This window comes from Dawidia cretensis (assembly GCF_018598175.1).
Classification (GTDB): domain Bacteria; phylum Bacteroidota; class Bacteroidia; order Cytophagales; family Cyclobacteriaceae; genus Ohtaekwangia; species Ohtaekwangia cretensis.
Genome location: NZ_JAHESE010000011.1, coordinates 1 through 57,671 on the forward strand (window position 1 = coordinate 1; position 57,671 = coordinate 57,671).

The 57,671-nt window shown below is 48.7% G+C and carries 51 protein-coding genes, 1 other RNA gene and 1 pseudogene (1 of these 53 running past the window's edge); 24 read left to right on the forward strand and 29 right to left on the reverse strand.

The genetic code is table 11. The features are described 5' to 3' along the window. The 5 genes from KK062_RS12750 to KK062_RS12765 form a co-directional block, all read left to right on the forward strand. Nucleotides 1–1,075: glycoside hydrolase (locus KK062_RS12750; protein ID WP_254084687.1), on the forward strand; the 1,075-nt coding region annotated here is incomplete at its 5' end. A 62-nt stretch (nucleotides 1,076–1,137) separates the two neighbouring features. Further along, entirely contained in the window at nucleotides 1,138–3,579 is a 2,442-nt protein-coding gene (locus KK062_RS12755; RefSeq protein ID WP_254084688.1) for a glycoside hydrolase family 2 TIM barrel-domain containing protein, read from the forward strand. A gap of 574 nt (nucleotides 3,580–4,153) precedes the next feature. After that, nucleotides 4,154–4,267, forward strand: coding sequence for a hypothetical protein (locus KK062_RS31055; RefSeq protein ID WP_369075172.1), 114 nt, complete (start codon nucleotides 4,154–4,156; stop codon nucleotides 4,265–4,267). Next, nucleotides 4,231–4,464, forward strand: coding sequence for a two-component regulator propeller domain-containing protein (locus tag KK062_RS31060; protein WP_369075171.1), 234 nt, complete (start codon nucleotides 4,231–4,233; stop codon nucleotides 4,462–4,464). Before KK062_RS31055 ends, KK062_RS31060 begins: the two co-directional genes overlap by 37 nt. Before the next feature lie 30 nt (nucleotides 4,465–4,494). Next, nucleotides 4,495–5,268 (forward strand): DUF1835 domain-containing protein, encoded by a 774-nt coding sequence (locus KK062_RS12765; protein ID WP_254084690.1) that lies wholly within the window; start codon nucleotides 4,495–4,497, stop codon nucleotides 5,266–5,268. Nucleotides 5,269–5,744: 476 nt separating this feature from the next. Here KK062_RS12765 and KK062_RS12770 read toward each other — a convergent pair whose 3' ends face one another. Together KK062_RS12770 and KK062_RS12775 are read right to left on the reverse strand one after the other, a co-directional pair. Beyond that, nucleotides 5,745–7,169 carry a M56 family metallopeptidase gene (locus tag KK062_RS12770; protein ID WP_254084691.1) on the reverse strand — a complete coding sequence of 475 codons (1,425 nt, stop codon included), beginning with the start codon at nucleotides 7,167–7,169 and terminating at the stop codon, nucleotides 5,745–5,747. Beyond that, nucleotides 7,166–7,537: a BlaI/MecI/CopY family transcriptional regulator gene (locus KK062_RS12775; RefSeq protein ID WP_254084692.1), complete on the reverse strand. Its 372-nt coding sequence runs from the start codon at nucleotides 7,535–7,537 to the stop codon at nucleotides 7,166–7,168. The genes KK062_RS12770 and KK062_RS12775 overlap by 4 nt, the downstream gene beginning before the upstream one ends. 228 nt (nucleotides 7,538–7,765) lie before the next feature. Between KK062_RS12775 and KK062_RS12780 the strand changes: the two genes are divergently transcribed. The 5 genes from KK062_RS12780 (at nucleotide 7,766) to KK062_RS12800 (ending at nucleotide 13,451) form a co-directional block, all read left to right on the forward strand. Beyond that, nucleotides 7,766–9,679, forward strand: coding sequence for a tetratricopeptide repeat-containing sensor histidine kinase (locus KK062_RS12780; protein WP_254084693.1), 1,914 nt, complete (start codon nucleotides 7,766–7,768; stop codon nucleotides 9,677–9,679). Nucleotides 9,680–9,692: 13 nt separating this feature from the next. After that, on the forward strand, nucleotides 9,693–10,430 hold the full coding sequence (locus KK062_RS12785; protein ID WP_254084694.1) for a LytR/AlgR family response regulator transcription factor: 738 nt from the start codon (nucleotides 9,693–9,695) through the stop codon (nucleotides 10,428–10,430). Between the two features lie 548 nt (nucleotides 10,431–10,978). Next, nucleotides 10,979–11,911 (forward strand): DUF1266 domain-containing protein, encoded by a 933-nt coding sequence (locus KK062_RS12790; RefSeq protein ID WP_254084695.1) that lies wholly within the window; start codon nucleotides 10,979–10,981, stop codon nucleotides 11,909–11,911. 121 nt (nucleotides 11,912–12,032) lie between these two features. Beyond that, nucleotides 12,033–12,731, forward strand: coding sequence for a hypothetical protein (locus tag KK062_RS12795; protein ID WP_254084696.1), 699 nt, complete (start codon nucleotides 12,033–12,035; stop codon nucleotides 12,729–12,731). Nucleotides 12,732–12,737: 6 nt separating this feature from the next. Continuing rightward, nucleotides 12,738–13,451 (forward strand): DUF1266 domain-containing protein, encoded by a 714-nt coding sequence (locus KK062_RS12800; protein ID WP_254084697.1) that lies wholly within the window; start codon nucleotides 12,738–12,740, stop codon nucleotides 13,449–13,451. Between the two features lie 11 nt (nucleotides 13,452–13,462). Here KK062_RS12800 and KK062_RS12805 read toward each other — a convergent pair whose 3' ends face one another. From KK062_RS12805 to KK062_RS12835, 7 genes are all read right to left on the reverse strand, one after another. Continuing rightward, nucleotides 13,463–14,515 (reverse strand): phosphatase PAP2 family protein, encoded by a 1,053-nt coding sequence (locus KK062_RS12805; protein ID WP_254084698.1) that lies wholly within the window; start codon nucleotides 14,513–14,515, stop codon nucleotides 13,463–13,465. A 208-nt stretch (nucleotides 14,516–14,723) separates the two neighbouring features. Then, nucleotides 14,724–15,116 (reverse strand): GtrA family protein, encoded by a 393-nt coding sequence (locus KK062_RS12810; RefSeq protein ID WP_254084699.1) that lies wholly within the window; start codon nucleotides 15,114–15,116, stop codon nucleotides 14,724–14,726. Next, on the reverse strand, nucleotides 15,097–16,629 hold the full coding sequence (locus KK062_RS12815) for an ArnT family glycosyltransferase (protein WP_254084700.1): 1,533 nt from the start codon (nucleotides 16,627–16,629) through the stop codon (nucleotides 15,097–15,099). The genes KK062_RS12810 and KK062_RS12815 overlap by 20 nt, the downstream gene beginning before the upstream one ends. Before the next feature lie 53 nt (nucleotides 16,630–16,682). Beyond that, nucleotides 16,683–16,916: a glycosyltransferase gene (locus KK062_RS12820; RefSeq protein WP_254084701.1), complete on the reverse strand. Its 234-nt coding sequence runs from the start codon at nucleotides 16,914–16,916 to the stop codon at nucleotides 16,683–16,685. 38 nt (nucleotides 16,917–16,954) lie between these two features. Continuing rightward, nucleotides 16,955–17,518 (reverse strand): phosphatase PAP2 family protein, encoded by a 564-nt coding sequence (locus KK062_RS12825; protein ID WP_254084702.1) that lies wholly within the window; start codon nucleotides 17,516–17,518, stop codon nucleotides 16,955–16,957. A gap of 19 nt (nucleotides 17,519–17,537) precedes the next feature. Then, entirely contained in the window at nucleotides 17,538–18,368 is an 831-nt protein-coding gene (locus KK062_RS12830; protein ID WP_254084703.1) for a DUF4249 domain-containing protein, read from the reverse strand. Nucleotides 18,369–18,372: 4 nt separating this feature from the next. Next, nucleotides 18,373–20,784, reverse strand: coding sequence for a TonB-dependent receptor (locus tag KK062_RS12835; protein ID WP_254084704.1), 2,412 nt, complete (start codon nucleotides 20,782–20,784; stop codon nucleotides 18,373–18,375). 362 nt (nucleotides 20,785–21,146) lie between these two features. On the opposite strand from KK062_RS12835, the pseudogene KK062_RS12840 reads away from it, so the two are divergent. Beyond that, a pseudogene (locus KK062_RS12840) lies at nucleotides 21,147–21,336 on the forward strand (IS66 family transposase); the annotation flags it as partial. A gap of 163 nt (nucleotides 21,337–21,499) precedes the next feature. Here the strand turns inward: KK062_RS12840 and KK062_RS12845 are convergent. Continuing rightward, a complete protein-coding gene (locus KK062_RS12845) occupies nucleotides 21,500–22,576 on the reverse strand; it encodes a helix-turn-helix domain-containing protein (RefSeq protein ID WP_254084705.1) in 1,077 nt (358 codons plus the stop codon). A 1,350-nt stretch (nucleotides 22,577–23,926) separates the two neighbouring features. On the opposite strand from KK062_RS12845, the gene KK062_RS12850 reads away from it, so the two are divergent. The 3 genes from KK062_RS12850 (at nucleotide 23,927) to KK062_RS12860 (ending at nucleotide 28,020) form a co-directional block, all read left to right on the forward strand. Then, nucleotides 23,927–24,379, forward strand: coding sequence for a hypothetical protein (locus KK062_RS12850; RefSeq protein WP_254084706.1), 453 nt, complete (start codon nucleotides 23,927–23,929; stop codon nucleotides 24,377–24,379). Between the two features lie 608 nt (nucleotides 24,380–24,987). Next, on the forward strand, nucleotides 24,988–25,320 hold the full coding sequence (locus KK062_RS12855; RefSeq protein WP_254084707.1) for a PadR family transcriptional regulator: 333 nt from the start codon (nucleotides 24,988–24,990) through the stop codon (nucleotides 25,318–25,320). A 6-nt stretch (nucleotides 25,321–25,326) separates the two neighbouring features. Next, the gene (locus tag KK062_RS12860) at nucleotides 25,327–28,020 is read left to right on the forward strand and encodes an ABC transporter permease (RefSeq protein WP_254084708.1); all 2,694 of its coding nucleotides are present in this window, start codon (nucleotides 25,327–25,329) and stop codon (nucleotides 28,018–28,020) included. Between the two features lie 76 nt (nucleotides 28,021–28,096). Here KK062_RS12860 and mnmE read toward each other — a convergent pair whose 3' ends face one another. From mnmE to KK062_RS12895, 7 genes are all read right to left on the reverse strand, one after another. After that, a complete protein-coding gene (gene mnmE / locus KK062_RS12865; RefSeq protein ID WP_254084709.1) occupies nucleotides 28,097–29,491 on the reverse strand; it encodes a tRNA uridine-5-carboxymethylaminomethyl(34) synthesis GTPase MnmE in 1,395 nt (464 codons plus the stop codon). A gap of 154 nt (nucleotides 29,492–29,645) precedes the next feature. Then, nucleotides 29,646–30,500: a hypothetical protein gene (locus KK062_RS12870; protein WP_254084710.1), complete on the reverse strand. Its 855-nt coding sequence runs from the start codon at nucleotides 30,498–30,500 to the stop codon at nucleotides 29,646–29,648. A gap of 379 nt (nucleotides 30,501–30,879) precedes the next feature. Further along, nucleotides 30,880–31,767, reverse strand: coding sequence for a metal ABC transporter permease (locus tag KK062_RS12875; protein ID WP_254084711.1), 888 nt, complete (start codon nucleotides 31,765–31,767; stop codon nucleotides 30,880–30,882). Next, nucleotides 31,764–33,062 (reverse strand): metal ABC transporter permease, encoded by a 1,299-nt coding sequence (locus KK062_RS12880; RefSeq protein WP_254084712.1) that lies wholly within the window; start codon nucleotides 33,060–33,062, stop codon nucleotides 31,764–31,766. The genes KK062_RS12875 and KK062_RS12880 overlap by 4 nt, the downstream gene beginning before the upstream one ends. Beyond that, nucleotides 33,059–33,868: a metal ABC transporter ATP-binding protein gene (locus KK062_RS12885; protein WP_254084713.1), complete on the reverse strand. Its 810-nt coding sequence runs from the start codon at nucleotides 33,866–33,868 to the stop codon at nucleotides 33,059–33,061. Before KK062_RS12885 ends, KK062_RS12880 begins: the two co-directional genes overlap by 4 nt. Before the next feature lie 8 nt (nucleotides 33,869–33,876). Further along, nucleotides 33,877–34,812 carry a metal ABC transporter solute-binding protein, Zn/Mn family gene (locus tag KK062_RS12890; RefSeq protein ID WP_254084714.1) on the reverse strand — a complete coding sequence of 312 codons (936 nt, stop codon included), beginning with the start codon at nucleotides 34,810–34,812 and terminating at the stop codon, nucleotides 33,877–33,879. Continuing rightward, the gene (locus tag KK062_RS12895; RefSeq protein ID WP_254084715.1) at nucleotides 34,809–35,465 is read right to left on the reverse strand and encodes a metal-dependent transcriptional regulator; all 657 of its coding nucleotides are present in this window, start codon (nucleotides 35,463–35,465) and stop codon (nucleotides 34,809–34,811) included. The genes KK062_RS12890 and KK062_RS12895 overlap by 4 nt, the downstream gene beginning before the upstream one ends. A gap of 189 nt (nucleotides 35,466–35,654) precedes the next feature. On the opposite strand from KK062_RS12895, the gene KK062_RS12900 reads away from it, so the two are divergent. Continuing rightward, nucleotides 35,655–36,491 (forward strand): energy transducer TonB, encoded by an 837-nt coding sequence (locus KK062_RS12900; protein WP_254084716.1) that lies wholly within the window; start codon nucleotides 35,655–35,657, stop codon nucleotides 36,489–36,491. Nucleotides 36,492–36,597: 106 nt separating this feature from the next. Here KK062_RS12900 and KK062_RS12905 read toward each other — a convergent pair whose 3' ends face one another. After that, the gene (locus tag KK062_RS12905; protein WP_254084717.1) at nucleotides 36,598–37,704 is read right to left on the reverse strand and encodes a glycosyltransferase family protein; all 1,107 of its coding nucleotides are present in this window, start codon (nucleotides 37,702–37,704) and stop codon (nucleotides 36,598–36,600) included. Nucleotides 37,705–37,733: 29 nt separating this feature from the next. Here KK062_RS12905 and KK062_RS12910 point away from each other — a divergent pair, with 29 nt between their 5' ends. The 4 genes from KK062_RS12910 to KK062_RS12925 all read left to right on the forward strand — a co-directional run bounded on the left by KK062_RS12910 (nucleotide 37,734) and on the right by KK062_RS12925 (nucleotide 40,647). After that, nucleotides 37,734–38,549 carry a 2,3,4,5-tetrahydropyridine-2,6-dicarboxylate N-succinyltransferase gene (locus KK062_RS12910; protein ID WP_254084718.1) on the forward strand — a complete coding sequence of 272 codons (816 nt, stop codon included), beginning with the start codon at nucleotides 37,734–37,736 and terminating at the stop codon, nucleotides 38,547–38,549. A 124-nt stretch (nucleotides 38,550–38,673) separates the two neighbouring features. Next, nucleotides 38,674–39,489 (forward strand): DUF3108 domain-containing protein, encoded by an 816-nt coding sequence (locus tag KK062_RS12915; protein ID WP_254084719.1) that lies wholly within the window; start codon nucleotides 38,674–38,676, stop codon nucleotides 39,487–39,489. A 67-nt stretch (nucleotides 39,490–39,556) separates the two neighbouring features. Further along, on the forward strand, nucleotides 39,557–40,135 hold the full coding sequence (locus KK062_RS12920) for an RNA polymerase sigma factor (RefSeq protein WP_254084720.1): 579 nt from the start codon (nucleotides 39,557–39,559) through the stop codon (nucleotides 40,133–40,135). Beyond that, complete coding sequence (locus tag KK062_RS12925) at nucleotides 40,132–40,647, forward strand: hypothetical protein (protein WP_254084721.1); 516 nt, start codon at nucleotides 40,132–40,134, stop codon at nucleotides 40,645–40,647. Before KK062_RS12920 ends, KK062_RS12925 begins: the two co-directional genes overlap by 4 nt. Before the next feature lie 29 nt (nucleotides 40,648–40,676). Here KK062_RS12925 and KK062_RS12930 read toward each other — a convergent pair whose 3' ends face one another. The 5 genes from KK062_RS12930 to KK062_RS12950 all read right to left on the reverse strand — a co-directional run bounded on the left by KK062_RS12930 (nucleotide 40,677) and on the right by KK062_RS12950 (nucleotide 43,925). Continuing rightward, a complete protein-coding gene (locus KK062_RS12930) occupies nucleotides 40,677–41,390 on the reverse strand; it encodes a cell division ATP-binding protein FtsE (protein WP_254084722.1) in 714 nt (237 codons plus the stop codon). A gap of 76 nt (nucleotides 41,391–41,466) precedes the next feature. Then, the gene (gene fsa / locus KK062_RS12935) at nucleotides 41,467–42,123 is read right to left on the reverse strand and encodes a fructose-6-phosphate aldolase (RefSeq protein WP_254084723.1); all 657 of its coding nucleotides are present in this window, start codon (nucleotides 42,121–42,123) and stop codon (nucleotides 41,467–41,469) included. 74 nt (nucleotides 42,124–42,197) lie between these two features. After that, nucleotides 42,198–42,297: signal recognition particle sRNA small type (ffs, locus tag KK062_RS12940), an RNA gene on the reverse strand. Between the two features lie 68 nt (nucleotides 42,298–42,365). Next, complete coding sequence (locus KK062_RS12945) at nucleotides 42,366–43,418, reverse strand: agmatinase family protein (protein ID WP_254084724.1); 1,053 nt, start codon at nucleotides 43,416–43,418, stop codon at nucleotides 42,366–42,368. 3 nt (nucleotides 43,419–43,421) lie between these two features. After that, a complete protein-coding gene (locus tag KK062_RS12950) occupies nucleotides 43,422–43,925 on the reverse strand; it encodes a SixA phosphatase family protein (protein WP_254084725.1) in 504 nt (167 codons plus the stop codon). 111 nt (nucleotides 43,926–44,036) lie between these two features. On the opposite strand from KK062_RS12950, the gene topA reads away from it, so the two are divergent. From topA to KK062_RS12965, 3 genes are all read left to right on the forward strand, one after another. Further along, on the forward strand, nucleotides 44,037–46,478 hold the full coding sequence (topA, locus tag KK062_RS12955) for a type I DNA topoisomerase (protein ID WP_254084726.1): 2,442 nt from the start codon (nucleotides 44,037–44,039) through the stop codon (nucleotides 46,476–46,478). Nucleotides 46,479–46,724: 246 nt separating this feature from the next. Next, nucleotides 46,725–47,417: an SIR2 family NAD-dependent protein deacylase gene (locus KK062_RS12960; RefSeq protein WP_254084727.1), complete on the forward strand. Its 693-nt coding sequence runs from the start codon at nucleotides 46,725–46,727 to the stop codon at nucleotides 47,415–47,417. A gap of 47 nt (nucleotides 47,418–47,464) precedes the next feature. Then, a complete protein-coding gene (locus KK062_RS12965; RefSeq protein ID WP_254084728.1) occupies nucleotides 47,465–49,249 on the forward strand; it encodes a hypothetical protein in 1,785 nt (594 codons plus the stop codon). A gap of 61 nt (nucleotides 49,250–49,310) precedes the next feature. Here the strand turns inward: KK062_RS12965 and KK062_RS12970 are convergent, their stop codons facing one another. From KK062_RS12970 to KK062_RS12995, 6 genes are all read right to left on the reverse strand, one after another. Then, nucleotides 49,311–49,763 carry a DUF7832 domain-containing protein gene (locus tag KK062_RS12970; RefSeq protein ID WP_254084729.1) on the reverse strand — a complete coding sequence of 151 codons (453 nt, stop codon included), beginning with the start codon at nucleotides 49,761–49,763 and terminating at the stop codon, nucleotides 49,311–49,313. 80 nt (nucleotides 49,764–49,843) lie between these two features. After that, nucleotides 49,844–51,073, reverse strand: a complete 1,230-nt coding sequence (locus KK062_RS12975; RefSeq protein ID WP_254084730.1) for a nucleoside recognition domain-containing protein — start codon at nucleotides 51,071–51,073, stop codon at nucleotides 49,844–49,846. 104 nt (nucleotides 51,074–51,177) lie between these two features. Further along, nucleotides 51,178–51,873, reverse strand: coding sequence for a 16S rRNA (uracil(1498)-N(3))-methyltransferase (locus KK062_RS12980; protein ID WP_254084731.1), 696 nt, complete (start codon nucleotides 51,871–51,873; stop codon nucleotides 51,178–51,180). Nucleotides 51,874–51,875: 2 nt separating this feature from the next. Continuing rightward, nucleotides 51,876–52,139 carry an acyl-CoA-binding protein gene (locus tag KK062_RS12985; RefSeq protein WP_254084732.1) on the reverse strand — a complete coding sequence of 88 codons (264 nt, stop codon included), beginning with the start codon at nucleotides 52,137–52,139 and terminating at the stop codon, nucleotides 51,876–51,878. A 134-nt stretch (nucleotides 52,140–52,273) separates the two neighbouring features. Beyond that, nucleotides 52,274–53,563 (reverse strand): citrate synthase, encoded by a 1,290-nt coding sequence (locus KK062_RS12990; protein ID WP_254084733.1) that lies wholly within the window; start codon nucleotides 53,561–53,563, stop codon nucleotides 52,274–52,276. Nucleotides 53,564–53,647: 84 nt separating this feature from the next. After that, a complete protein-coding gene (locus KK062_RS12995; RefSeq protein WP_254084734.1) occupies nucleotides 53,648–54,466 on the reverse strand; it encodes a prohibitin family protein in 819 nt (272 codons plus the stop codon). A 237-nt stretch (nucleotides 54,467–54,703) separates the two neighbouring features. Between KK062_RS12995 and KK062_RS13000 the strand changes: the two genes are divergently transcribed. Together KK062_RS13000 and KK062_RS13005 are read left to right on the forward strand one after the other, a co-directional pair. Continuing rightward, nucleotides 54,704–57,460 (forward strand): tetratricopeptide repeat protein, encoded by a 2,757-nt coding sequence (locus KK062_RS13000; protein WP_254084735.1) that lies wholly within the window; start codon nucleotides 54,704–54,706, stop codon nucleotides 57,458–57,460. Nucleotides 57,461–57,559: 99 nt separating this feature from the next. After that, nucleotides 57,560–57,671: the 5' portion of a fatty acid desaturase family protein gene (locus KK062_RS13005; protein ID WP_254084736.1), read on the forward strand. 935 nt of this gene lie beyond the right edge of the window; the window shows 112 of its 1,047 coding nt (coding positions 1–112); it begins with the start codon at nucleotides 57,560–57,562; the stop codon falls past the right edge of the window.

Genomic DNA, 57,671 nt, shown 5'->3' on the forward strand with positions numbered 1-57,671 from the left:
CAACGGAAAAGCCTACTCCGACAACGCTGAACAGGCCAATATCTTGCCCGAACGGTATGGCGACTACGCCGTGTTTTTGGCCACGGTCGTGAAACACTTCCGCGACCAGGGCGTGAGGTTCAACTACCTCAGCCCCTTTAACGAGCCGCAGTGGGACTGGACCGGCAACGGGCAGGAGGGAAGTCCTTATACCAACCAGGAGTTGTTCGACATCACCCACAAACTCGACTCGGTATTAATCGCCGAGGGCCTTGCCATCAAAATACAACTGGCCGAGGCGGGCAAAATGAATTATCTCTACGAAGCGGCTGACAAGCCTACCCGTGGAAACCAGGTAGACGAATTCTTTTCGCCGACTTCGCCCCGATATGTCGGCAACATGAGATCGGTCGACAACATCATTTCCGCCCACAGCTATTTCACCTCGGCGCCGATGGACCAAATGCTTTCCGTCCGCAAAGCGGTGAACGCCAAGGTGAAGGCCTCGTCCACACCGCTGGAATTCTGGCAAAGTGAATATTGCGTACTTGGTGATCAGGAAGAGATACCCGGCGCCGGCAAAGACCGTGGCATGGCGACGGCGCTGTATGTGGCGCGACTCATTCACCACGACCTGACCGTTGCCAACGCTTCTGCCTGGCATTGGTGGACGTCGCTGTCGGCATACGACTATAAAGATGGCCTGGTATATGTAGAAAAAAACAAAGTCGACGGCGCAGTGGAGGACACCAAGCTGTTGTGGGCGTTCGGTAACTTTAGCCGCTTTGTACGGCCGGGTTCGGTACGGGTAGGAGTATCGTCAGCCGATGTTCCGATCGACAATGTGCTGGGGCTGCTGGTGTCTGCTTATGTGCACGACGATACACACAAACTCGTTACCGTGGTCGTGAACTATGGTACGGACGACGTGCCGTTGCAGCTGTCGGTTGACGGACATACCCACGTACCGGTTATCGCCTATATTACCTCGGCTGGCGCCGGTGAGGATCTGAAACCACGGCCTGCGCAAGACAGTCATGCGCCTGTCATCATTACTGGCCGGTCAGTTGTGACATTGGTCAGCACGCTGGAATAACGCAAATGACGGCCGCGTGCTTTAGAACAACCACTTGAGACGATATAAAACGAACAATACCTATGATGCCTATTCTACCCCCTAAACGCCTGACTGCGGCGTCGATCTTCCTGCTGGTTGCCGTCCTACTATTCGCTATACCGCTCTGTGCGCAGCAGACCCGTGGCGTGTTGTTTAACGACGGTTGGAAATTTCACAAAGGTGATGTTGCCGGCGCAGAGAAATCCACCACCGCTGATGCTTCCTGGCGTGCCCTGGCACTGCCGCACGACTGGAGTGTCGAAGGGCCCTTTAGTGAAGAATGGGCCAGTGGAACCGGTTACTTGCCGGCCGGAATCGGGTGGTACCGTAAAACGTTTCGTCTCGTTCCGACCCAACAAAACAAGACCCTGTACCTGTACTTTGACGGCGTATACAAAAACAGTGACGTGTGGATCAACGGTCAGCACCTCGGCAAACGTCCCAACGGCTATGCATCGTTTTATTACGACCTCACGCCGCACCTGAACAAGCAGGGCGAAAATGTCGTGGCCGTGAAGGTCGATCACACCGACTTTGGCGACTCCCGCTGGTATAGTGGTTCAGGCATTAATCGAAACGTATACCTGCTGGCATTGGCGCCGGTACATATCGGGGTGTGGGGTATTGCCTTTACGACACCGGAGGTTTCTGCGAGCCGTGCACATGCCCGCGTCGCGGTGCATGTTGAGAACCAAACAACGAAACCCGCTGCTGTGCGTGTAACAGCCGAGTTGGTCGATGCCGCCGGTAAGACCGTAAGCCGCGGCGAGGGGCCCGGACAGACTATTGCGACGGGCAGCGATGTGACGATGGATTTACACGTCGACAAGCCGGCGCTGTGGTCGCCTGAGAACCCGGCGCTGTATACGTTGCGCACAACGTTGTCTGTAGACGGAAAGAAGACAGAAACCGTGACGGAGACCATCGGCTTCCGCAGCTTCCGCTTTGATGCCGCCAAAGGATTTTTTCTGAACGACCGCAGCCTCAAACTCAAAGGCCTGTGTATACACGACGACGCGGGCGCCCTCGGCTCGGCCGTTCCCGCCGACGTGTGGGAACGACGCCTCCAGCTCTTCAAAGCCATGGGCTGCAACGCCATACGCATGAGCCATAATCCACACCAGGATTACCTTTACGACCTATGCGATAAGCTCGGCCTGATCGTACAGGACGAAGCGTTTGACGAGTGGGAAGTAGGTAAAAACAAATGGATCAAGGGCTGGAACGTTGGTGAGCCCGGCAAGGATGGCTACAGCAAAAACTTTGCGGAGTGGGCCGACCGCGACGTGCGCGACATGATTCTGCGCAATCGTAACCGTACCTGTATTTTGATGTGGAGCATTGGCAACGAGATTGATTACCCTAACGACCCCTATACCGACGAAATCCTCAACACAGGCCGTAACCCGCAGATTTATGGAAAAGGATATCAGGCGGGCAACCCAGCTGCCAGGCGCCTTGGTGAGATCGCGGCGCACCTGGCAGGGATGGTGAAGCGCTATGACACTACCCGCGCCGTGACAGCAGCTCTGGCGGGCGTGGTGATGTCCAACCTTACCACGTACCCAGAGGCGCTCGACCTGGTGGGGTATAATTACCAGGAATACCGCTATACCGACGATCATGCTCAATACCCCCGACGGATTATTTATGGCAGTGAAAACAGCAAGGGATACGACGCCTGGGAGGCGGTGGTGAAGAACGACTTCATCGCCGGCCAGTTTCTGTGGACCGGTATCGACTTTCTCGGCGAAGCCCGCACCTGGCCCATACGTGGCAGTGGCGCTGGTCTGGTGGACCTGGCCGGCTTCCCGAAGCCGGAGTATTACTATCGCAAAAGTCTGTGGACCGATGAGCCGGTGATATATCTGGCGGCTGCTAAGATTTCCGATGACGGCGCGCGACGCCAGAGCGGATGGGCGGCCGCCCACTGGAATTGGACGGTGGGTGATTCACTCACGCTGCTGGCCTATACCAACGCTGACGAGGCAGAGTTGGTTGTAAACAATCGCTCGCTTGGTCGGAAGCCGCTGCTGGAAAGTGAACAAAGGATCATTCGCTGGAAAGTTGCCTATCAGCCCGGCACCGCCACCCTGGTGGCCTATACCAAAGGCAACGAGACAGGTCGTCATACGCTTAAAACAGCTGGTGCCGCCAGTCAGTTGAAAGTGACCTTGGATCGAACCACCCTGTCTGCAGCTCGTCGTGAGGTCGCTCACATTGTCGTGGAGGTAACGGATGCAGCGGGAAACCTGGTGCCGTCGTCGGAGCACGAAATTACCTGCCGAATTGAAGGGCCCGCCAGGCTTATCGGGCTCGAAAATGGTGATCTGGCCAGTCATGAAGATTATAAGGGTAAAACCCGAAAAGCCTTCCGGGGCAAGTGGTTGGGATACATTCAGGCGGAAAGGCCGGGACCGGTAAAAGTCATCCTTTCAACGCCAGGATTGAATGAAACCGTGGCTGTGTTTGTGTCAAAATAGACACGGAGTGCATTTACTCCGCTTTCAGAATCTTCACCGGACTAATCAATGCTGCCCGTATAGCTTGATAACTCAGTGTCGTTTTCAAGCCATTTACCGTACCCAGCACAAAGATTTTTAAGTTCGGTTAAAATGCTTAAGGCAAAAAGAAGAAATGATGGTTGTAATGTATGGCGAATGTACAAGCTTGAAACTTACCGCGAGAAACGAACAAATATCTTTGACAATGTGATGAAGCTAAACAAACTAACTTTTCTATCGCTTCTTTGGGCGGTGATGTTTCTTATTTCATGTAGCGGGCAAATGGCGGAAAGTTTGCATCGAATGTTAGAAGATAAACATGGGGAATATTTGGTTTTACTACTAAGATGGAAGGCGGTTGTCGTTATAATGGCAAATCTATCATCAATTACAAACCTAATGATGAGACCTATTTCTGGGGACTTTTAGAGGATAAAAATGAAAATATATGGCCTGGCGGAAGGAACAAAGGAGTTTTTCGTTATGATGGGAAAATCTTTACTAGTATATTACAAAAGGCAGATTTAATTCATCATATGTTGCGGGCTCTACAATACAGGACAAAGCAGGAAATATCTGGTTTGGCACTGAGGCTGGCGATCCTTCAAAAAGAGAAAGCAAAGGAGGCGTGTGGCGTTACGATGGAAAAACCTTTGTAAATTTTTAAAGAAAGATGGTTTGAGTCATAACTGTGTTTGGAGTCTTTTAGAAGACAAAGCTGGAAATATCTGGCTCGGCACAAGAAACACCGGCTTATGTAGATTTGATGGGAAAGCTTTAGTGGGTTTTCGGAAAAAGAGAAATAGGAGAACCCGAGCACTACGGGGTCGTTGCCCGAGACCACAAATTGTGTGTATTTTATAGTATGGCGTTATATCCGGACGTTAGCGATAAATGCAAAAAAAAATCACAATTATGATTTATAATATTTTAAACGGCGACTCTCTTGCTTGCAGTTTTCCTGACGCTAGAATTGAAGGAGATATAATTGTAGTTAGGGAAGGTCTTATAGATGGAGATTTATCAGGCAGCAATTTGCAAGATTTTTGGCAATCAAGAGCAAAGTATATGGGAGTATCAGAAACTGAATACCACGGCAAAGTGGTAAATGAATTCGAAAAAATAATGAATGCTCCTGATAATTCAGAGTTTAATCTTTGGTTTGAGTATGACTTGTTTTGTCAAGTTAATATGTGGTTTGTTATTTCTATTATTGATAGTTTGCCAATAAAGAAAAAAGTTTTTGCTGTCTATACCTCTTATCTGGACAAAACCAGCAAACAATTTTGGAACGGCTTTGGGGCGGCAAATTCAGACGAATTAAAGGTTTGTTATGCGAAGAGAATCTCTTTAAGTGAAGCTGACATACATTTAGGGCAAGGCTTATGGAAAGCTTACAAAAATGGTAATCTCGAAGAATTGACGAATCTTTCAAAGAATCAATCCTTAGCTTTTCCGTATTTAGAAGAGGTCGTAAACGCGCACGTTGACCGTTTCCCAAAAGATGGCACAAAAGGAAGACCTGAACGGGTTATTGAGGACATCACAAAAAACATTTCTACTGACTTTCATAAAGTGTTCAAGGAATTTTGGAACAGAGAAAGCATTTATGGTTTTGGCGACACTCAATTAAGAAGTCTATATGACAAAGTAATGCACTGCCGCTAACGAAAGTGGATGTGCCATCGCGATGCAGTATAAAGTTGTAGTCTACTTTTCAAAACAGCACATTCTGCATCAAGATCAACTTTCAAGTCCTCCAGCAATTTGTATTTGCTTCTTTATGAAGGGTGGTTGATGGTCTTCCTGCATTTTTTTGGCGTGACGAATCCAGGGAGTAGCGTAAGCTTCTCCAAAAGCAGAAGCTTACGGATCGGACTGACTATGATGCAGCAATTGAGGTTTTCAAAAACAAAAGGCCTTCGCTCTATCATCGAATCTGAATTTAAAAATCGTGGGTAAGCAAGGTAGTGCCCCTACGCTGGCCATACAGCCACCAGAGGAGTAGTTCGTAAGCACCTCAATGAGATCAACAATCATGGGATAAGGAGGAACGTAAACTACAGTGCTACAAGGATTGATAAAAAGCAATTCTCCTTACGCAATCATAAGGAGAATTATTTAGAGAACGGTCTTTCCTGATATTATTTTTCCTCGAGGGTAAATTCAATATTGATCTTACTGAGGTCTTCCAGCGGCTGAATATTTAAATCTACTTTATCTGCTTTAAACAGCTTTGATTTCTTCAGGTTCTCCTGTGATTGAATGACTTTCGACCGGCTGAATTGATCTCCTTTTTCGAACTGGATCATTTTCATAATTTCCGCAGTCGTGATTGACGAATTTCCTGTGATGGTGATATCGTTGATATAAGCAACATTACCTTCGTGGATCTTCATGTTAAGCACTACTTTATTTTCAGCAATAACTTCTTCCGGTTCTATTGTAAAATAAACATATCCAAGATCCATATATAGACCGCTGATGTCTTGCCTTTTAGGGTTGAATGATAAGTTCTTTTCCACCTGTTTTTTATCATAAATATCCCCGGGTTTGATCGCCAGAATGCCGGTCAGATACTCATCCGTAAAAACCCTGTTGCCTTCCCAGTTTATTGCTGCGAGGATTAATTTTTGCTCTGGTACATTTGCCAGCTGCTGACCTTGTTCAGAACGCTCGGTAAAGGAAAATGCCATCATCAGCAGCGCTAACAATGGTATTATGGCTACAAATCTCACTGCTTTCATTTTGTTTTGTTTTTGAATGTATAACATATTGATTCTACTTTTTAAGTCTGCTACTGAAAAAGGGTGAACGAACCGTTCTGCCTCATAGTGATGAGACAATCGTATAATTAGTTTCGAGTACGCATCCGGATCCTGCTTTGTATTCATCACCGCTTTGTCGGCCAGGTATTCGTGCACCTGGCATAGCGAAGTTTTCAATTTCTTCAGGAAAGGATTAAACCAACAGACAACGCCTGCGATCTCCATCAATAGGAGATCATAAGAGTGTTTCTGCCGGATATGAGCCTGCTCATGCAGGAGCACTGTATTGTATTCATCCTGATTTAATGAATTCTTATTTTCATTAATAAATATGCATGTCATGAAAGAGAAAAAGGCAGGTCCGTTTTTTAGACGAACGATCCGGTAATCCATTTCACGTACCACCTCGTTATTTTTTATAAGCATGTGAATTTTCCACAGACTGCGCAGCAATTTGTACGATACAAAAAGACATCCAATGAGGTAAATCGTGAGCAGCGCAGGAAATAGGAGATCGACCAAGTCATAGCGAGCGAGGTCCGTGGTTTCCGATCTCGCCGGTGTGACACCTCCTTGACCGATCAAGGAAAGGAAAAACGGTTTCGGACCGAGGGCATCATTTGAAGGTTGCCATACGCCAATGCTAAGAAACGGGATGATGAAACTTATCACCGTGGCGCTGAGCAAATAAATCCTGCTGAAATTAAAATAGGGGAGGTTTGAATACAATGTGCGATAAAGCAAATAAAAGACAGTATGGCAAATTGTAACCTGCGAAAGATACAAGATAAGAGAGTTCATTTCTTCCGGGTTTTACAGTCTTGAATAAATTTTGAAATATCGTTTAACTCATCTTCGGACAACTCCTTTTCCTCCACCATAAAAGAGACTACATTTTCGAGTGATCCGTCAAAGTAATTTGTAATGAAACTCTTCAACGCAAATTTTTTATATGCCAGTTTAGAAACGGCAGGTGTATACTCATATATCTTACCATACGCTTTATGCTTCACAAATCCTTTATCTTCCAGTATCCTGACGATGGAAGAAATGGTCGTATAGGGTGGCTTGGGATCAGGAAGCTGTTCGATGATATCATTCACAAAACCTTTTTTCATAGTCCACAGAGTGTCCATGATCCTTTCTTCTCTTTTTGTTAACTGCTCCATGTCACAAATGTGTAACTTATTTTTAAGTTATACAACTTAATTGTTAGTTATATAACGTACATATGCGTAGAATTGGTTATTTGACACCTTCCTATGTTTGAATCATAAGTACGAAAACTGTCAATTCAGGCTAAATTTGAGGTTTCGAATATAGCTTTGGAAAAATCGGGTGTTTGAGCCCCAGTACGGTTTCTAATTGTATATTAGTGCGTTTGAACGAATTCCTGCATGAACCACCTCGTCGCTAGAGCATACCTCGTCGCCCCGGTTATCGGATGCCTACTGACGATTAGTCTTTTCTCCTGCCATAGTCTTGACGAGAAAAATGTGCCTGTACATGATCGTGTTGTGTCTGAACACGATTACATTCAGGCTTTCCTGGCAATAGACACACTGCCCACGCCAAAGCGTTTAGAACAGATCAGCTTAATGCTGGAAGAATTCGACTCAACGGAATACGCGGGCAATCCATACTACAACTATCTTCAGGGCTATATCCTACAACTCGAGAACAAGCCCGACAGTGCATTGATCTACTACCGGAACATGAAGCCGGATGAGCTTTCCGCACTCTTCATATTAAAAGAATATGCCATTCTGTCCAGTACAACGAACGAAGCCGTCATTGCCGATTCGGAGCTCATGGCTACCGTCCTGCACATGATCGCGAACGCTGAAAAAACCAACAACCCATTCACCTACAAGTTGTATGATCTCCTTGCCAGATTCTACTACAGAAACCAGAACGGTGAAAAGGCCGCAGCGTACACTCACCTTTACTACAAAAACCATCCGTTCAAAGATCAGATTACCGTCAGGCAGCGTTATCACGCCCTCCTGTTTATACTCGCGGTGCGAGACATAGACACCAAGGCCATGCGCGTGCACCTCGACAGCTGTCGTAAGCTGGCATTGCTGATCAACGACAGCCTCACACTCATGCGCACCTACGAGGGTGAATCGCAGCTGCAAGTACTCACCGGGCACTACACAGAGGCCGTACGTGGCTATCGAAAATATTTTCAGTATTTGAAACGGAAGGGCCTTCTCGATATTGTCGCGTTCAACAACATGGCCAAAATCGTACTGGATAATAATGAGCCCGACTCGGCGATTCATTATTTCAGGGAAGCAATACGATGGGCAAAAGAAAATGTTCCCACGGCCGACCTCTTAGGAGTTTACGGCGGACTCAATGAAACGTACTGGAGCATGGGAGATTGTCAAAATGCACACATTGCCCTCGACTCCGTATTGCAAATATATGCCCGCAACACCGAAGCCATTCAGGCTACGAAAATAGAACAGATCCACACGCGCTACGAAACGGAAAAGAAGGACCAGGCCATAGCCTCTCTGCAGACTACCAATGCCCTGAACGAGAAGATCATCACCCAGCAACGGTGGATCTTTGTGGCTGCAGGCCTGCTGCTCCTCATTGTGCTGTTGTTTATGTACAACATATATCGCCGCCGCCTGCTCACCGAGAAGAATGAAAATCTTTTGCTGGAAAACAAACGCATGGCACTCGAGCAGAAAACCAGGCAGATGCAACTCAACCCCCACTTCATCTACAACGCCATCGCTAACTTGCAGGGACTTATCGGTGGTGGGAAAAAACAGGAGGCCAACGCCTACCTGGTATCGTTCTCACAGTTGATGCGCAATGTCCTGGAGCTGAACCGCCATGAGATGATCGCCCTGGAGGACGAGATCACATCCCTAAAGAATTACATCGAGCTGCAACAGATGCGCTTTGCCAATATGTTCGACTACCGCATTGAAGTTCAGGACCTCGACACCGAAGCCATCAAGATCCCGCCCATGCTCCTTCAGCCCTTCGTGGAAAACGCCATCGAACACGGCTTCAAGAACATTGGCTATAAAGGCCAGCTGCAGATTTCCTTCCGCATGGAGGCGCAGCAATTACACATCGGCATCGGCGACAACGGTGTGGGCATCGAAGAACAGGTGAAGAGGCTTTCCGGGAAGACGTCGCTATCGCGGATCATCACCCAGGAGCGCCTCGATATTCTGTTTAACACCACCCACCGGAAAGCCTGGTTTGAAACACAGCCCAATGCGGCATGGGGTGGAAAAGGAACTGAAGTAAACATCTCCATACCCGTGCCTGCGGCCTGATAACCCCGACGTCATGAAAGTTTATATTCTCGAAGACGAAGTAAATATCCGCGAATACATCCTGTCGCTGGCAGGAGATATACCCTATCTGCAGATAGTGGGCTACGCCGCCGAGATAGCCACAGCACAGAAAGAGATCCAGCAGCTGCAACCCGACCTCATCCTGGCCGACATCGAGCTGAAAGACGGTACCTGCTTCACCCTCTTCAATACCATAAAAACAGACGCCCACATTATCTTTATCACCGCCTACAACCAGTACGCCATCGATGCCCTTAACCTCGGGGCATTCGCTTATTTGCTGAAGCCCATCGACACAGCCGCCTTCAACAACACAATAGACAGATGCTACAAAAAAATAGAAGCCTATCGTTTAACAAAACAACAGCTGGAAATCACCGATAGCCACTACCAGAAAAAAGATACGCCGCGAAGAATCGTCCTCAAAAACTTCGACTTCATCCAGATCGTCGCCATGGAAGACATCGTCTACTGCCAAAGCGACAAAGGATACACCACCTTCCACCTCCGGGACGGCAGCAAGATCATCATGTCCAAAGTTCTGAAAGAATATGAAGCCCTTCTCCCCGAAGACACCTTCATTCGCTGCCACCAGTCCTACATGGTAAACGTCAACTACGTCAGCCGCTATTACAAAGAAGGCGAGCTCCTCCTCACAAACACCCACAAAATCCCTGTCTCGGATCGTAAAAAATCCATCGTTATAGACTACATCGAAAAACTGGCCTAGAAAAGCGCGAACAGAAAGGAGCAGAACGTGAGAAGGGGAGGAGGCAAATGACTCCCTTCCTCAGCGCATATCCCGTCGCAGCCCGCGAATATCGACCCACCCCCCGCGGATATCAATCTCCTGAATTTGACCCCATTCGGTCACCTACTTTTACTTCACCATTACATCGGAAGCACAAAAAAATGCTGCGAGAGAACAAAGTCCATTGGATATGACGCGCCAGGAAGTAAAAGAGATCGTTCAGAAAGCGCACCCAAATCCGCGACAAATGGGATACAGCCCCCTCTGCAGGCAAAGCCGCATTCAACATACTGTCCGTAACCATCACACAGAGAGACCAGAATATTTACCAACTCGTCCCACTGAACTAAGTCAACGCAGGCCACATTCGCTGCTCTCCTCGGGCAATGACCAGAACGTCAACAGGGCCTATCCACCGGTCTTCGCTGCGCCTCTCTCATCCGCCACTCACGGAATCAACGGTATCTCAGAGGCATGCGTCTTTTTGTAACGTGCAGGCCGCTTGCATTTGATAAAACAACCTTACCATGGCTGAAGAGAAACAAGAACCGATCAACCCGATGATGGAAGAAATGAGAAAGCAATGGGCTGCGATGGGCATCGATCCGAACCAGATGCTTTCCTATATGAACAACGCCATAGGCATGCAGCAAAACATTCAGGACCAGGTCAATCAGGCCATGGGCAGCAGCCCCTTCCTGCAGAATCTGATGGGTATGGCGGGCGGTCAGGCTCCTGCCGGCGACATGCTGAATATGTTCGACGACAGTCCTGAGATAAAAGAAGACTCGGATCTTGCGCCTGCCGATCTCAAGGCTGTGCTCTGCGGAGCGAACATCGCATACGCGCATACCCAATATCTTAACACGCTCTCTACCTATCGCCCTGTCGAAGATATTCTTGAAGGCCTGGAAAATGCCTGGAGCATAAGCTCGCGCGAAGATCTACTGGGAACGCTCGACTGGCTGGACAAGAATGGCCACAAAGCATATTTCGATATCATCTGGACCACGCTCAGTACGCTGCCGAAGGCCGAATGGCGCGCAGGTATCAAAAGTCTTGAACTGCAGGCCATGGCCGACACCAACATCGAGCCTGAGCGCCTCATGACCTATGCTACCCACATCCTGGAAGGGTATCCCGGCCTGCTCAGCCACGGAATTTTTGCCAAGGCAAAAACTCCTGATGTCACCGCCTGGGATCTCACCCGCGCCATTAACCTGTGCCGGTTTGGCTTCGACGTAGAGTATCTAACACGCAACGAAGCGTTGCAGAAGATCCAGAAGTTTGCACAGAAGCTGTACAGCACCTATGATTCCTGGAGGGAATTGTCGGAAGGCTACGTGACAGGATTCGCGATGTGGAGTGGCGAAGGCGACGACCTCGACGAACGGATAGAGCAGCACGGTGTTCTATTGCAACATCCGAAAAGCCTCTGGACGAAGATCAGCTGGAAGTAACACCACGCGAGACTATTGCCATTATTTATATAGCGCTTATTTAGTTGGTGATATTTTTTAGCAATCCGAGTTCAGTAGATTAAAACATTTTAGAATAAATTATATAGTAAAACAAAAGTTTATGAATCCTTTATTTTTAATTCCGGTAGCAGTAGTAATTGCAGGTGCTTTTTTTATGATCTATATGAATAAAAAGCACAGTGCCGCAAAATCAGAAATTGATTTAGACCATGAGCGCACAAAATATGACCAATACAAGCAAGAGCTATTAGCCACCGACTTTTCACAATTAAAGCAATGGATCAAAGGTAAAAGCATTGATGCTTTTACCTCTGCATCCGCTCCTCAGTCGACAGCTAACAAAGTTCAGGAAATGGTAACCGATGGTATAAAAAATGTAGCCTTATCGGCCGTTGGTGTAAAAATTAAAAGGGTAGAGACCGATTGTTTTTGGGTGTTGAGCGGAAGTAATTTGTATTTCTTTAGCACAAATACGGTAGGCGAACTGGATGAGACGATTGTGTTTGATAATTTCAGAATAGAAAAAGCCCAACTTCAATATGGCGGTATTTTGAAATCGCAATTGGGGGCTTATTCAAAATCTTCTGAAGAGTATTTACCAAAGACACATATCATTACTTTTGATATGGAAGGAGGCCCATTATCACTTGAAATTCACGACAGGCTTAATTATATAACTGACCCGACTGATATGTTGAACCTGAAAAAGCAATTAGAGGCAAGAGTGAAATATCAGGTAGTCGGCGAGAGATTTCTATCCATTTTACAAAACAAGTTTCCTGATTTAAAAATAACTTAGATCGAGATGGGCTTTTTTTCGAAAATTATAAACTCATTTAAAAGCATAAGACTAAATAAAACCAATGCGTTAAAAGGAGATTTATTAGATCATTTACTCGTTGGCTCCATGTATGCCGAACAACAATCGGCATATTTGAATTCTTATGAAACTGGCTTAAACAAACAGGATGTTCGTCATTTAGTTGAAACCTACTGGGAGATATATAATCAAACGGAGGCGATTGTAATTCTTCAAAGTTTGCACATCAGAAATCAGGATGAAAATATAGATGTGGTTTTTAGAGCCTTTGAGGATAACGAAAATTATGTCGACATTTTGAAATCAAACTTATCCAATAAGGAAGGGGAATTTGATTATTACTTAGGCCTGTTTAGAAAGTTAAACACTGTAGTTCCTGACCTTATTGAGCAAAGTAACATCACCAATTTCGCGCAGCTAAGAAGGACAAAAGACAGTGGTTGGAATTATGGACGAAGCGTATTTCTGGCACGCTGTTGCTATGAGCTGGGTTATCTTTCAGAAAATCAGCTACAAGAATATTTAGCTAAATCGTATGCAGGGTTAAAAAAGTATTGTAACACCTGGCAGGAATACACCACAAGCTACATTTTTGGAAGAGCCGTATGGGGTGGTGCAAATAATGGTGGAATGATGCAAATTGCAGATGACTTATTAAAAAACGTTAAAAGTCCGCTTCACAATAAACCTAATATTTAACACATGGATGGCTAATTAATTCGATGAATAATGTTAACCATTCCGGTTTGTCCGTCATAAGAAGGCATTACAGTGGTTTGACCACCTTTATTTTTCTTTCCCCAACGGTACTGGTGGGTAAGGTACGCCATATTTGTGGATAGTATACCAATGCCTGCACCTACCATGACATCAGAAATCCAATGCCTGTTATTCATAACACGCATTGCACCTACTCCGGTAGCCACTGTATAGGCTCCGATACTATACCATATATTTTTATGACCATACTCTCTGGCCATAAAAGTTGCTGCTGCAAAAGCCTGCGCAGTGTGTCCCGAAGGGAAAGATGTTAATTGTTTAGTGTCAGGTCTGGGTACTGCTGTTATTCGTTTCAAGGAAAATGTTAGAATCCCTACCATCATCTCAGTTTTAATTAAAATGGCGGTACGATTAGCAAAATCATTTTTACCTTCTACACCAAGCCAATTTAGACCGTACACAATCAAAATGGGAGAATGTTGCAAATAGTCATCCGCATGATGGCGGAAGTTGGGTATATATTTATTTCTTTCTTCCTGAACTTCATAATTGTCATCGTTATCACCGTCTAAAGTGGATACTCCTGCTGCGATAAATAGTACTGGTGCAATAACCGCCCGTCGAAATGCAACTGACTTTAGTGGGGTGTTTTTAATAAAAAGATTCTTTTGAAAGGTAGGATCATCACTTTTTAAATAACGCGTTTTTAAATCATGCTGTGCGTTGAATTTATGATTCAATGTACTGGCTACTTTTAGTATGTTTTTGTTCAGATCCAGATTTGAATCGCGCGTCATTTCATCAAGCGCATAGCCGGAAACCATACGGGTGGGATTATTAAATAAGCTGGTAACAGCCATTTCATTATCCATAGTTGGGTCAGATTCAATTACCACAACGTTTGCTCCTGGCAATGGAATATTTGATTCCCGGCCGACAACATTTCCTCTTACGGTCTGCGTGATCGACTGGGCCGTTAGAGGAATTGTAATAAACATAGTTAAAGCCAGAACGGATAAAAGTCTTCCAAAAAGTAGTGACATGACGATTATATTAAGTTTGTTTTTTTAAGACAACTCAGTTGCTACGTACCCCTATTCCTACCTTGTCGTGTTTAGGGATTTAGGTGAAAAATGGCTAAAAATTGTATCTAAGCGCTGCAGATGTGTATCTTCACCGTGCAAATTAATTATCACCTAATATAGCCTTTCTGAAAAAAGGGCGGCCAAAAAAAAATGATCTTTCTTAGCCCTATACAAATGTGAAAATAAGATTGATTGCAAAATTCCAGGACATAACAAAACCAATGGCAGTAAGCTTTGCCAGATAGAAATTCCAATTCAATTGTTCATGTATTAGTTTCAAAATAGTGTAACTCAGCAATAGACCAACCAATGATACGCCAATAAACTTCATGTATTGATTTGTAATGTCGGGATCAGCACTAGCAAACGTCCACATTCTATTAATGGCAAAATTGCTACTCGCTGCTGAAAGAAACCCAATACAGTTTGCTATGTACTTATTTAATTTTAATTTCTCTTTGCATAAGAACGTAAGTCCGAAGTCAACTGCCAGGCCAGATACGCCAACCAGGCCAAACTTTAAAAATTTAATAAAGATGTCAATTATTGGCTCGTTCATTGGTCGCAGTGCGTAAGTTCAATGGTGTCTTAAAGTTTCCCAAATAGCCCTTCATTCGATACATAAATGCGTAGCGCATTATTTCTCTGCCCCGTTCGATTTTAATTGTATCAATCGCTTCAATTCTATTAAAATAGTGCTCAAATATTTTATGTGGATCGCGATAGTAGTTACTTGGTGCGATGTAGTAATAATCCCTGCCTTTGATTAGGCTGCCACGAGATTCATTAATCCAGGCATACTTATGTATGTCTGTCAAACTGCCAATTAAGAACAAATCCCGGTTGGCAGGATAGGCAGCATAGAAATCTAAATGAGCTCCGGGGAACCATCGAAAAGAAATAACTCCAGAATTAGGAGGCATTGTTCCTCTCTTTTCTTCCTCATCAGCGATTTGTCTAAAACTATTTCCGATCTCTCGCCAACCGTACATATCCTGGGTGAAATCGTTCTCACCCATCAGAACACTATCAATTTTACCAAAATGAAACGGCGAATAGTTAATCAGATAAACAGCCAGTGCCAAAACGACAATCATAAAATACGATGGCAATAAAATTCTTTTTGGCATCAGTATTCTACTTGTGACCCCTATTTCTCTAAACCTTGAAGACCAATACATAGCGGCAATCATTATTACTGGAAGAAATGAAGGACCTGTCCAGTGTGGCAGCGTACTTCTAAAGAACGAAAAACCAGTAAAGGTCAGCCACAGTGGCAATCCATTTAATATGAGTATCCCTTTTATGTGGGCGGCCATAAATGATTCTCTTTTGAAAAGAGCGATGCCCATAGGAATGAAAACAATAACGTTCAAGGGATTTTGGTAAGCTATTTGACCAAGCAGTTCTCTTCCTAAATAATCGAGTCTGATTCCGAATGCTGGAGCTACCCGCTCTCCGTGAAACGAAAAAGTGATGAAGTCATTCTGGAAATTCCATAGTACAATGGGTGATAAGATAATTAAAGAAATAAGTCCCGCTATGTACAGAGAGTAGTCCATCAACCATTTTTTATTGTAAAGAAAAATGAATAGTAAGGCACCCACCCAAATAAAGGCTCCCTGATACTTTGATGAAATTGCTAACCCGGCATAACCACCAAACAAAATCATTTTCCAACGGGCTTCCCGATCAATTTTGTAAGCAGGCAGGACATCCACCATTAACATTAGGCTTAGAAGCCAGAAGAGTACCAGCGGTGCATCCGGTATAATTGCAAAGCCGCTGATGATAGAGAAATACGTGGAAGAGTTATAAAGAATGGAGGCATAAAGACCGGCACGCTCGTTACTGATCTTCCTGACGAGTACAAATATGAGCCATGTATTGAGGGTTGAGAAAACAATGGGCCCCAGGCGCATGAAGAAATCATCCCTCAACAAGCCGTTTAAAGTGAACAGTTTGATCACAAACCCTACCATTGGAGGGTGATCGAAGTGGCTTAGATCCGGGTACAGGGCGTACGTCCAATAATACACTTCATCATTCCCCAATTCGAGTAGTGCTGCCAAAAGCAACCGAATTGAGGTTGATATAACCATGATCCAAATAATATGATTATTCGCTATAAACTGAGCCACTGTTCTGTTGCAAAGTGAGCCACCCTGATTTGCGTTTTAAGGGCAGACAATTCTATGTTTTGCAGTATTACTTTGGTGTTATCCGTTGAGCCATCATTGACAATGCGGAGCATAACATCAGCATGTCTTGGTAGAAAATCGAAGTCTTTTTTAAGAGGCATTCTCTTTTCCTCATTGTATGTCGGAATCATTATGACCAACTCAAAATGTTTCTCCATAACAGTTATTTTTTTTAATTAATCTTTCTCAGTAGGCATTAAAATTTGTAGGTTAAACCTATTGTAGGGATGTTTTCAATGAAGCCTGAAGAAATTCCTAACTTCTTTTTCTCATCATACCGTTTGGTGAACAAATAACTCATTCCAACACCGATCGCAGCACCCGCTAGCACATCCACGCAATCGTGCTTGTTTGATTCGATCCTTGTATATCCAACATATCCTGCCAGGAGGTAGGCAGGAATGCCAAATTCCCAACCGTATCTTTTTTGCACAAATGCAGCACTGGCAAATGCAACAGAAGTATGACCAGATGGGAAACTATTGTTGTTCTCACCATTCGGCCGCTCTTTGTTTATGGCTAGTTTTAAACCAGACGTTAATGCAATAGTGCCAGCCAGGGCTTTGGAAAATTGATAAGTTCCTTTTTGACCATCTTTCCAAATGAATGTAGAACTCAAAGCCAAAGCTGGCATTGCACCAAGCAAAACATCTCCTGCAATCTTATGGGTCTTTTGAGATGAGGTCAGAGGCTCCACCTGCCCATACGTCAGCAACGGACTCAAGAATAGAAGCGCAACTAGAGCTCTAAAGCCGTACATACTTCTCTGTAAAATTGCGCTAATTAATCGTATATGATGTAGTATCAAATTCACCTAGCCTAAAATATCCCAATACTTCTTCGTTAGAATTATTGACATTAGTACAGTTTCCTTTTAACTGTACAGGGGTAGTTGGAAAAGGCCCGCCTTCATCACTTCCAGATTGTTGAATCAATATGTTTAAATAGTCATAATATCGTTGTGAAATACCATACACATTAATGCCTACAGTTACTCCAGCAACATAGTTCTCATTGTCGTTCTCAATAAAATTTTCGTTGCCATCTGTAAACTCATCGCTAATAACTGCAAGAGACGGTAGTGGCAAATTAGACGGAATAAATTCGCCTAAATAATAATTTTCAACATCTACTCTGTCGTCAAAAAATACTTGAAGCTGAATTTCTGTGTCACCACCAGAACCTTCAATGGTTTGCTCAATTCGATTAATAACAGGTGCTGCAATTAAGGTTTCGGTTGCTGTATAGGAGTTACCGTTGTAAAGGATTTCCAAAGTGTACGATGCGTTTAATTCCGGAACAAAATCGGTTGCAGTGTAACTACCATTATTCTGGTCGGCAAACACAAATATTGACCCGTCGTTTTCTTTGGTTACTGTTACTGAAGCACCCGTAACAGGGACATCTGGATTGTTATCAAAAAAAGCAGTTGATTCTCTTAGATTAATGGTTTGTGTTTCTCCCAGAATACCTTTTTGCCAGGTAATGGACGCGTCAACTACCAATCGTGCGCCGCCGTTTGGGACATTAACATCTATGACATCGGTACACGAGTTTAATAATCCAATCATTATAAGGAACGCCCCTAATCTGTTATGTATATTTATCATTGATTTAAAATTTAAAGTTGTACGTTACTGAAGGAACAATACCAAATATGGCAGTACGAGTGGCTTCAGTTACGCCTGTCTCTTGATCTTGACCAAAAGAGATAGAGGCTGCATTTCTTCGGTTATAAGCGTTGTATATGCCAAATACCCATTCGCCTTGCCATTTTCTATTTTCATTTTTTCGAGGCGTTAGGGTTGCAGAAAGGTCTAGTCTGTGGTAGGCTGGCAATCGGTCTGCATTCCTTTCAGAATAAGTCGCTACGGATAATCCGTTGTACACAAACTGTCCGTTAGGATAGGTAACAGGTCGTCCTGTTTGGAATACCATATTAGCGCCAAATCGCCATTTTTCGTTGAGTCTGTAGCTTCCAGTAAACGAAAAGTCGTGGGTTCTGTCCCAGTTAGAGTTATACCATTTTCCGTTGTTAATGCCTAATCCGCCTGCTGCTCCGCCAGGTGTGTGCTGTTGCGATTTTGACCACGTATATGCCAGCCAACCTGTAAAATCCCCTTCGTTTTTTCGTAATAAAAATTCTAATCCATATGCACGGGCTTCACTGGTTAAAATTTCGGTTTCAATGGTGTTTTGTGCTATAAGCTCTGCGCCGTTGATATAATCTACCCTATTGTCGATTGTTTTGTAATAGGCTTCTGCTTCAATGGAAAACATATTTTCACTGAAATTTCTGAAGTAGCCTACAGCATACTGGTCTGCAATTTGGGGCTCAATAAACTTTCCGCTAGGTGCCCAAACATCTAATGGCGTGGCTGATGTGGTGTTGGAAATTAAATGCAGGTATTGGGCGATTCGGTTATAGCTTGCTTTAAACGAAGACTTCTCGTTAAGCTGATATGAAAGTGCAAACCGAGGTTCTAAATTATTGAATGTAGCTATGCTTTTTCCCTTGCCGTAATTGGTATTGGAAATAGGGTCGGCACGCTCATAAATGCCTAATTCTTCGTTGTAAACTACTGGTAAATTATTGGCGTAGTTGTTTAAGGTTTGCTTTCCTAATCGATTAAAGTAACTAAAACGCAAGCCATATTGAGCGGTGAGCTTATCAGAAATTTTATGTTCCAAACCTGCATATACTCCGGTCTCCAAAGCAAATTTGTTGTCTAGTTTCTCTGGATTTACACCCGAATTTGCATTTAGAGGGTTGAGTTTGCCTGGATTAAAGTTGTAATAAATACCATTTATGCCAAAATCAAATGTTAATTTATCGCTTGCATAATACCCTAAGTCATAGCGCATATTATAATTGCCGATATCTGAGGTCCAATCAATCCCTTCAATAGGAATTTCCAGGTTGTAATTATATCGACTGTATATTAAGGATACATTGGAGAATAACTTGCTACTAAAAATATGATTCCATCGCAAGTTTCCTGAGAGGTTTCCGTAAGAATTAGTGAAAAGTCCTGCCAGGTTAAAGTTATCATTGCCTAAATAGCCGGATAGATACAGTTTGTTCTTTCCATCGATTTCATAGTTTGTTTTCAGATTCAAATCGTAAAATCCGGCCCTACTGCTTTCGTTGGCCAGGGCCAAAAATATATTTGCATAAGAAGCTCTACCAGCCATTAGAAACGAACCTTTGTCTTTAAACATTGGCCCTTCTGCCGCCAAGCGACTGGAAATAGCACCAATACCACCGGTGAGTTCAAATTCCTTACTATTTCCGTCTTTTTGACGTATATCCAGTACCGAAGAAGCTCGCCCTCCAAAACGTGCAGGAATGCCTCCTTTATAAAGTTTAACATCCTTAATGGCATCAGCATTAAATACTGAGAAGAAACCAAACAAATGGGAGGCGTTGTAAATAATCGCTTCATCCAGAAGGATTAGGTTTTGGTCTTCTGCACCACCGCGTACGTTGAAGCCCGATGAACCTTCGCCGGCGTTGGCAACTCCTGGCAGCAATTGAATGGACTTGATCAAGTCGACCTCACCCAAAACAACAGGTATCTGTTTGATCTCGTTGGTTGAGAGTTTTGCCATACTCATTTGTGGTGTCTGAAGGTCAACTTTCTTTGATTCTTCCGCTGTGATGACGACTTCATCCAATTTAGCGGCATCCTCTTGGAGCTCAATGTCGAGTTTTTGATTAGAGCTGAGGTTTATAGCCCTTTCAAACGTTGTAAATCCTATATAGGAAATGGTTAAGGTATAATTACCTTCAGGCGCTGTGATGGAATAAAAACCATATTGGTTGGTCGTGTTTCCAATGGAAGTGCCTTTTAAAAGGACAGTTGCCCCCAGGATTGTTTCACCGTTGGCAACATCCTTAACGACACCACTAATTGTGTATTTTGTTTGTGCAAAAAGAAATACCGGACACAACATCATCATCATCACAAATAAGGCCTGCCGTTTTCTTGACCTAAAGGGTTTTAATTGCTTCGTTTTTGTCATACACTACTAGAAATTTTAATTAAGGTTTTCATTCAGCCGGGGTAAAATTAGACTTGCATCCATAGCGGTAAAAATGAAGTAGGTTTCGAATCTGATTTCAGTACCTGTTTGTTATCAGAATGATTGCAACACTCTGATTATTAGATTATCAAATTCTATTGATTGTATTGTTTCAAAGGTTCTAAATGCGCCTCTCGCACTTAGAACGACACCAACTGTGAAATTTGTGGCTTTTTATCGCTTTTAGAGTTGTGAGGATTTGTTAGTTTAAGCTTAAAAACCAGGGTAATCCAAAAAACTGGTGCAGATTGGGCAATACTATCTGAGGCGCATCTTCCAGTAAAGACGTGGTTCATCGGGCGCTTACCGACGGTCGCCTGGAAATCGACAATAACAAAATCGAGAATGAAATCAGACCGATTGCACTCGGTCGGAAAGAATTTTATGTTCGCTGGCACACATGAGTCAGCCCAACGAATCGCAATGGTATACTCCCTGTTGGCCGCCTGTAAAGCGAATGGCACGGAGCCGATGGCTTGGCTCACGCGTGTACCCGTGTACCGGAAGAACTCGCCAGCAGAAACGTAAACAATATCGAAGACCTGTTGCCTCAAAAAAAATTAACACCCACTTGCTCCTTGCTCGGGTGTTTACATGAATACGGTCATAGTATCAATATTTGGCAATTGTATTTAGGGAAATAATCCGATATTCATCAGAAAGTGGAGGCTTCTTTAATTTCTAAGAGGTTTTCTGAAAGCGGATTTGTCATGTCTAATGAAGGTAATGTCTTTTTAAACTCACTAGGGGTAACCCCGTATATTTTTTTAAAAGTAGTGTTGAAAGAGGATTTAGATTTGAAACCAACTTCGTTGGCAATGCCCATAATAGAATAATTGTTGAACTTGCCATCCTTGAGACATTCTACAAATTCTTCAGCCCTGTACTTGTTCATGTAATCCTGAAAATTGGATTTTAAGTACACATTCAAGACTTCAGATAAGTGCTGTCTTGGAATACCCATCTTTTGAGCTACTTGGTTAACCGTTATATTGCTATTAGTAAAAAGCTTCTCTTTATCCATGAGCCTTAAAAAATCCATTTTATATACCTCTGCTTTGGATTTACTAAGACTTGAAGTTTTATAAGCCTTAGTATCTGCCTTTGGTAGTATAGATGTTGGTGATACAACAAGCTTAAATAAAATCATGTAGAGAAGTATTGCTGATAAACCAATAATTCCATAACTTTCTAGAAAGGAGAAATTATCATAGCTTTTTGTTATAATAAATGAAATTTCGTCTATTAACTGCAGCAAAGCATAAGGCAATATAAATAACAGCATCCATCTTCCCTTTTTGTTTTTAATGATATCATAGATGGTAGAACCTAAATAAACTAATAGCGTTACGCCTGCCAGAACTTCTCCTATTATTAACCATATGTTCTTACCTGGGCCGTTAACGTCTTCTACGATTTGAAGAGTGACAAAAAACAAATACGGAATAAAATAAAGAAGATCTCTAAGCTGAAATTTATTTTGTTTAGAACTGTGATACTTTATAAGTAAAAAGAACAGTGTAATGATTAATGGAGATTGGAAAAAATACCAATTAGCATTAGAAAAAAACAGGTTAAAATCATCATCTCCGACAATGTTCAAGAGCAAAGCAATAATTGACCCTAGAAGCAGTAAGAAATTTACCCGCTTGTAACTTTCTTGTTTAACGAACAGAACACTTAAAAGAAACAAGCCCTGAACAAGGGCGATTATTTGAATTATTTCTAACATAAATAACGGAACACTTTCTCCTAACTGGCTAAATAATTCAAAAAAAAACTAAAATCGATATTTGATTCATGGTCGACAATTTTTCCTCTTACAGTCTGGGTGATCGACTGGGCCTTTAGAGAAATTGTAATAAACATTGTTAAAACCGGAACGGATAAAAGTCTTTTAGAAAATAGAAACATGACAATTAGCAATTAGCGTGAAATTGAGTTTGTTTTAAGACAACTCAATTGCTACTTACCCCTATTGTTACATGATTTTTCAATGGTTTTTAAATTTGTTACATACTTAGGGATATGCTATGGATTAAGATTTAATTCAATGTAATTACTTGATTGTAAGATACTTACTGATACGATAGTTGACTATACCCGACCATCACCGAGTTGCGAGCTCGAATAACAAAGTAGTACAATATTTCCCTAAACATCCATAAAAATGCTTTTTGGTATCGGAATGGTTAGGGATGCTTTGTGATGGTTAGGCGTATTTTAGGATTGTTTGGATTTGTTTAGGCAATGAAGGAGTATCTAGTTTGTCATTCATTTTTGTAACTCGGAAAGTGAGTTCGATTCATGGATGAGTCACCGCTGTTTCGCTGCTTTCTATATTTTGAAAGATTTGTAAGTGGCATTTGCTCCAGTGCTTAACCTGATCTTAAAATCCCCGTATCCTTCATCTTTCAGAAGTTTTTGAACAGCATTGCAATAAATAAGCTGAGGCTCATTGTAGCATACGATTTCGGTATGAATTGCTTCTGAGATGCTATAATTGGGAATGTCATTTTTGGATTTGACGCTCTTTGCTCTCAGGCTGTCTATATCAAGGGCTTTAGTCTTTTTGCTGGCGTATATAGTAAATTGTAAGCTTGGTGACTGTACCGGTATCATCTGACCCACCCTTCCGGGAATCATCAGACCCAGGCATTCCGGGAATAGTGTGACCCACCTGTTCCGGCAATGATCAGACCCACCGATTCCGGTAATCATTTGACCCACCCCGCAGGGGCAGCAAAGGTCGAATTCCGGTAATGATCTGACCCACCGCTGGCCTTGGGGATTTGATGCAAAACCACGATCGTTTGGAGGATTAACCTCTCTACGATCATGTCACCACTTCGTATGCATCAAATCGGAAGAATCATTGAACTGTATGGAGAGACAAGACCGTTGAAATTGATGTTCTTCCGGCTTATGCCGAGAGCCTGTTCGTTGAAGTGAATACTTTGAAAGTTGTGGAAGCGGGTGTCGTGGATGTTTCGGCGTACCTCAGACGGAATAAGGGAAATGTGAGCGTTGGCATTCCAGTGTTTTTTTTGCATATCAAAAGGAGGGTACAAATGAAATACAAGTGGGCCGATTTACAGGTGCTTACCGGGGGACGGATGCTGAAGGCAAGGTTGTGGCACAATTCCATGCGGATTCGGGGAATATCGACCCGACAAAACCAATTTATCCGCGTATAACGACTGCACGGGACGATGACTCAGCGGAGCCTCATAGGCAGGAATTACAGATCCAGGTTGGCTCTGACGCATCAGTAGTTGACGAATATGGAGCGATCGCTGATGTTCCAAATAAATTGTTCGCAGCCATTGGTCAAATGTTCGAAACCGCTAAACCGGATCCGCAGGATGTTGCAGACGCAGTGGTGAACCTGATCAACTTACCGAAAGGACAAAGGCCATTAAGAACAGTTGTTGACACCCCTACCGGAGACATCACTAAAAGGGCCAACGACGCTGTTAAAGTTGAATACGAAAAAGTTTTAAGGGCATTCGGGATGGACGACCTTTTAGCGTAATCGATCCATTGCTTTTTAGCGTAACGGTTCCAAATGCATTAATTGTGCAGATGGAATCGTTATGCTTTAGCGAAGCTGTCCTTTACTATTTATATTTCAATAAGACCGAGTTTATCACGGCGAACGGATTACTGAAATGCACCGTCGTTTTTTGTTCGAAGCATGACAGGGAGTTAGGTTTGTCTAATGACTTTGAGCGAGGTGATACTAACTATTATAGAAAATGTGCCCACTCTTGATTGTCAGTGTGTTTACTAATTCGAGTAACAAAATGGTAACAATAATTACCAAGAAAACACTTGTCATATCTAAACATCCCTAAAGATTTTTTGAGTGTTCTGATACTAGATGCAAAGGTAACGAAGGGAGGCGAGGCCGTCAAAGTTGATCAGTGGAGGAAGTGAACCTCCGCTACATTTTTGCAACAATCGTTCTCCGGCTCCTTGTATTCTTAAATCAGCATTCGTCTCAATCTGTTTCGCGAATTGCTGATCGCAAAACGGTAATGATGCATTATAAATATGACTAAGTTTGATGTTTTTTTTGCTGCAAAGTAGTATTTATACCAAAGTCTGTTTATTATTACTTTAAAATAGTATTATTCACAGATGAAACGTATTCAAATAGGTGAATTTGAAGAGATTGTCCTGCTAACAGTGGGGGTTCTTCACGGTAACGCGTATGGGGCGACTATTAAAGATGAAATCGAACAACGATTGGATCGCGAGGTAGCGATCGGTGCGTTGCAGGTCACATTGCGACGGCTGGAGTCGAAGGGTTTTCTAAAGTCAAAGCAGGGAGATACAAATGAAACCAGACGGGGCCGTCCGAAGCTTTTTTTTGAGATCACTGCGTATGGAAAGAAAGCGCTTGACTATAGCAAGGAATCACGCGATGAACTTTGGAAGGCGCTGCCTAAACTGGTGTTGAAGCTTAAATAACCGCCAATGACAAGAGCCGATCCGCCGCGTTTTATCATACGCTTCCTGAAATGGTTTTGCAAACCAGAGTATCACGCTGACATTGAAGGCGATTTGCTTGAGATCTATGACAGGAGAGTAGCAGACCTCGGCAAAAGCCAGGCGAATTTGCGCCTGTATAAAGACGTCATCTTACTATGCAGACCCGGAATTCTCAGGTCCGCAACATTCGATCAACCACTAGCCAATAACGGTATGTTCAAAAGTTATTTTGTAATGGGGTGGAGAAACCTCTGGAAAAGCAAACTGTATTCTACACTTAACGTGCTCGGACTTACATTCGGGATGGTCTGCTTTCTATTGATAGGCCTTTACGTTTATGATGAACTGAACTTTGACACCCAGCATCAGGAAGGACATAGAATCTATCGTGTGATCACACATGAGAAGAATCCGAACAACGAAGCCACTACCGTTGCGGCCGCCGGATATATGCTCGCGGAAGAAGCGCCACAGGCGTTGCCGGAAGTAGAGATGACAACGCGAATGCAGAGATCAGGCAGAATCAATCTCATTGATCCTGAGAATCCTGTTTACGTGCAGGAGACGGTTACCGTCGCCGATGAAAACTTCCTGATGGTATTTGATTTTCCAGTTCTTGAAGGCGACAGACAGAATGCCTTGAAGGAACCTAATACTATCGTCATTACAGAGGATCTTGCCATGCGGATCTTTGGGCGGAAGGATGTGATCAACAAAAATATTCAGTTTGACTACACGCAGACTTTGCTAAAGATCACTGCAGTTTTGAAGGATCACCCGCAGAACTCAAGCTTTTCATTTACCAGCGTGATGTCTATAGCGACGTTTTTAAATGATGAGAATTACAAACGCGATGCACAGCGTGATTGGGCTTCCACGAGCTTCACGGTCTTTGCCTTGCTACGTCCCAACGCTGATCCCGATTCTGCTGCGCGAAAGATCACCCGGCTCGTACACGCCAATGCAACGCTGGAGCCCGGGACAAGCCTGTCACATTCAATGCAACCATTAAAGGACATCCACCTGAAGTCGGCGGGGATCGCTGATGGCGCCCGCAATTCAAATGTTGATAGCATCCCGCAAGGAAACCCTGTCTATATCACCGTGTTTTCCTTTACAGCAATTTTTGTTCTACTCATCGCTGGAATCAACTATACAAATCTGACAACAGCAAGGGCGTCGAGCAGATTGAAGGAAATCGGTGTGAGAAAGGCAATTGGTGCGGTTCGTGGTAACCTGGTCAAACAGTTCCTGATTGAATCGCTGATCACAACGGTGATCGCTTTCTTTTTTTCTGTACTGATTGTCGCCCTCTTATTGCCGGTGTTCAATGATTTCGTCCACAAGAAGTTTGAGCTTTTCACCTCAGTTGGCTTTCAGTTCTGGAGTGCTGCCGTAGCGCTTATCATTGCCATTGGATTGTTGTCTGGAGGGTATGCAGCGATTTTACTTTCTCGCTTCAATCCCGTTTCGTTGTTGAAGGGTTTGAAGTTGAAGTCAGGAGGCGATTTCTCGGTGAGAAAAGCCCTGGTCGTTCTGCAGTTTACCATTTCTACAGTCATGATCATTGGTACCATCGTGCTGTTCATGCAAGTTCGTTTTCTGAACGACAGCGAACTTGGCTTCGACAAAGATCTGATGGTGGTGATCGATGTGAATGTTGCAAAGGCGCGTTCAAACTTCGAGCGGGTAAAGAATGAGATGTCCAAGGTAAGCTCCGTGAAGCATGTTTCGGCAACATCGCGCGTACCTGGAGAGTGGAAATCTATACCGAGGATCAAATTGAAAAAGGAGGGGAGTGTCCGTGAACTGCAAATGGCCTATACCATTGCAGCTGATAAGGATTTTCTCAGCACCTATGAAATCGAGTTACTCAAGGGGCAAAATTTCCAAAATGATACAGATACGATGTCTGTGATTATCAACGAAGCTGCGGCGAAGATCCTTGGCATCACCGATGTTTCCGATGAAGTAATGATACCTCTGGTGGCGCGAAATCAATTCTTTACGCCAATCTATGATGACGCAAACGCTTCATTTAACCCACGGGTCGTAGGAATCGTGAAAGATTTTCACTTCCAATCGCTGCGTGCGAAGATAGAACCTTTGATCCTCACGTATCATTCCAACCCGATCTTTCCGATTGATTACTACTCTGTGAAAATCCACCCTCAGAACATCCAGGCGACACTCGACAAACTTAAGGGCATCATGGTGGCGAATGATGAGCACGAGCCGTTTGAATATCACTTTCTTGACGACCAGCTTGCATTGTTCTACATTGAAGATCAGCGGAGCCAAACCATTCTTGGTTGGGTGGCAATTGCCAGCGTCGTGATTGCATGCCTCGGCCTCTTTGGTCTTGCCACCTATTCCGCTGAACAGCGTTTGAAAGAAATCGGTATGCGAAAGGTATTAGGTGCGAATATGTTAAGTATTATGGCATTGCTGTCGAAAGACTTCGTTAGGCTGGTTCTGATTGCCTGCTCCATTGCATTTCCGGTTGCATGGCTTGGTGCAAGCCTATGGCTTCAGGAGTACGCATACCATATCGATATTGAATGGTGGATCTTCGCCCTCGCAGGTGTTATTGCAACAGGGATTGCTTTACTAACCGTAAGCTACCAGGCGATCAAGGCTGCGGTTGTAAATCCAGTGAAGATATTAAGGTCAGAGTAAATGGATTAAGTTAGACATCTACAGGAAAAGTTTGATTTCAGACTAAAAGCAAAGAAGCACAAACAAGGTCAGACAACTACTTCCCAATACAAAACTTAGAAAAGATATTATCCAGCAAATCTTCCGTCGTAATAGACCCCGTGATCTCTCCAAGGTAATGAAGAGCCTGTCTTATGTCCATCGCCAGGAAATCTCCCGTGATATTGTTATCCATACTGTCGAGCACGCGCGTCAGGGCTTCGTTCGTCTGAAGCAGATTTTGGTAGTGTCGCAGATTGGTGACCAATACATCGCCCGTAGTAACGGTGCGGATCTTGAACAGATCGAGCAGGCGATCTTTTAACCCCTGCATGTTGGTCTTATCCGCTGCCGAGATAAAGGTGAAGTCGTGCGCGCGAAGTGTCTCTACTAATGCCGGATCGGCTTTGTCGATCTTGTTGCCGACTTTTAGATAGGGGATGCCCAGCGCTTTGAGCGTGGTCTCTTCTTCTTCGATTGACTTCCGTGTGGCCGTTGAAAGGTCAATGAGGTATAAAATGATCGATGCCTTCTTCATACGGTCGCGCGTACGTTCAACCCCCATAGCTTCAATGACGTCCTGAGTCTCGCGGAGACCGGCCGTGTCGATGAAACGGAAGTTGATACCGCCGAGGATCATTTCATCTTCGATCGCATCACGTGTCGTGCCGGGGATATCGGAGACAATCGCTTTTTCTTCGTTCAACAGCGCGTTCAGCAGCGTTGACTTACCGGCATTGGGTTTGCCGGCAATGACAGTAGGTACGCCGTTCTTAATCACGTTGCCGTGGTCGAAAGACTGTATCAACGCGCGCAGGTAAGACTGGATGCGTTCGATGAGTTGGCGCAGGTCGTCGCGCTTGGCGAACTCGACGTCTTCCTCCCCAAAGTCAAGCTCTAGCTCAATAAGTGAAGCAAAGTGTATGAGTTCCTCGCGCAGGTGGGCGATCTCTTTCGAGAAGCCGCCGCGCATTTGGTTGAGGGCCGCCTGGCGGGCGTTGTCGGTCTCGGCGTGGATGAGGTCGGCCACGGCCTCGGCTTGCGCCAGATCGAAGCGGCCATGAAGGAAGGCGCGTTTTGTAAACTCGCCGGGCTCCGCCAGGCGGGCGCCTTGTTTTAGCAGTACTTTGATAATTTCTTTGGCAATCACAGGCGAGCCGGGGCAAGAAATCTCCACGCTGGGCTCCTTCGTAAACGAGCGGCTGCCCTGGAAAATCGACACGAGCACTTCGTCGATTGTGCGGTCACCGTCGACGATCGTGCCGAAGTGAATGGTGTGCGAGGGTTGCTCGCGCAGATCTTTGCCGCGGAATGCGCGCTGGACCAATTCTATGGCGTCGGGCCCGGAGAGACGGATAACGGCAATAGCGGAAATACCCTGCGCTGTGGCCAGCGCGACAATGGTGTCGGAGTGCTGCATGGGCGCAAAGGTACGCCGAATGCGCGATTTCATATCAAGCCGACAGCACAGTCGGTGTTAGTCCACTGCTTACAACACAACAGCCCGTGCGTGGGTGGGAAGAGCATGGCCAGGGTATTTCATGAGGTCTACTAATAGAAAAACGGAATGCTTGACTGTCAGGTGGTTAATAAAGTGGGGACTCATTTCAACGCCCTTTTCCATCATACAAATAATGCGCAGCCGCCCTGCTCATCGCGGCATGGTCATGCCCCACGCCAGGTATAATTATAATTGCCCATTTCAACGTAACGCCCAATACCTTGGCATACTGCGCAGCTTTGTCATAAAAGTATTTGCCCCGTGCCAATCTATGTGTACCCTGCTTGTCTACTTCCGGAGATCGAACCAGGTCACCCCGGGTTTCATTCTGGTCGTCTTTCTGACCCAGGAAGACGACCAGCCGCGTGCCAAACGCCTTGCGGATCGATTCATCGGTGGCGGTGCTGTTTTTCAAGCCATACGGAAAGACAGATTCGTTGTCAGGTACGGTATACCAACCGGCGTTTGAAGCCAGGATTCGGTTCGCTTTACTCACAGGCTTGTATAGCGCCAGGCGATGCAGCAGTTGTCCACCGGCTGAATGCCCAAACATATCGTACGTGTCGGTTTTGAGTTTTAGATGGGCCTTCACCGTATCGAATATTTTATCAAAGTCGTGTAGTATCCACTCGTCCTCATTCAAACTGATTTTGAAAGAATCCATCCCTGTTCTTTCTTTATTGATCTTAACATCCGTAATCATGCCGGCTAAATTATAATTCCAGAAACCGGGATAGCTGTCTTCAGAATATTCCGGAGCCAGTATCAGTAAGTTGTATTTGTCGGCGTACTCGATCCACGTATCTCTATAGGTGTTCCCATTACGTCCCGCACCGGGAATAATAAAAATTACCGAAGAACTTTTATTGAGTTTTTTGGGATGGAAATAGTGAATTATGACATGCTTGCCATTCCGGGAATTTTCATAACGAAACTCTCCTGAACCCATCATTATTTCCATTCGATTAGGTAACACGTTCGACTTTGTATCCATCGGGAATTGCGAAATGCGTAGCATGTTACAATGGGGGCAAATTCCCGGGGCAGAGAACTTTATCGTATCACACGATAAACCGCAGGGTGTGCAAACGTATTGGCCAAAGAGATCGGAGGATAGTAACAGAATTACAAGAAGGAGGGGCGACAGTAACGTTGGACGCAAACTAAGCTTCATCATAAATGGGCATTTAGGAATCACTTGCTATGTCACAAGTAACATGCCATTCATTAATCTTTCGACTTGCCGTGGTTACAATGCTTCCTGGTACTGCATTGTACGATCTGATACATCGTACTGTTCATTTACGAATAATTTTGAGAAAGAAGATTGAGGCAAGCGATCATGCCGACGACACCTCGCCCGAGGTCGTCCGCAACTTCTTGAACAGCAGCCCGTGCGTAGGCGAGAAGAGCATAGCCAAACCAAACAGCAGCCCCGTCATGCCGGCAATGGCACCAGCGATCGAGCCGTCCAGCCACACCGCGATATAGTACCCACTGACCGATACCAATATACCCGCGACACACGCCAGGATGAGCATGACCGGGAAGTTGTCCGTTAGAAGATAGGCCGTGGCGGCAGGGCCGATGAGCAGTGCTACCACGAGGATGGCTCCGACAGATTCAAATGACGCTACCGTGGTGGCCGACACCGCCCCCATCAGCAAGTAATGCCAGAACGTGGCCGAGATGCCCAGCGCGCTGGCGAAGGCGGGATCGAAGGTGGTTAGCAGAAGCTCTTTATAGCCGAGGGCGATGAAGAGAACAATCGCGATAAATATAGCCCCCATGATATACAGCGCCCGTGGACCAAAAATGAGGCCGGTAGGAGAGAGGATCATGTCGAGGGGCACGTAGGCGATCTCGCCGTAGAGCACGCAGTCCTGGTCGAGGTCTACCTTGCCGGCGAAGAGCGAGATGAGGACTACACCGATGGCGAACAGGCACGTGAACGTGACGCCGATGGAAGCGTCGGTTTGGAGGCGGGCCTTCTTGTGTAAAAACTCGATCAGGAAGGTGGTCAGCATGCCGATGAGACTGGCGCCGACCAGCATGGTAAGCGAATCGCGCGAGCCTGATACCAGGAAGGCAATGACGATGCCGGGTAAAACAGCGTGTGAGATCGCATCGCCTACCATGGCCATTTTGCGCAAGATGAGAAAGCAGCCCAACAGGCCGCAGCTGCAGGCCACGAGGGAAGCTGTCAGGATGATATATAAGTCGTTCATACCGGTTTTTTATAAGGTATCTCAGCCTGGTGTGGATCTACCGTTGGGTAGTTCAGCAGGCGTTCCAATTCGGTTTCAAGCTCGGGTGTGAGCAAATGCTCGATGGTGTCGGCATCATCGTGTACGTGGTCGGGCGCGATGTTGACGTGCGTGGTGAGGTATAGCTCCCACAGCCGGTGAATCCTGACCACCCGCTGGCCGCGACTCATACCTTCTTCCGTCAGCTGCCAGGTGGTTCCGATACGTTCGACATAGCCCTGACGCTGGAGCCGGTGGAGTACGGCCGTGAGCAGCGGCGAAGGGTAGCTGCGCTTGCGTATGATGTCCGCTTCGGTCCGTGGCAGGAAGAAGTTCTTGCTTTCCTCTCCGAGCTGGTAGAGTGTCTTCAGCACGTTCTCGTTGTTGATCGTGCGGCGTATGGCGCGCTGGCGAATCATTCGACTAATCACACCGCGGCGTGGGGCCAGAAAGAAAGATATAAAGGCTATCGTCGAGATGACAATAACGATCCAGGGGCCGGTGGGCATGGCGGGAGCGATATACGATATATAGGCTCCGGCCAGGCCGCTGAAAGCGCCAAATAGGCTTGCCAGGAGTACCATGACGCTGATCTTATGTGTCCAGAAGCGTGCCGCCGCGGCGGGCGTGATGAGAATGGCCGCCATCAGCACGACACCGACTGCCTGAATACCGATCACGACGGCGAGTACGATCAGCGAGGTTAATACTAATTCAATTCTGCGTACGGGCAGTCCGATGGATTGCGCATAGCCTTTATCAAATGCCAGTAATGAAAACTCTTTGAAGAGCAGGAACACGCAGAATAACAGTACGACGGCTACGGTGCCGAACACCATGAGGTCTTCGCCCACGAGCGCGGCCGCTTTACCAAACAGGAAGTGGTCAAGTCCCGACTGGGCGGCATTGCCACTTTTTTGTATGACCGTCAGCATGACGATGCCGATGCCAAAGAATACGGAGAGCACAAGGCCGATGGCCGTATCTTCTTTAATACGCGTGCGGCGGGTAATGAACTCGACCGCCACCAGCGATAGCCATCCGGTAATGAACGCGCCGAGGATGAGGTAAGCCGGGTTCTTGGTGCCTGACAAAATAAAGCCCAGGCAGATGCCCGGCAGCACGGCGTGTGCGATCGCGTCGCCGACGAGCGATTTTTTATGTAGGAATGTAAAGGTTCCTACAATCGCGGAGCTGGCTGTGAGCAGCATGGCGCCAATCACGACAAAGCGGATGTTGGGATCGGAGAATGAGAAGAAGTCGGTGAATGTGTTCATAGTACCGGTTTTGAAACGCCTTCGCGGTTCGGGAAGTTTTCGCGGCGAATCAGGTCGCCTACATCGCTCAGCAGCGTGAGCTTGCCACCATAGGTTTCCTGCAGGTTCTGTTGCGTGAAGGTTGTCTCGGTGGGCCCACACGCCACCAGGCGGGTGTTGAGCATGATGACCCAGTCGAAGTAATGGGTGACAGACTGCAGATCGTGGTGTACGACGATGACCGTCTTCTGCGCTTCGGTCATGGCTTGCAACAGGCCAATGATGGCTTTCTCCGTCGCGGCGTCCACGCCGGCGAAGGGCTCGTCCATGAAGTATATATCAGCTTGTTGTGCCAGCGCGCGGGCCAGGAAGGTGCGTTGCTGCTGGCCGCCGGAAAGCTGTGAGATCTGGCGGTTGGCGTAAGCTTCCATGCCCACCTTGCGCAGGCAGTCGAGGGCCACATCGCGGTCGGCCTGGCGTATGCGGCGGAAGAGGCCGAGCTTGCCGTAGCGGCCCATAAGCACGACGTCCATGACGGATGCGGGGAAGTCCCAATCGACGGATTCGCGTTGGGGCACGTAGCTGATGCGGTTGCGCACATTGTCGATCGGCTGATCATACAGGCGCACGTAGCCGCTGCTGAGGGGCAACAGGCCCATAGTAGCTTTGATGAGCGTCGACTTGCCGGCGCCGTTGGGGCCGATGATGCCGATCAGTTTGCCGGCCGGTAATTTCAGGTCGATGTTCCACAGTACTGGCTTGCGGTCAAACGCTACAGTCAGGTCGTGTACTTCCAGTGCCGGTGTGGTTGTTATTTCAGGTTGCATGATGCGTATTATTTCAAGGCTTGAAAAATGGTGTGGACGTTGGCGTGGATCATGCCGATGTAGGTACCCTCGGGTGTACCGGCCGCGCCCATGGCATCGGAGTATAAATTACCCCCGATCGAAACCTGCCAGCCTTTCTGGCGGCAGCCTTCCATCACGGCTTCAATCGACCTGGATGATACAGAGGTCTCTACGAACAGGGCTTTGATCTTGTGCGACACAATAAAGTTGACAAGCTCGGTCACGTCTCTTACGCCGAACTCAGACATGGTCGAAATACCTTGCAAACCGCGTACCTGTACATGGTAAGCATCGCCGAAGTAACCAAAGGCGTCGTGCGCGGTAATCAGTATGCGTTGGGCCTCGGGCAGGGCAGCCAGCGTGGTTTGTACGGCGGCGTGCAGGGAGTCCAAACGGGCTGCATAGCGCTCGCCGTTGGCTTTATAATATGCCGCGTGCGCGGTGTCTTTCGCTTGCAATGTCCGCGAGACCTGTAGCACAGCTTGTTTCCAGAGGTGTACATTAAACCAGATGTGTGGGTCGTGACTGCCCTGGAAGCCGGGTACCGTGCGCAACTGGTTTTCGGGTATACCATCCGCAACCGCGGTAACAGGTTTGACGCGATTGAGCTTGCGCAGCACTTCCACCATTTTTCCTTCCAGGTGAAGACCGTTGTAAAACACCATGTCGGCGTCCGAGAGTTTTTGTACGTCGCCTTGTGTCGCCTTATAAAGATGAGGGTCTACGCCGGGTCCCATCAGGGCAACGACGTCGGCATGCTTGCCGGCCACATGCTGTACGGCGTCCTGGATCATGCCGGTCGTGGTCACGATCTGTAACTTTTCGTGCGGGCTTTTGGGCTTTTCCCTACAACTGCTCGCCGGCAACGTTATTGCCAGGAGCAAGACCAGGGAACGTATACTATTATAAGACGATGGATTCATTCCGTTACCAATAAGTTTTGCGATGCCTCGCGTGAGATGAATACTTTCTTTTTGCCGTCGATCATAATTTCCAGCGAGCCGTCGAATTCGATCTTTTCCAGGATTGTTATGGTGGCCCCGATATACACACCATTCTTGCTGAGGTACTGCAGAAAGGAAGGAGACCCGTTGCGCACCGCGCGGATGGTGAGCTTCTTTTTACCGCTGCAATCGGACAACGGGATCTGCCGTACTTCTACAAATTTGCCGGTCTTATCGGGGATGGGGTGGCCGTGTGGATCTACCGTCGGGAACTCCAGAAATTCATCCAGCTTTTCAATGAGCAAAGCGGACTGGATATGTTCCAGCTGTTCGGCCACATCGTGGACTTCGTCCCACGAGAAGTGCAGCGTTTGCACCAGGAACGTTTCCCACAGGCGGTGCTTGCGTACGACCATCAGCGCTTCGGCCTTTCCCTGACGGGTGATCTTGACGCCGTAGTACTTTTCGTAGGAGATCATGTTTTTGGCCGAAAGCTTTTTGATCATATCTGTTACCGAGGCCGCCCGAGTATTCATGGTTTCCGCGATCTCGCTGGTCAGCACGGCTTTTACGCCGCTGCCCGACAGGTGATAAATGGCTTTGAGGTAGTTTTCTTCGGTATAGCTCAACATGGCTCATTCATTAACGTACCTGTAAAAATAAAAGTTTAGGGTTATCTAAAAAATTATTTAGGACATATCTTGATAGAAGGCGGTCCGGGAGGTCTGGAGGATTGAAAAAATATTTCTGAAAGAAGCGTGACCTTCTGCAAAAGGCCGCATTCTGAGGCGAATTGAATCTAAACCAAAATTCATTTGCTTATGGAAACGAAAGGGAAAACCAACGACCCCAATACCTGGGATGACCTGGTATTTGAAGACCGGAACGTGGATTACGGCGCGTATAAGGTACGTAAGTCCTATAATGGAAACCTGGCCTCGGGCTTTTTGCTCAGTGTGTCTTTTGGTGGGTTGTTATTTGTCGCGCCGATAGTCATGAGTCTATTTGATGATGAGAGTGGTAAAGACATCTTTATTCCGGCGACCCCGAAGGCAAATGACACGCTTGTCTTTGTGAATGTTACTCCTCCTGAATTTAAACCGCCTCAACCGCCTGCGCCGCCTAAACCTCCCGTTACACCGCCGGTAGAAACGCCAGTGGCAAATATAGCGCCGGTTGTATCGACCACTGCACCCATCGAAACGACCATTCCGACCGTCGAGGATGTGCTGCAGAACCCTCCTGCACCGCCCGAAGGTGTCGAGGGTGGTATAGCCGGTGGTGTGGAAGGTGGTCACGGTACAGTGCCTGTAGATGCCGTTCCTTCGGCCGGTGCGAATGATATTTTCCTGGTGCCGCAAGTGCAGGCATCGTATACCGGTGGTATGGAAGCGATGTATAGCTTTATCCGCAGCAAGATTCACTATCCTGCCAGCGCACGCCGGATGGGTCTGGAAGGTACTGTATATGTCAGCTTTGTGATCGGCCGCGATGGGAAAGTAACCAAGGTAGAGGTCATCAGAGGCCTCAGCCCGGACTGTGATAAGGAAGCCGCCCGCGTCATCGCGCTGTTGCCGGGCTGGAATCCGGGCCGTCAGAACGACGTGCCGGTCATGGTGCGCATGACCTTACCCATCAAATTTGCGCTGGATAAATAATCAATAGTAGTTCAATACACGTTGTGGTGAGCGATATATAGTTTAAAGTTTAAGGTTGTCTCCGAGGCCGGTGGTTGCTTGCAATCACCGGTCTTTTTTTATACCCTCACGGCACCAACGCATCGATTACGGTTAGCAGTCGTTGTCCTTCATGCTCCCAAAAGACATCCTCGGGGGAGGCGGTGTAGAATGTTTTCTCGCGCAGCTGCTGCAACGCTCGCGGCGCATCGAAGGATGCCGGCTGGAAGGTTACTGCGGCGTCGAACTGCGCCGCGTAAGCTTCCCACGGCGCATAGTTGATAAGCAGGATCGGCAGGCGATAGCCCAGGTATTCATACAGCTTGGTAGGGAAGGAGTGCTCGGTGGCCGGATTAGGCGGATAGGCAATGATGCCGACGTCCGCCTGGAGGATCTCGCGTTCGATAGCAGGATGTGGTACCAGGCGGTCGCCGCCATGCAACGTGACATAGGGCATCGTCGCCAGGCGTGTCTGCAGGCGCTGCCGCTCGGCAGCCAGGGCGCAGTAGCCGATGATGGTACCGCGTACAGCCGGGTCGTGGCGATGGAGCTGCTCCAGTAGGTCGAGGGCGGTAAAGAGCCCGGTGATCTCGGACAGGGTACCCGTAAACAAAAAATTACACGCCGGCGTCAGCCGGGGCGCCGGTGCTACTGCCGGAGGCCGGCGTAGTTTATTCTCGATGATCGTCCGCCGGCCATGGCCAAAGGACAGCTCCTGCGCATAGCCTTTCTCCGCCAGGAGAAAATGATGTATAAATCCGGCGCCGACGTGCTCCCATACGCGTACATAGCGGGCCACGAGTGGCCGCAGTACACGCGGGAAGGCAGCAGTATATAAAATGTTGCGGTAATAATTTTCACGTACGTCGTATGCCAGACGGCACGACGTCAGCAGCCGGGCGAGTAAGGCCACAAAGATCAGCTCGTGTGTGCAAAACACGAACACGGCCGGCCGCAGGGCGACGACACGTGCCAGGATGCGCCAGGGAGCCAGTATGCGGCCCAGGCTGATGCGCAGGAAAGGGCGGAGCGGGTGCACAAACACGCCGCCGTGGTCTGGCAACGCGGCGCTGCCCGGGTATCCAACGATGTGTACCTCATAGATCCTCGCCAGGCTGCCACCCATTTTCTCAAACATGCGGGTATCGTCTACCGGTTTCAGCACCGAGGCGAGGACTATTCTCCTTTTTTTCATTTCTTGCACGTGGATTTAAAACTAAGAAAATGGAACTGAAAGAACTCATTGAAAAAACCTGGGAAGACCGGTCGCTGCTGCAGTCACTGGAGAGCCAGGAGGCTATCCGGTCAGTAGTAGAAAAGTTGGACAAAGGCAAGCTGCGCGTGGCCGAGCCGACGGAAGACGGTACCTGGCAGGTCAATGAGTGGATCAAGAAGGCCGTGATTCTGTACTTTCCCATTCAGCAGATGAAAACCATCGAGGCCGGCCCGTTTGAATTCCACGACAAAATCGACATGAAGCGCAACTTCAAAGACCTGGGCGTACGTGTCGTGCCGCATGCCATTGCGCGTCACGGCTCATACCTGGCCAAGGGGGTGATCATGATGCCGTCGTATGTCAACATCGGCGCGTATGTGGACGAATGCACCATGGTCGACACGTGGGCAACGGTAGGGAGCTGTGCACAGATCGGCAAGAACGTACATTTGAGCGGTGGTGTAGGAATCGGAGGTGTGCTGGAGCCTGTGCAGGCAGCGCCGGTGATCATCGAAGACAATGCCTTTATCGGCTCGCGTTGCATTGTGGTGGAAGGCGTGCGTGTAGGCAAGGAGGCGGTGCTGGGTGCCAACGTCGTGCTGACGTCGAGCTCGAAGATCATCGACGTGACCGGCGCCCAACCGGTAGAATATAAAAACTATGTACCCGAGCGCTCGGTGGTAATCCCGGGCTCGTACACCAAAAAATTTCCGGCGGGCGAGTTCCAGGTGCCATGCGCGCTCATCATCGGCAAGCGCAAGGAGAGCACCGACAAGAAAACGTCGCTGAATGAGGCGTTGCGGGACAATAATGTGGCCGTTTAAACGTCTATTTTGTCAGAAAGGGGTGCTTTCGTAATATTTTCGTAATACGTTGGCACATCCTTTGAATTTCATAAAACGTTTATTTGTCAATCATGCGCCTTGCGTAAATTTGAATAACGCGATTATGAAAAAGTTGGGTCTCTGGATCACTGCAATAGTTGTCATCTTTGCCTTTACTCAGGAGAGCAAAGAGCAGTATTCTGTTGTCAAAAATGAAAGCTTCATGCGAGGTGAGGTTATTCACTTTAAGATGACATACGGCATATTCACGGTAGGGAAGGGCAGTGCCAGCATTGCTCCGACCTATTACAAGATGAACGACCGCAACTGCTTCAAAGTAGATGTTACGGGCAAGACCGTGGGCATGGTGGATTGGGTAGCGGACGTGGACGACCGTTGGGGAGCCTACATCGATACTGCGGCACTTATTCCCCATCAATTCTACCGCCGCATTCGCGAAGGCCGTTACAAAAAAGACGAGTGGACAAATTTCGATCACGAAAAACGCCAGATCGAGGTAAAAACTATCAACAATAAAACCGGCCAATTTAAAGAACCGAAATTCTACGAGGCGCCTGCCCAGGTACGCGACATGATTGCCGGTTTCCTGTACCTGCGGGTGCAGGATTTCACCAAGCTCAAGGTAAAAGACACCGTGGTGATCACGGGGTTCTTTGAAGATGAGTTCTACAAAATGAAAATTATCTATCAGGGCAAGGAGAATATCAAGATCAAAGTCGGCAAAGTACGCGCCCTGAAGTTTAAGCCCATCATGCCCAAAAACGAGGTTTTTGACGGCGAAAATTCCATTACAGCCTGGTTCTCAGACGATAAGAATCGCATCCCCCTGAAAATTGACGCCAAGATGTTTATCGGTAGCGCAGGCGTGGAGCTGACGGAATACTCCGGGCTCAAAAATCCGCTGAACATCGTCAGGTAACGGCCGGCGTGCCGTGCAACCTTTTTGATTTTGGCGCATCTTTGTTCTGTATTGCGCAAAAATTCCTTTGGAGGCCACCACGATACACCTGCATGCTGATCTGATAGCCCGCTGTCGCGGGGGCGACCGGGAGGCGCATTACCAACTTTACAAGGCGTACGCCAAGGCTATGTACAACGTGGGCTACCGCATCATCGGCGACCGCGACGAGGCCGACGACGTGCTGCAAGAGGCCTTTATTAGTGCCTTCCGCAGCCTGGACCACTACCGGGGTGAATCTACTTTCGGGGCGTGGTTAAAGCGCATTGTCGTGAACAAGGCCATCAACGCACTGCATAAGCGCCGCCACGAGGCGATGCCCGACGACGAGCGTTGGGACGTACCCGCCGAAGAGGCCGCGGAAGAGTATGCCGATCCGCTGACGGTTGAACGCGTGAAAACCGCCATCCACCAGCTGCCCGACGGCTACCGGTCGGTGCTGTCGCTATATTTGCTGGAAGGCTACGACCACCAGGAGATTGCCGAGATCATGCAGATCTCGGAGTCCACCTCCAAGTCGCAGTTGAACCGCGCCAAAAGCAAGCTCAAAGAAATACTCGCACACCCTATACCCAGTACCCAATCCGCTAAACCACCACGCTCATGATCGAAGATTTCATCCGCCAAAACCGGGAGGCGTTCGACGACCAGGAACCTTCTCCCCGCAATTGGAAAACGATAGAAGCTGCCTTGCCCGCACAACGGCAGGGATGGTGGCAATCTGTGGCGCTGTGGCGTGCGGCGGCGATCCTGTTTATGGCGTTATCGGCGTACTTGCTGTTGCCGAAAGAGTGGAAGCCGCACGCACCGCCGGAGCGTGTAGCCTTAAAAGAATTTACGGATGTGGAGGCGTATTATGTAAAGGAGATCTCGAACAAGGTGGCGTTGATTGATGCCTTTCAGCGGAATGAGGGCGTGAATGGATTTACCCAAGATTTTCAACAGTTGGAGGCAATGTATATGGTCTTAAAAGAAGAGATGCAGAAGCGGCCGAGTGAGCAGGTGAAGGATGCGTTGGTGCTGAATCTATTGGTAAGGATTGATTTGCTGAATCAGCAACTGCATATGCTTGATAAGGGGAAACCGGAAGGCGGAAAAAAGGCGGATGCTGAGATATAGTTGACGCCGACCGATACTTCCTTTTCAAATCAATAAGTAGATTCCGTCGCCAGTTCAAACGGCTCCTTCGCTGAGTCTATGACTTTACCATCTTCACATTTCAACACCCGTGCCGGGAAGCGCCTGATCAGGCCATAGCTGTGCGTAGCCATGAGGACAGCGGTGCCGCTTTTGTTGATCTGCTGGAAGATCTTCATGATGCCCTGGGAGACTTCAGGGTCGAGGTTACCGGTGGGCTCGTCGGCCAGCAGAATCATGGGTTCGTTGAGGAGGGCGCGGGCAATGACCACGCGCTGTTGTTCGCCGCCAGAGAGTTGGTGGGGCATTTTCTTTTCGATCGATCCCAACCCTACGTGTATCAGCACTTCGTTCAGGCGGGCCTTCATTTTGGTGGTGTCGGTCCAGCCGGTGGCCTTCATGACGAACATGAGGTTTTCGGCCACGGTGCGGTCGTTGAGTAACTGGAAATCCTGAAAGATGATGCCGAGCTTGCGGCGGAGCAGGGGGACCTGGTTGCTTTTTATACCGCGGATGTTGAAGCCGGCGGTGATGATCTCGCCGTGTTTCAGCGAAAGGTCGGCGTACAGCGTCTTCAGCAGTGACGATTTGCCCGAGCCCGTGCGGCCCACGAGGTATACAAATTCACTCTTCTGAATTTCAAAGCTAAGGTCGCTCAATACCGCCCGGTCATCCTGGAAAATGCTGGCGTTTTGAACGTGAACGACGGGATCATTTGAAAACATAGATAAAAAATTTAGCCGGCAGGTCAGCTACAAAGATAAGCGACATACCGGCTAAAGAAAATCGTGCCCGGACGGATTATCCGTTTACTTTCTTGTGGTCAGCGAGGAATTTCTCCAGACCGGCGTCGGTCAGGGGGTGTTTCAGCAGGCTTGTAATGACGCTGAGGGGGCAGGTAGCGACGTCGGCGCCGATCTCTGCACACTGCAACAGGTGAATGGTATGGCGTACGGAGGCCGCGAGGATCTCTGTGTCGTAAGCATAGTTATCGTAGATCAGGCGGATCTGGGAGATGAGCTCCATACCGTCCTGACCAATATCGTCGAGGCGGCCGATGAACGGCGATACGTAGCTCGCGCCGGCTTTCGCAGCCAGCAGCGCCTGGCCAGCAGAAAACACTAACGTGCAATTGGTACGGATGCCTTCGGCGGTAAATTTCTTAATGGCTTTTACACCGTCTTTGATCATCGGTACTTTCACTACAATCTTGTCATCAAGCTTGGCAAGCTCGCGGCCTTCTTTCAGGATGTTGTCCAGGTCGGTGGCAATTACCTCAGCGCTGACGTTGTTGTCGACGATATCACAGATGGCTTTGTAGTGTGCGCGGATGTTGTCAGCGCCCTTGATGTTCTCCTTGGCCATCAGCGAAGGGTTGGTTGTTACGCCGTCGAGTACTCCGAGGTCATATGCTTCCTTGATCTCGTTCAGGTTGGCAGTGTCGATGAAGAATTTCATAAGTAAGTTATGTTCAGTTATTAACGATGTATACGCGAAGGCGTAAAGCCGGAAGTGATTATGGCAGAAACAAAAAAAAGGGCAAACCGAACATCGCACCGCTCAACCGCCTACCCTTGCTACCTTCCGATCCTGGGGGAATTCAGCAGGAGCTGGTCGTGCCGGCTTGCCGGGGGGCAAAGGTAGAAGATATTTTGAATTTACCATTTCTGCGATGCGAAATCGCGACTTTCTTTTTTGGATCAGTTTCGCACCGACAGTCGCCCGCGTGACACGGCCGTCCAATTGCAAAGTTGATATAACAATCTTGCACCGACGTTGGCATCCCAGTCATCATCTTTTCCGGGACTTACTTCGTTGAGGTCGAAGCCGATAATTTTTCGTCCGGAGCGAACCAGCCGTTGCACGAGGTATACTGCCTCCTGAAATTCCAATCCTCCGGCGACGGGCGTGCCGGTATGCGGGCATAGCTTCGGGTCGAGGCCGTCGATGTCAAAGCTGATGTATACATGCTCGGGCAGTTCGCGGATGATGGCCTCGCACTGTGCGTCCCAGGTGGTGCCACGGTACCGTTGTGCCTTGAGGTCGTCGTCAAAGAATGTCACGATGCGGCTTTTCGGGCGGCGGATCATCTGGAGCTCTTCATCACACAGGTCGCGGATGCCCACCTGCACGAGGCGGCTGATCGACGACAGCTTCATGGCGTTGTACATGATGGAGGCGTGGGAGTACGTGAAGCCTTCGTACGCTTTGCGCAGGTCGGCGTGTGCATCGATCTGTAAAATGCCGAAGTGTGGATAATAATCGGCCAGCGCCCGGATAAAGCCCAGTGGCGTGCTGTGGTCGCCACCCAGCAGGCCGACCATCTTGCCTTCCTTCAGGTAGCGCAGCACGGTGGCCTTTACATAGATGTTGAGGCTTTCGCAGGCCTCATTGATGCGGGGCAGGAGGGGATCGGGGCCTTCTTGCTGCTCGCCTTGTTCCAGGCGGCGAAGGTGTTGCTCGGCCAGGTGGCGCAGGCGGTCGCTTTCCGTGCGGATGCCTTCGGGAATGGGCAGCATGCTGATGCCGAGCTGCCAGGCATTGGGAATGTCCTTGACCAGCACGTCAAGCTGTGAGGAAGCGTTCAGGATGGCCTGGGGACCGTGGGCGGTGCCCGCGTGGTAAGAGACGGTCACTTCCCAGGGAATGGGCACGATGACCAGCTCGGCACTTTCGGGCGTAAACGGCAGCCCGAATAGTTGTCCCGGGATACCCGGTCCATTCGGGTCGAACGTGCTTGGACTGAATTTCATTAATTAATAACTCTCCACCATTTCAGGCGTGACATAATTTTCTAGCGAGCCGTTGCCCTGGCTTATTTCGCGCCACGAGAGGAGATTAAAGCGGATCACGGCCAGCCCGGCGGGCACCATGTCGCCGATCTCCGAACCGGTCAGGAACTCTGCCAGGTAGGAAATTGTTGGATTGTGTCCTACGCACATAACGTGGTGCTGGCCATCGTCCAGGCCGGCCACAAACTGGAAAAATGTGCGCGTGGAGGCCTCGTAAAGCTCTTCCTGCGGCACAACCTTGTCGGTATCGACCTTCAGGGCGTCGGCAATCAGACCGGCGGTAGTGTGCGCCCGGGACGCCGTGCTGCACAAAATGATGTCCAGGGGGGCTTGCTGCTGGTGCAAATACCGGCCGACGAGCAGGGCCTGTTTGACCCCGGTAGAGCTCAAAGTACGCTCCAAATCGTTTTGACCCGGATGTTTTTCTGCAGTGTGCGCATGGCGTAATAAATACAGATAGCGAGGCATAGATGATCTTTTCTGGTCTGCTAATAACGTTGCCAGGCGTCAATATTAACATGCTAAATTTGATTTTTTAAAAATTTCCTGATATTTGACCTGTTTGTAACGTTCAACTACATGTCCAAAAACCTCGTAATAGTAGAGTCTCCTGCCAAGGCAAAAACCATTGAAGGCTACCTGGGAAAGGATTTTAAGGTAGCTTCCTCGATGGGACACGTGCGCGATTTGCCCAAGGGAGGCGACGCAATCGATGTGGAAAATGGCTTTTTGCCGACTTATGAAATAAGCCCGGACAAGAAGGATGTCATCCAAAAACTAAAAAAACTCGCCGAGGAAGCCGAAATGGTTTACCTGGCAAGCGACGAAGACCGTGAAGGGGAAGCCATTTCCTGGCACTTGAAAGAGGTGCTGGACCTGACCGACGCCAAGACGCGCCGGATCGTCTTCACGGAGATTACCAAGAAAGCTATTCTGAGCGCGCTGGAATCACCCCGGGGTATCGATATTGACCTGGTCAATGCCCAGCAGGCCCGCCGCGTGCTCGACCGCCTCGTAGGCTACGAGCTGTCGCCGATCCTCTGGAAAAAGATCGCAACCGGTCTTTCTGCCGGCCGCGTACAAAGTGTGGCCGTACGGCTCATTGTGGAGCGCGAGCGCGAGATCAGCGACTTTAAAGCCAAGTCCTCGTACCGCGTAACGGCGGAGTTTAAGCTGGACAAAGGTAAAACGCTGGTAGCCGAGCTGTCCGAGCGTTTTGAGAAAGAAGAGGATGCCCTGAAGTTCCTGGAGTCGTGTGTAGGCGCCAAATACGCCATTAAAGACCTCCAGACCAAGCCTTCGAAACGCACCCCGGCACCGCCTTTCACGACGTCTACGTTGCAGCAGGAAGCATCGCGCAAGCTGGGCTTCTCGGTGATTCAGACGATGATGGTGGCGCAGAAGCTATACGAAGCCGGTAAGATCAGCTATATGCGTACCGACTCGGTAAACCTGTCGGACGAAGCCCGCTCGGGTGCTATGCGCCAGATCGAGTCGGCCTACGGAAAAGAATACGTACAGCCTCGCCAGTTCAAGACCAAGTCATCGTCGGCCCAGGAAGCTCACGAAGCGATCCGCCCGACGGACTTCTCGGTCATGGATCCCGACATGGACCGCAATGGCCTGCGTCTGTACGAGCTGATCTGGAAACGTGCGATCGCTTCACAGATGGCCGACGCCGAATTGGAAAAGACCACGGCCACCATCAGCATATCCACCAACCCCCGCACCCTGGCCGCGAACGGCGAGGTAGTGAAGTTCGACGGCTTCCTGAAAGTATACATGGAATCCGGCGATGAGGACGAAGAGGAGGAGAACAGCAAGGTATTGCCGCCGCTGACCATCGGCCAGGACCTCAATCTGGATGAAATGATCGCTAAACAAACCTTCAGCCGCCATGCGCCGCGCTATACAGAAGCGAGCCTGGTGAAGAAGCTGGAAGAGCTGGGGATCGGTCGCCCGTCGACTTACGCGCCGACCATTACCACGGTACAGAAACGTGGGTATGTCGTGAAAGAAATGCGCGAAGGCGTAGAGCGTAAATACAACGTCTTTACCCTGAAAGCCGATCAGATCAACAAAGAAATAGAGTCTGAAATTACCGGTGCGGAAAAGAACAAATTGTTTCCCACGAACACGGCCATGGTCGTGACCGACTTCCTCGTAGAGCACTTTCCGGACGTGACCGACTTTTCGTTCACCTCCGACATCGAGCAAGAGTTCGATGAGATTGCCAGCGGCAAGCTGGACTGGAAGAAGATGATCGATACCTTCTACCAGCCGTTCCACAAGAAGGTTACGATTACCGAGAAGGTGGAGCGCTCGTCGGTAGGCAAGGCGCGCGAGCTGGGTGTCGATCCCAAGACGGGCAAGAATGTATATGCGAAGTTGGGCAAGTTCGGTGCGTATGTGCAGATCGGTGAGAACCCGGACGACAACGGTGGTGAGAAGCCTAAGTTTGCCAGCCTCCGTCCCGGCCAGTTTATTGAAAACGTTACGCTGGCGGATGCGATGGAGCTCTTCAAGATGCCACGCGAGCTCGGTAACTTCGAAGAGCTGCCGGTGGTTGTGAACATCGGCCGCTTCGGACCGTATGTACTGCACGACAAGAAGTTTGTATCGATCCCAAAGGATTACGATCCATATAGCATCGACCTCGAGAAGTCGATCGAGCTGATCGAGAACAAGCGCGTGGCGGATGCGAACAGGACCATTAAATTGTTTGACGAGAATCCGGATATTCAAATCCTGAATGGTCGCTTCGGCCCGTACATCAAAGCCGGCAAGAAGAACGTGAAAATCCCGAAAGGCAAAGAGCCGAAGGACCTGACGTTGGAAGAGTGCGTGACGCTGGCCGCGGCGGCGCCGGAGAAGAAGGGGCGGTTTGGGCGGACGACAAAGGCGGCAACGCCTGCGAAGACGGCTACGCCCACGAAGGCTGTCAAGACGGCAAAGAAGGCTGCGAAGACAGCTGCCAAGACTACAAAGACGGCTACCAAGACTACAAAGAAGAAGAAATAGTAAGTTCTTTGACTATAGAAAAGCCCGGGGTGTCCTCGGGCTTTTTTTGTTGTTGTATGATCATGGTCGGAATCCTCGCCAGTCGTTATGCCGAGGATTCCTTTTTTTGCGCGTAACCTGGTTTTCATCGCGCTCACACTTCACACTCACACTGATTCCGTTGTACCGGGAAAATCCCCGCCCCATAACCCCATTGGGGTATATCTTATTCCGCGCCGGCTGCTCACTTTTGTGTACCTTTAACGGATGAAGAAAATCGTTGTATTGACCGGCGCGGGCATTAGCGCTGAGAGTGGTATTCCGACCTTTCGCGATTCGAATGGTCTGTGGGAAGGGCACCGGGTGGAGGATGTAGCTTCGCCGGAAGGGTGGCATCGCGATCCGGCCAACGTGCTGGACTTTTATAACCAGCGTCGCCAGAAGGCGCGCGAAGTGCAGCCAAACCGTGGGCACGTGGTGCTGGCGGAGCTCGAGGAGTATTTTGACGTAACGATCGTAACGCAGAACGTAGACGACCTGCACGAGCGCGCAGGGTCTACGAAGGTCATACATTTGCATGGCAGCTTGTTCGAGTCTCGGAGCACGAAGGACGAGCACCTGGTGTATCCCATCGAGGGCTGGGAGCTGAAGCTGGGCGATCTGTGTGAGAATGGCTCGCAGCTGCGGCCGAATATTGTGTGGTTCGGTGAAATGGTGCCACTGATCGAAGTCGCGGCTCACCATGCGTCGAGTGCGGATGCGTTTTTGGTTGTGGGAACATCGATGGCGGTGTACCCGGCGGCAGGGTTGATCAGCTACGTGCCGTACGACGCGTTGAAATATGTTGTCGATCTGAAAATACCCGATGTGGGCGCATTGCCATATCTTAAAACGATCCAGGATAAAGCCAGCACGGGCATGGAGCAGGTGAAGAAAGAGTTGCTGGAGTGGATCGCGTAACATCCATACGATTTCGCTAACTTCATTACGTCAATAGAGCCTTACTCATGAGAAAAGTCGCCTGCCTGCAGGTCATCATCTTCCTGATGACCATCACCCAGACCTTTGGCCAAAAAGTAAAATACAAAGACATCTTCGGATTGCTGAGTACCAAGCAATACGAGGCTGCCGAACCGTTTTTAAAAAAGTACCTGGTTGAAAACCAGGACAACCCCAATGCCTTTTTGTTTATGGGCATTATCTACCAGGAGAAATCTGCCAAGGACGATGTGCTCAAGCAGACGCCCCGGGTAATAGCTTCGATGGACTCGGCGATCTACTTCTACAATAAAGCCTATCAAACCATCACGGAAAAAGAAGTTAAACGCAACGACGAGTATTACCAGATGTACAACCGTCGCGACCTGCGTACGGGCGAGTTTGGCGTCAAGCTTTCGGATGTACAGTTTGACCTGGAGAAACGCATGGAAGGGTTGCGTGAGCGCATCGACAAGGTGAAGATGGTGCGGCATTACTTCTCGCTCTCCGACTCGCTTTACAAAAAGTGCAACACACTGTATAAAGCTGTGCAGGCCGCCTACCCGGGACAACGCGAGCTCTACCTGCGCGGTGATCAACCGCTGACGTCCATGCTCAAGGCGTTGGCGATTCGGTTTGACTCGTCCACCAAAGCCTTCGAGCACTATAAAAGCAGCCTGGTAACGTTGGGCAAGACGTCGTATAACCAGATCATGGCGTTGAACGAAATTACCGATCTGAAGCAGGATGGTGCTTCGCTGGCCAATTTCTACCAGGATAACCTGCAGGTGTGGGACTATGGTCGCTTTGCCGACGCCACCGTACAATTAATTGAAAAGGAGATCATGCCGATGCGTGCGCACTTGTTGTCCTACGACGCAGAGATCAACAAGCTGCATGAGAAGCTCGCCAACGACACGGTGTCGGTGCGTAGCGACCTCACGGCCCTGATTGACAAGCTGCTGTTGGAGCAGCTCAAAAAATTTGATCCCGATCCGCTGCCGATGGAAGTGTTCAGCCTGAAGACGGCCGACCTGGAGTATCGCTCGGTGCGTATCGAGCATCGCAAGCAAGCAGACACCACGAATATACACCTGCAGGTAGAACGTGCGCAGAAAGAAGTAAAGTTGGTGAGTCGCCTCGATAGCATTGCCACGAAGCTGGCCTCGGAAGATATTGAACGTAAGTCGGAGGACTATAGCGACTTTGTGACGAAGGCGTATAAGACACCGGCGGATCTGAAGGCCTACGTAAAAGAAACAAAGGACTTTGCTGATCGCGAGGAGCATCGGGCGAATGCTGCACGGGCGCGTCGTCAGGAGTCGCTGCGGTGGGTGATTAACGGGGCCGATTCGATTCCGCTGTATGCGGGCGTAAAACGTTCGAAGTTTAAGCCGGTAGTGGTCGTGGACGAGAGGTATACGGCTGGGCTGGTGTACAAAGATTCCCTGAATGCAGACGGATATTTTTATACCGTCACGCAGGCGCGGGTGCCCGATGTGAGGGTGACCTTTCCGGTAGACAAACCGAACTTCAAGCTCTCGCGTTTGCCGCAGATCAAGAGCGTGACCTATTCCGATGCTGCGGGACAGATCTATTTCATACTGGTCTATTCCGAACGCGCGACGAAGGACAACAAGTACCCGGCTACGCTGGCCAAAATATACCGTTCGGACGGATTGGCATGGAGTCACTCGTATACATTGTCCTTCATACCGAAGGAGCTGATCTTCAAGCAGGAAAATGGCGAAGTACAGCTCAAGGCGGACGCCTTGCAAAGCATCATTGATAAGAATGGCAAGCTGCTGAAATAATCAGCAGCGCCACAAATAAGAAGTGTAAATATTGAAGTAAAGAAGGGTAGGGGTAGGCGAATTAAGCGCCGCCTACCAGTTTTTTCCAGTCAGCGAAACGCATGTCGGTGCGGATCTTGATCTTTTCGTAGTTTTCCCAGCTGTCTGTTACGTGATAGATAGAGGGCAGTGTGCGTACCAGGATCTGGTCGTAGTCGCCACGATACAGGCCGCCACCGTAGTAGTAGTACGTAAACATGTTACCTTCCTTACTGAAGAGCTCATAGCCGAGGTAGCCATCCCAGATCTCACTCAAGATGGTACAAGAGATCTCTCTTCTTTTGAATCGGAAGATTTGGTTTGAAGCTTCGTCTTCGAAATACTCCGAGTAAAGATCCGAGTCGATTATCCAGCCCAGGTACATGCCGATGTGGACGTATGCCTGCTCGATTGGAAGAGAGTCGGGAAAGTTTCCCAGGAAGTGGCTCTTGGCATTGTCGTAGATGGTCTTCTGGATATCCGCTTTCTTTTCCATATAAGTTTTATTCTGGTTAGGCTCTTAACAAGTTTAACGCCGATTAGGCTCCGAAGCAACTATTGCCGGTACTTTATCTTCTAGTGGAAGAACTTGTAACCGATAAAAATTGCCGCTATGACACCTACAAGATCGGCCAATAAGCCCACCGCAAGGGTGTAGCGTATTTTCCGAATATTAACGGATCCGTAGTAGAGTGCAATGACATAAAATGTGGTTTCCATACATCCGCGGAAAATAGAAGCAAGATTACCAACAAACGAGTCGACACCAAATTGCTTGACCACATCTAACCACACACCCCTTGCGCCACCCCCACTCAAGGGACGTATAAACGCTACCGGCATGGCATCTACAAAATCAGTGTTAAGCCCGAAAAACGCTACTGCGTACTTCAATCCGTCGGTTAAGTAGGTTAACGTGCCCGATGCGCGAAACACGCCTACACCGACCATGATCGCCACCAGGAAAGGGATGATCTTGATGGCCATTTCGAACCCTTCTTTGGCACCATCGATAAATGTGTCAAATAGGTTGATCTTCTTACGCACACCGAGGATCATAAAAAGTGTAATGACCGACATGATGATGATGCCCGTTACCAAATTAGAGATACGCAGCAATTCCTCTTGTGGTAAGCGAGCGGCATACCAGACGGCTGTGCCAATGACGATAGCAAGTCCCGACACGTATGCTGCGACCACACGGTCGAAGCGTATGCGCTGCCGGATACTGAGGTAGATAAAGGCTGTCATCGTTGAACAGAACGTCGCCAGCAAAGCAGGAATAAAAATGCCCGTAGGATTCACCGATTTTTGAGCAACACGATCGGCAATAATCGCCAGCGGTATGATGGTTAAGCCCGATATGTTTAACGCAATGAACATGATCTGCGCGTTGGATGCCGTCTCCTTATCGGGATTAAGATCTTGCAGCTCGTGCATAGCCTTTATACCGAGTGGCGTGGCCGCGTTGTCAAGACCGAGCATGGTCGCGCTGAAGTTCATGATGATCGCGCCGGTAGCAGGGTGGTCGCGGGGTACTTCCGGAAACAGCCGCGAAAAGAAAGGCCCGATGAGGCGAGCAAAGACGGGAATGATGCCGCCACGCTCACCGATCTTCATCAGCCCCAGCCAAAGCGACATCACGCCGACGATACCGAGGGAAAGATTGACAGCACTCATAGAGGTGTCGAATGTTGAATTCAACATCGCCGGGAACACCGTCATATCGCCGGCAAAGACCAGCTTGATGAGCGCCACGGTAAAGGAAATAAGAAAGAATGCAATCCAGATGTAATTCAGCGCCATAGGAAAAGGTATAAACAGAAAGGTACTGCATGTTATTAAAAAAATGCCATTACGCAAACCTACCTACGGCAGGCAGGCTGGCCGGCTCATGCAACACGCGGGCGCTAGGCGCGGAGGAGATTGAGGATATGACACCCCACCAACGCCGCTGTCTCGGTGCGTAGACGGCTCCTGCCTAAGCTCACCTTGTGGAAGCCCGCTGTGAGGGCTTGTGTCAGCTCTGTCTGAGAGAAGTCGCCCTCGGGCCCGATCAGCAACAGGTAAGAGGAGGAGGCGGGCATATCGACAAGGTGGTCGGGATTGTCCTGGTCGACATAGGCAATAAAACGGCCTTGTGTGTCGGCCTGGTTGATCACGGTCTGAAAGGATACGAGACCGTCGATCACAGGCAGGGTAGCCTTCAGAGATTGTTTCATGGCGCTGATGGCCACTTTCTCCAGGCGGTCTTTCTTGAGATAGGTGCGTTCGGTATGCTCACACTCCATGAGCGTGACACGGCTTACGCCGATCTCCACGGCCTTCTCGACAAACCACTCAATGCGGTCTGCGTTCTTGGTCGGCGATACGGCGATGTGGATGAACGCTGTGGGCGGCTCCGCTACAATCTGTTGCTCGATCCGAAAGGCACATTGGCGGTCGTTGGCTTGTGTAATGATGGCATCGTAAAAAAAACCTTTGCCGTCGGTGATGCGCAACGCGTCGCCCGCCTGGCGACGGAGTACTTTCACACAATGCCGCGACTCGTCGGCATCGAGGTGCAGTACTCCTTCGGCAATAAGCGGTTGATAGAACAGGTTCACGCTTAAGCGTATTGTTGCACGAGGCGCTCTACCAGTTGTACGTACGCTTGCATGGCCGTGTCGGCGTCCTGGCCTTTCAGGTCGGCCCAGGCATCGTACTTGGCAATGGCTTTGAAGTCAAAGCCGCCGGGACGCTCGCCGGCCACATCACCTTCGGTAGCTTGTTTGTATAGGGCGTAAAGCTCTAGCAGCTCTTCGTTCGAGGGGCGTTTGGTCAGGGACTGTGAGCGGCCTACGGCGGCTTCAAATTGTTCTTTCAGAGACATGGTGTGAAGGGTTGATGGTTAAACGGAGGGCCTGCCTGCCGGTAGGCAGGGCTTAAAAAATTGATTCGTTACCCGTCGGGGCTGCTGAGAGCTCACCCGCCGGGTAACGAATCAATTATGCTGTAGCGAAAGGGTTATCCACGATTTCCTACTGGCACATACGCACGCAGCCTCTCGCCGGTGTAGATCTGACGAGGCCGGCCGATAGGCTCTTTGTTCTCGCGCATTTCTTTCCACTGAGCGATCCAGCCGGGCAGACGACCCATGGCAAACATGACGGTGAACAGGTCCGTCGGCAAACCCAGGGCACGGTAGATAATACCGGAGTAGAAATCTACGTTCGGGTAAAGCTTACGCTCGATGAAGTACGAATCTTTCAGGGCTGCTTCTTCCAGCTTCTGGGCGATTTCCAGGACAGGGTCGTTAATGCCCAGCTTGGCCAGTACGTCGTCGGCAGCTTTCTTGATGATCTTCGCGCGCGGGTCGAAATTTTTGTATACGCGGTGACCGAAGCCCATCAGGCGGAACGGGTCGTTTTTGTCTTTGGCTTTGTTAATCCACTTCTCGGTGTCGCCGCCGTCTTTCTTGATTTGCTCGAGCATTACGATCACTTCCTGGTTGGCACCGCCGTGCAACGGTCCCCACAGGGCATTCATGCCGGCCGACAGCGATGAGTAGATGCTGGCTTTCGAAGAACCTACGATCCGTACGGTAGATGTAGAGCAGTTTTGCTCGTGGTCGGCGTGCAGGATCAACAGTTTGTCCAATGCTGTGGCCACTACCGGGTCTACTTCATATTGTTCGGCCGGAAGGGCGAACATCATTTTGAGGAACCGTGAGCAGTAGTCGAGGGAGTTGTCCGGATAGTTTACCGGGTGCCCCACGGCATTCTTATAGGCCCACGCGGCAAATGTCGGCATCTTCGCCATGGACCGCACGATGCTGAGGTACACACCTTCGGCCGAGCGGTTCGGATCGAGCGATTCGGGATAGAAGGCAGTCTGCGAGCAGAACAGCGACGCCAGTACGCCCATGGGATGCGCGGTAGACGGGAAACCGTCCAGGATCTTTTTAATATCCTCGTGCACCAGGGTGTGTGTCTTGATGTCGTGTGAAAATGTGTTGTATTGTTGTTGACTGGGCAGCTCACCGAAGATCAACAGATAGGCTACTTCCAGGAAGTTCGATTTCTCCGCGAGCTCCTCGATCGAATAACCGCGGTACCGCAGAATACCTTTGTCGCCGTCCAGGAAGGTGATGGCACTTTTGGTCGCTCCTGTATTTTTATAACCTAAGTCAAGCGTCACCGCGCCTGTCTTTTCGAGTAGCTCGGCGATGTCGATGCCCACTTCATTTTCCGACCCTACCACCAGGGGCAACGTGTATGACTTTCCGTCAATAATTAGTTCAGCAGTTTTTGACATGTTTTTAATGATTGTTACAGCGGTTTTAAATATACAGGCTAGATTTTTGCAAGCGAAAGGAATGTCTTAAAAAAAGCATTTTTTCTAATTATTGCCCAGAATCAGGGGTAGCCCGTCCTTCGACGATCCGACGATCACGATCTTGCTGTTGGGGGATTTTGACAACTCCAACGTTGCCTCAATCCCTCTCATTTTCAATAGCTTATCCGACAAGCTGCTGTTCACGATGTTGTTGGCGCGGGCCTCGCCTTCGGCGGCAATGCGCTTCCGTTCAGCCTCGCTCTTCTCTTTGTCCAGCCGGAACTGATAGGCCAGCGCTTCTTGCTGCTGTTGAAGCTTACTTTCAATGGCTATACGAATCTGGTCGGGCAGTTGGATGGACTTGATGAGCAGGGCCACCATGGTGACATTGTTGGCGTGTAGTATTTTCTCCGACTCTTCTTTTATCGTGGCTTCCACCTCGGCGCGTTTGGTTGAATAGATCTCTTCAGCCGTGAACCGGCCCATCACCTGGCGTACGGTAGACCGGACCTCGGGTACGACCAATACGTTGATATAGTCGACGTTAAACTTCTCATAGATGTATCCGATCTTTTCCGGGATCGGTTTAAACCGAACAGAGATGTCTACGTGAATGGACAACCCGCTTTTATCGAGCACATCCATATTCTCGTCCTGCGACGTCTCCTGAACATCGTACACAAACACATCGTTCCACGGAGCTTTCATATGAAAGCCGGGTTGAGCAATGTGGTCTTTGTCCAGGCCATCGCCGAACTTGTAGAACACGACGGCGCGTTGAGTGGCGTTGACGGTAAAGAAGAGGCTTGAAGAGATTCCCAGGAGTACAAAAAAAGCAATTACCCCCACGATGATCAGGGGTAGCATTCGACGATTGTTCATGATATAGGTATAAGTTTGTGGCTGGCTGGTATGGGCGCGGTCGCCGGGGTGGCAATGATCAAAGCTACGAATAAAATCGCTTTTGCGACCGAAACTTTTCCGTTTTCCCCATAGCAAACCACGATTTTATCTCCTATCTTGAAAAGGTTGAGCAGATTTTACGTTTTATCCCGCCGTTGTTTCATCCCCCTTGTATAGCTTGCACCCTGAAAGTTTGCTTCGGCCTACGGAATGAATGTGAGTTGCTTCGCTTATGGTAAGCTTACGGATCTACGGAAGATGGTGCGCAGGGTAGGATACGGTTGTCTTTTATGGCTTGCCTGTACGGCAGCCTATGCGCAAACGGCTCGCATCGAGGGCCTTGTCCGTGCATTTACACAAGCCACCGACGGTCGCGAGAAGTGCGACATTCTCCATCAGCTGACCGGCGAAACCTGGGACTACAACTTCGAGACCGCCCTGGAGTACGCCAAAGATGCGCACAACTTTGCACGCCGCATCTCCTACGGCCGCGGCATAACGCTTGCCCTAACAGACATTGGCACGTACTATTACTTTACGGGCAACTACAAGCTTTCGATGAGCTATTACCGGCGGGCGCTCACCGCCTCGGCCGATAACCTGACGCAGCCGCCGTACCTGGCGGAGACCTATACCCGCATTGCCAACCTGCATCGCATTTACGCCAACTTCGACTCCTGCGAAGTGTACTTTCGCAAGGCCGAAGGCTGTCTGGAGGAACGGGCCATTACGTCGGCCCACGGCATGCTCTACCACAACCGTGGCCTGGTGAAATACGAGCTGTCGGCGTTTGAAGAAGCACGCCACTACTTCCGCCAGGCGCTGCAGATACGGCTGGCCCTGGGCGACAGCATGGCCTGTGGCGAGTCGTGGAAGACGATCGGTGTAACCCACACCGCCATGCATGCCTTCGACTCGGCGGCGTACTACTTCCGCAAGGTCCGCGGGCTGGCGCTTCGTCATAACAATCTGGAATTACTGATGTTCTATAACCTGCATCAGGGGGAGGTCTTCTTCGGACAGAGTGACTTTTTGCAAGCCATGCGGATGTTCAACGTAGCCGTTGACTCCCTCAATCACCATCCCTTTAAACGCTACCAGGCCATCGTGCTGAAGAACATTGGTCGCATCTTCGAAACACAGGGCGACTATCAAAACGCCCTCGACTTCTTTTATCGGTCATTGAAAATAGACGAGTCGGCCGAGCACCGGCAGGAAGCAGCCCGCACGTACATACAGATGGGCTGGGTGCACGCCGAGCAACGCGATATCCCCAAGGCCTACATGCGTGCCAATGGTGCCCGCAAAATCTTCCGCGCGATTGGCGACCAGGCAGGCCTCGCGCAGTTCTATACGCTGCGCGGTTACATTGGCCGCCGCGAAGGGCGCCTGACCGAGGCGCTACACGACTACGATTCTGCGCTGGCCATCCTGGCGCGGGTAAATCTGCCCGTGTTGGAAGGCACGGTCTACGACCACAAGGCGCAGATATTGCTGCAACAGGGCAACTACGTGGACGCTATACGGTACGAGACCCGGGTCTATACGCTGGCTGATCAATACAAAGACCACGCCGGCCTGGCCTGGTACTATAATACGATGGCGAAGATCATGCTGGCCCAAAAGGAATATGGCCAGGCCGAACACTTTGCGTTGGCCGCGCTCGAGCAACTCAAGACCGTCAACTCGGCCGACCTGATGCGGGATGTATATAGCAACTTGTCGGCGTTATACCGGGGCAGCGGCCGCTATGAAAAAGCCATGGAGTTTTACGAGGCCTACATCCACATCAGCGACAGCCTCTATACCGGCGCGGTCGCTACGCGCCAGGCGGAGCTCAACGTCCTGTATCAATTGGAAAAGAACGAGCAGGAGATTGGTGTGTTGAATCAGCAAAACAACATGCAGCAGTCTTTGCTGGCCGCCCAGAAAAGCCGGCTGCGTTTTCAGAATACGGTGCTGATCCTGGCCGTTCTTGCCTGTATATTGATGGCCGTGTTGGTGGTGATCTTCTTTCGCTACAACCGCACGAAGAGCAAAGCCAACGAAGAGCTGAGCCGGCTGAACCGCGAGATCGTTGAACAGAAAGAAGAGATACAAGCCCAGTCCGAAGAGCTGAGTGGCGCCAACCGCGCCCTGGTACGCCTGAACATGGAGCTGACAGAAAAGACCGAGGAGATCCAGGCCCAGTCCGAAGAGCTGCGCGAAACGAATGAGATGATCGTAGAGATCAACCGTGACCTCGACCTGAGCGTGACCAAACGTACTGCCCAGTTAAAAGAAGCCTACAAAGAGCTGGATACATTTTTCTATCGCTCGTCACACGACTTCCGCCGGCCACTGACCACGTTTATGGGATTGGCTGAAGTGGCAAAGATTACCGTAAAAGACAAGACAGCGCTCGAACTGTTTGACAAAGTAAAGGAGACAGCCCGCAGCCTGGATAAGATGCTGGTGAAGCTGCAATCCATCAGCGACGTGGGGGCGCAGGAGCTTGTGTACAAAGAAGTATTGGTAGAGGAGCTGTTTCATACCGTATGCAAAGGCTTTCGCGACGAGCTCGACCAACGCGGTATCATTACCACCTGTGTGATCTCCCTGCCGGAAGCGTTTGTGTCATACCCTGCGATGATCCGGATCATTCTGGAAAACCTGGTAGAGAATTCCATTCAGTTCGCCACACCCTATAAACCGCACATCACCCTGCGGGCCTACCAGGTGGGTACGGACTGTATCATTGAAGCAGAAGACAACGGGCAGGGTATACAAAAAGATCTGGGCGATCGCATCTTTGACATGTATTTCCGTGGTAGCGAACGTTCCAAGGGTAACGGCCTGGGATTGTATATCGTGAAGAAGGCTGTTGAGAAGCTTAAGGGGACTATTCGCGTGGACACAACGGTGGTTGCGGGCGCAAAGTTTATCCTCGCGTTTCCATTGCACGACGATCGGTGGCCAGTCCTGCCGCGGTAACTTTTTGTGTGGAAAAACACGGGCAGCATGGGGAGATGCGGCCCGGGATTCGCTTTATTAGTCAGAAAAGGCTATCTTGTCTATTCACCTAAACACTTCATGAAGCCAGTTACCGTTCTCACACTCGTCGATCCAGTAGCCAATTCGAATCCCGTTTACAATGCTTTCGACCGGTTTTGGTTAAAACGTATCAACGATCCGCGCGACCTTC

What these genes read in the sequence shown, in the direction of transcription:
- KK062_RS12755 (WP_254084688.1), top strand. Translation starts at nt 1,138, where the DNA reads ATGATGCCTATTCTACCCCCTAAACGCCTGACTGCGGCGTCGATCTTC.
- KK062_RS12765 (WP_254084690.1), top strand. Translation starts at nt 4,495, where the DNA reads ATGCAAAAAAAAATCACAATTATGATTTATAATATTTTAAACGGCGAC.
- KK062_RS12770 (WP_254084691.1), bottom strand. Translation starts at nt 7,169, where the DNA reads ATGAACTCTCTTATCTTGTATCTTTCGCAGGTTACAATTTGCCATACT.
- KK062_RS12775 (WP_254084692.1), bottom strand. Translation starts at nt 7,537, where the DNA reads ATGGAGCAGTTAACAAAAAGAGAAGAAAGGATCATGGACACTCTGTGG.
- KK062_RS12780 (WP_254084693.1), top strand. Translation starts at nt 7,766, where the DNA reads ATGAACCACCTCGTCGCTAGAGCATACCTCGTCGCCCCGGTTATCGGA.
- KK062_RS12785 (WP_254084694.1), top strand. Translation starts at nt 9,693, where the DNA reads ATGAAAGTTTATATTCTCGAAGACGAAGTAAATATCCGCGAATACATC.
- KK062_RS12790 (WP_254084695.1), top strand. Translation starts at nt 10,979, where the DNA reads ATGGCTGAAGAGAAACAAGAACCGATCAACCCGATGATGGAAGAAATG.
- KK062_RS12795 (WP_254084696.1), top strand. Translation starts at nt 12,033, where the DNA reads ATGAATCCTTTATTTTTAATTCCGGTAGCAGTAGTAATTGCAGGTGCT.
- KK062_RS12800 (WP_254084697.1), top strand. Translation starts at nt 12,738, where the DNA reads ATGGGCTTTTTTTCGAAAATTATAAACTCATTTAAAAGCATAAGACTA.
- KK062_RS12805 (WP_254084698.1), bottom strand. Translation starts at nt 14,515, where the DNA reads ATGTCACTACTTTTTGGAAGACTTTTATCCGTTCTGGCTTTAACTATG.
- KK062_RS12810 (WP_254084699.1), bottom strand. Translation starts at nt 15,116, where the DNA reads ATGAACGAGCCAATAATTGACATCTTTATTAAATTTTTAAAGTTTGGC.
- KK062_RS12820 (WP_254084701.1), bottom strand. Translation starts at nt 16,916, where the DNA reads ATGGAGAAACATTTTGAGTTGGTCATAATGATTCCGACATACAATGAG.
- KK062_RS12825 (WP_254084702.1), bottom strand. Translation starts at nt 17,518, where the DNA reads ATGTACGGCTTTAGAGCTCTAGTTGCGCTTCTATTCTTGAGTCCGTTG.
- KK062_RS12830 (WP_254084703.1), bottom strand. Translation starts at nt 18,368, where the DNA reads ATGATAAATATACATAACAGATTAGGGGCGTTCCTTATAATGATTGGA.
- KK062_RS12835 (WP_254084704.1), bottom strand. Translation starts at nt 20,784, where the DNA reads ATGACAAAAACGAAGCAATTAAAACCCTTTAGGTCAAGAAAACGGCAG.
- KK062_RS12845 (WP_254084705.1), bottom strand. Translation starts at nt 22,576, where the DNA reads ATGTTAGAAATAATTCAAATAATCGCCCTTGTTCAGGGCTTGTTTCTT.
- KK062_RS12855 (WP_254084707.1), top strand. Translation starts at nt 24,988, where the DNA reads ATGAAACGTATTCAAATAGGTGAATTTGAAGAGATTGTCCTGCTAACA.
- KK062_RS12860 (WP_254084708.1), top strand. Translation starts at nt 25,327, where the DNA reads ATGACAAGAGCCGATCCGCCGCGTTTTATCATACGCTTCCTGAAATGG.
- mnmE (WP_254084709.1), bottom strand. Translation starts at nt 29,491, where the DNA reads ATGAAATCGCGCATTCGGCGTACCTTTGCGCCCATGCAGCACTCCGAC.
- KK062_RS12870 (WP_254084710.1), bottom strand. Translation starts at nt 30,500, where the DNA reads ATGGAAATAATGATGGGTTCAGGAGAGTTTCGTTATGAAAATTCCCGG.
- KK062_RS12875 (WP_254084711.1), bottom strand. Translation starts at nt 31,767, where the DNA reads ATGAACGACTTATATATCATCCTGACAGCTTCCCTCGTGGCCTGCAGC.
- KK062_RS12880 (WP_254084712.1), bottom strand. Translation starts at nt 33,062, where the DNA reads ATGAACACATTCACCGACTTCTTCTCATTCTCCGATCCCAACATCCGC.
- KK062_RS12885 (WP_254084713.1), bottom strand. Translation starts at nt 33,868, where the DNA reads ATGCAACCTGAAATAACAACCACACCGGCACTGGAAGTACACGACCTG.
- KK062_RS12890 (WP_254084714.1), bottom strand. Translation starts at nt 34,812, where the DNA reads ATGAATCCATCGTCTTATAATAGTATACGTTCCCTGGTCTTGCTCCTG.
- KK062_RS12895 (WP_254084715.1), bottom strand. Translation starts at nt 35,465, where the DNA reads ATGTTGAGCTATACCGAAGAAAACTACCTCAAAGCCATTTATCACCTG.
- KK062_RS12900 (WP_254084716.1), top strand. Translation starts at nt 35,655, where the DNA reads ATGGAAACGAAAGGGAAAACCAACGACCCCAATACCTGGGATGACCTG.
- KK062_RS12905 (WP_254084717.1), bottom strand. Translation starts at nt 37,704, where the DNA reads ATGAAAAAAAGGAGAATAGTCCTCGCCTCGGTGCTGAAACCGGTAGAC.
- KK062_RS12910 (WP_254084718.1), top strand. Translation starts at nt 37,734, where the DNA reads ATGGAACTGAAAGAACTCATTGAAAAAACCTGGGAAGACCGGTCGCTG.
- KK062_RS12915 (WP_254084719.1), top strand. Translation starts at nt 38,674, where the DNA reads ATGAAAAAGTTGGGTCTCTGGATCACTGCAATAGTTGTCATCTTTGCC.
- KK062_RS12925 (WP_254084721.1), top strand. Translation starts at nt 40,132, where the DNA reads ATGATCGAAGATTTCATCCGCCAAAACCGGGAGGCGTTCGACGACCAG.
- KK062_RS12930 (WP_254084722.1), bottom strand. Translation starts at nt 41,390, where the DNA reads ATGTTTTCAAATGATCCCGTCGTTCACGTTCAAAACGCCAGCATTTTC.
- fsa (WP_254084723.1), bottom strand. Translation starts at nt 42,123, where the DNA reads ATGAAATTCTTCATCGACACTGCCAACCTGAACGAGATCAAGGAAGCA.
- KK062_RS12945 (WP_254084724.1), bottom strand. Translation starts at nt 43,418, where the DNA reads ATGAAATTCAGTCCAAGCACGTTCGACCCGAATGGACCGGGTATCCCG.
- KK062_RS12950 (WP_254084725.1), bottom strand. Translation starts at nt 43,925, where the DNA reads ATGCCTCGCTATCTGTATTTATTACGCCATGCGCACACTGCAGAAAAA.
- topA (WP_254084726.1), top strand. Translation starts at nt 44,037, where the DNA reads ATGTCCAAAAACCTCGTAATAGTAGAGTCTCCTGCCAAGGCAAAAACC.
- KK062_RS12960 (WP_254084727.1), top strand. Translation starts at nt 46,725, where the DNA reads ATGAAGAAAATCGTTGTATTGACCGGCGCGGGCATTAGCGCTGAGAGT.
- KK062_RS12965 (WP_254084728.1), top strand. Translation starts at nt 47,465, where the DNA reads ATGAGAAAAGTCGCCTGCCTGCAGGTCATCATCTTCCTGATGACCATC.
- KK062_RS12970 (WP_254084729.1), bottom strand. Translation starts at nt 49,763, where the DNA reads ATGGAAAAGAAAGCGGATATCCAGAAGACCATCTACGACAATGCCAAG.
- KK062_RS12975 (WP_254084730.1), bottom strand. Translation starts at nt 51,073, where the DNA reads ATGGCGCTGAATTACATCTGGATTGCATTCTTTCTTATTTCCTTTACC.
- KK062_RS12985 (WP_254084732.1), bottom strand. Translation starts at nt 52,139, where the DNA reads ATGTCTCTGAAAGAACAATTTGAAGCCGCCGTAGGCCGCTCACAGTCC.
- KK062_RS12990 (WP_254084733.1), bottom strand. Translation starts at nt 53,563, where the DNA reads ATGTCAAAAACTGCTGAACTAATTATTGACGGAAAGTCATACACGTTG.
- KK062_RS12995 (WP_254084734.1), bottom strand. Translation starts at nt 54,466, where the DNA reads ATGAACAATCGTCGAATGCTACCCCTGATCATCGTGGGGGTAATTGCT.